Here is a 57,671-nt window from a genome sequence, read left to right on the forward strand (position 1 = left end):
AACTTCGTTTTAGGCCGTCCTTTGTGGAAAGTGTTCTGTCCACGACCATCTTCTAACGAAACTCCTTTTTGAGACTTCTTAACCCAAACGAGCACCTGACATTTACTACGTATATTCAATTGCTTCGCTACTTCTCGAGAACTTACCCCTGACTCATAAAGTCGAATGGCTTCGTTTTTTAATTGTTCCGTGTATTGGATGAATACTTGTCCTTTTTTTGCCATGAAAAATCCCCTCCGGTTGCAGCGTTCAAGTCCATTGTACCAGTGGACTTTTCTTCACTGTCAACCATAAGGGGATAATATCAGAAGCGGCGGTATTTTGATTAATCCTTTTATTGTATGAAAAATAAAATGAGTTTGATGTTTTCAGCCGAGGTGATTCTTTATTCAAACAATTGTCTGTTTAACAGTATCCTTATTCTTCCTTGTATGTCTCTGAATCCTACAAGCCATATTATTTTTGTTAACTAATTGGTTTGCTCAAGCCGGCCTTGAACATTTCGCTTTAGCAACTCAAAATCAGGATGCAATGAAATAGAAAGAAAACGATTAACATACAATATGACTGGAGGAACATCAAAATGGCACAACAAATTGATACAAATTCTTTGAAAAAGGCGGAAGCAGTCACATCTATCGCTAAAGACCTTATTACACAAGCCATTGAGCAATCTGCTTCAAATCAAATTCTTTGTGAAGAAGCTCTAAAACAAGCTGCTAACGAAATCAAACAAGCTCAAACTATGATCAGTCAAGTACAATCGGCGTTTCAAACAGACAAAGCTCAACAATCAAAGTAACTTGTACCTGTAAACTGAAACCTAAAGAATAACTTAAGTCGTGGGTTTCCTCAGACTACACCGAGACAGTGATAGAGTTGAGATTATTCTCAACTCTTTTTACATGAAAAAATCTTGATTCGCTGCTGCTACTGCAGTTTCGAAGCAAAATCCTTTAACTCCTACCTATGAATTAGAACCCTTTAAATTGCGGCAATACACACGTCTCAAAGAGGGAATTAACTAATATGTCTATAAAAAAGGAACACCGTAAATTATGCTACAGTGCTCCATGGAGTTAGAGGATTAACCTTGTCTTTGCTTGTGTTTGGTATTCTCACAGATAACCATGACGGTCCTATTTCTTCTAATGGTTTTACATTTTTCACAAATAGGTTTTACAGATGGTCTAACTTTCATTAGAAGCCCCTCCTTGCCAGATTACTTTAATCAGCAATCTGCCCTTTATCAGTATAGAAATGAGTATATGAAATGAATATATGTATATAGTATATTATTCTATGATGATATATCAATTGATAATCACTGGAAATGAAGGAATGACATCAGATGTGGTCGGATTTCGAATAAAAGGACGAGCAACACATAAAGGTGAAATCCCCCTTTGCATTACTCATCCTCCAATATCCAATCGCAAAGATTGATCCAGGATTCCCGGAAGCTAGTCGAGTCTTATAATGGCCCAGATCAATGACTGAACTCGAGCTTTTTTTTAACGGCTCAAACTGCCCGCCAACCGCAATCGTTGACGATAGGGACCGACCGGTATAAAAATCAGCCCTGTTTCATCCCTGGAATCCGTCCGATAAAGCGCATCGCTGTCATTAGCGTCAAACCCGAGAAGCGGACGCCCGCCCATCCCGAGGGCGGATGCCGCCAGCAATAATCGGTGCACGAGCATCCCGGCTTCCATTTGCAGAATGCGGTATCCCCGCTTGCCGAGCTGCGACTGAAAGAAACTCCTCTCCCCTGCCACATGAAAGCTGAGCGGCACTTGAAACAAATTGATATTGGGAAGCGACATTCCCTCCTGCATCCGTTGCCTGTGATCTCCTAGACATACTGGCTGCAGCGCGTGTGCGGCGCCATCGTACCGATAAGCGCCGTCCGGAATGTCTTCGACCCCGTAGAAGCAGCCATACAGGCATACACGGGGTTCCGCCTCCTCCTGTAGTCCATCCAGGTCGTTGCGATACGAGAAGGAAGCCGTCGCTTCCCGAAGCAGAGCTGCAAGCTGGGAGAGACCAATCGGCTTCAAGACAAATTCCGTCTCGGGTGAGAACCGGTTGCGGCAAACCGTCGCCAAATCATACGACAAGCGATCTACAGGCGGCAGAGGCAGTGCGAGCGCTTCATCCGAGATTGCTTGTTCATCCTTCTGGATCTGTCGAAACAATTGCGTCGAATCCAGTCGGGACGCTTCGCTCATCCGAAGCAGCATCGGATAATCTACGATCTTCTGCGACCTGACATAGTGATCATGCCTGACTGGCGACAACTCCCGGCATAGCTCAGAGGCGAAAATCGTTTCCTCATCCTCGTTCCCGTTGGCCATCCACCTGAACGCCGGCTCCGTAGATAGGGGGATAACCGCATACACGCTCTCCTCTTGTTCCGATAGTCCGAGCAGATAATTGACGGCTTGATCGAGAAATTGAAAATGCACGCCAGACGAAAATCCGAATCGTTTCGCGACTTCGAGCATCTGTCCGATCAGAACGCCAGCGTCCAGTCCCTGCAGCCGATAGGCAAAATTATTGTATTTGTAAAAATTCTTCCAGTATACCGTAGATACGAAGGCAGCGCCGAAGCAACCGTTCGCGTCACAGCGATTCCCGAGTGACTTCGCCAAATATTCGTCATAATTTCCTTCGCGCAGCAACACCAACCGATGATGCGCCGCATCGTAATGGTATACGCCGGCAGGCAATTCGCCAAGCTTCAAATAGAGATACATTTCGCTCGGATATAACCCGCCTCCGGAAGGAACGAAGCGCCGGCACATCTGCAAGACGCCTCCCAATTCTTCCGTTGTATCCCGCTCCATAACGGATTGGGTCAATTGCGCAAGCCCGAATACATAGTAGAGGAAATGTCCGATATCGCGAAGGCTTGGTACACCGGTCGAATCCCTGCCTTCGAGCGTTGCCGGCACTTCCCTGGATAGCGGAAACATCGGTAATCCGCGATAAAGCTTGTAAGGAAGCGGCGCGTCATCCCAATCTGTCTCCCAATCCAAGGGCTTGACTTTATCCGGGTCATATTGCAAACGGTGAAGAAAAACTTCCAGATTCATCTGACTCATCGCTTTCCTCCCTGGCTTCAATCACTCGGTCCATAAGCCGTATTTATGGGAACGGGTGCGGATATGGATTAAGCTGCTCGGGCGACAAAGGCTCCAGCGAATAAGAGAGCTCCGCAGGGACCCTGAGCACTCTATCCAGTCCCGTCAAACGGATGAGATGCTGCCCGAACGTCATCGGCAGCATGCCAGGAATGAGCACTTTCACACAATGTAGTCCGTTGCGACGTGTCTCCGGAGTCGTCTGGTCGACCACGATCACTTCAAGATTCAATTGGCGAAAAACATGCAGCATGGCCTTCAAATCATCGGTCAGATCGGCGTTCCAGCCCCTCGGTTCAAATGCTTCGGCGAACGATTGCATCGGACGATCGTCATTCAGCAGAAAATCGAGCCGTTCCTCCGCCTGTTTCAACCCGTACAACATAGAGTGGTCCTCCATCTGAACGACCTGGTACGGATCGTGAATCATCCGTTCATACTGCTGACGGTTTTCCTCGAATTTCTCGCTGACCGTAAGCAGCATGCCCGCCACCTCGTGGATCGCGCTCTTCGCCGCGCGGATCGGATCCGGGTGAGCGCCCGCAGCGCAAATGAGGTTCACACCCCGCTCTTTCTTGTTTTTCGCGAGCGCCCACACGCTCGGTATACCGTGCTCCATTGTCGATTTATACAAATGCACCTCATAGCCCGCCACAGTCTCCAAACGATCCGTCATCCATCGCAATTCCCGGTCCTGGACCGAACGGTGGTCCAGGCGCGGCAGGGGCAGCCGCGCATACCAGGTCATGAGGAAGGAGTCGCGCTCTACCACTTCCAGCATCCCATAGAAGATCGCTTCCTCCAGACTGCCGCCCAGCGCGCAGCCATTGGACGTTTCGTAGACGAATCCGTGACCGCAGCCCGAACTGTAATAAGCCAGCAGTTCTGGTACGAGAATCGGACGCTGCTGCAGGAATGAATAGCCCCATACCCAATCGATCGGCCGCTCGGGATCGAATGGCTTGAACGGGAAGTCGGAGCGTTCATACTGTTCCTTCGCATGGACGCCTACGCGGAGAGGATCGAGTGCCTGGTCCTGCACATTGCGGTAACTATCATGAACGACGGATCGTTTGCCGCGGGGCGACAGACCGCAATAACGCTCCAATCCCTCCAGGATGGCTGTCATTTCGCTATCCGCATAGCAGTGTGTCCGACCTGCGCAAGCCTCATCACCGCCAAACAAGGGCAAATTGATACTCGCATCGGCGAATGGGGACACAAGGTCAACCATTTTCCCGTTCAGAAAACCGGTCCTAGCATCCAGGTATTCTTTGGCCAAAACATTATTCAGCTCATCCATCGAACGGCTGCGATACGTTTCGTCGCTGATTTTCAGGCTTGGCTGCAACGCAACGCGGGCCGTCTCCGCATCGTCTTCAGGTAATGAGCCGCAGACTGGACATAGCGGATCAGGCAGGAAGAAGTGCGACGAGCTTTTCAACGTACGCAGATCGATCAAGTACATCCGGCCTTCCATCTCCGGCTGCCCGCCCTCTAGAATCTTCACGGCTTCTGCCGCAACAAGGCATGCCACCTGCAATATTCCCGAGCGTGACGCCCAAGCGTCCCGGGCGATTCCTCCCTGCGACGCCAGATTCTGCTGTAGGTCCCACGATTCCCTGCGGTCGCTTCCTGCCAGCAGGAGCCGGGTATCCGCGCATTGCGAGCATCCTTGCCCCTCCGGACGAACCAGCGGACCGACAATCCCTTCTCCGAATGCAACAAAACCTCGCAGCCAGGGCATTCCCGACTGTCGGAACCGCTCCTCCGCCGCAAGATGAACGGAAGGATCCCATGCATCGTTCAACACCAGCGCCAAGTCACCCGTTATCGCCTCTCCAGATTCCATGCTCTTCTGCCGAATCAGCCGATAGCGGTCATCGGCAGACAATTGCTTGCTTACCAAATCCGCGAGCTGTCCTTCCCCAATGACCGTCACAATCGCGCTCAATGCGTCTCCTCCTCTCGCAGCGACACGCCAAATACACCTGCCAACTCTTCTTTCATAAACGGTTCTATCGACAAATCAACGACCGCGATCCGCTTACGGTTCAATTGCAGGATCTGCTGGACGGACTGCAGCGTCATGCCGTATTCCGACTCATCGAAGCTGGGAATCGTCAGATTCTGCGGTAAAGCATCTTCCACCTTGACCGATGAGCGCTCCAGGATTTGTGCTTGGATGTCCGCCGCATCGTTTTGGATTTTCATCAGCGCCTGTCGGAGCGCTTCTCGCAGCGCCATCGTGCGGTTGACTCCGACTCCGCCGTACCAGTACCCGTTCGTACCTACCCAGACGACCGGGAAACCCGCCGCTTCTTGCCCTAGTCCGATTACCGGGGCGTCCCGCATCGTAGTCAATGCGCGCAAGTAATAGTCGCAAAGTTCATCCTCAACCTTGCTTAGCTTGATTCGATAAACGGAGGGCATACTAGATTCGGAACGGCTTTTCAGTTCCTCGAACAGACATTTCTGCAGTCCGCGGAAGACCGCTTCCGCGACTGTCTCTCCCGCTCCGATCCCTACATATTCATCTGGCTGCGAATCGAGTTGGCTTGCGGATTCCGGCTCCGCAGGTTTGGACGCCTTCAGAACCCCGGCCAGTCGCGACACGTACGACTCGATACCGGTCAAGCCCGCTTCCTTCCTGGATTCATGGTGCGTCATTCCCGAACAGACGATCTGCGGCAGCAGCTCGGCGGGACCTTCCGACAGCGGGTCGACTGCCTGGACGCGACACTGCGAGAGCGGAAGCTGCTTCGAGTCCCCTTCCTCCCAACGGTGAAGAATACCGGTCTCTGCCGAAGTTAAGCGATTGAAATAGGAGAGGAGACGGTCTACTCCCTGCCTCTCCGTACGCTGATCGATCGGCAGGTCGAACAGATCTGTAGGATCGGCCGGATGAAAACCCTTGACCAGTGGATGAGGAAGTAACGAATGCCATTCGCCCTCTAATGTTTCCGGATTCAGCAGAAACAACTTTCCGTTCAATTCCGAAGCTGTCGTCCCCGTTACAGTCTTAAGCCATTCGAATACGACCACATTCGCGAGCATGGCTTCTGACGTACTAGAGACGTCAGTCGCCCGCTCCTCATCGCCAAGGGCGGTTCGGTGAACCCTGCGCCATGCGGATTCGAAGCAGACGTCCGAATCCGGGTGTACCAACGGCCCTACTATGCCCGCATGCTGCAAGTAGATGGCAGGCAGCAGTATCTTCTTCGCATCCTTGCAGGCAGCATGCAGTGCTCTGAGCTCTCCGGGATCGTCATCCTGAGCGACGTAGAGAACGGAGTCCGCCAATCGTACGACTTCCGGCCAATCGAGGGAGCCGTCATGCGACGGAAAGATCTCCTCAATCTCGGTCTCGGAGTCCGATACCCGCGCGGTCGCTGTCAGCTCGGAGATCCGCTGGCGATCCGTGGTCGCCGGGTTCGTGATTAACATTCGAAACCGGGGCAATCCAGATTCCAACAAAGCCGCAACTAGCGAGACAAATATCGGACCGGAACCGACCGCAATCGGATTAGCCTGCCGATAGGTTTGAAAGCGGTGAGCGCCCGAACCGCCCAAACTGTCCAGAAATTCGATCTGTGAGGCATATTTCCGTTCGATCACTTCCGAGAGGCTGTGCGTATGGTCTTGACTAGTATCCCGGACAAAGCCGTTACTCAGCAGTACTTCCGCGATTTCATAAACCCGTACCCTGTACAGTTCCGGCAGCCCGTCCGTCAGATCGGCCATGGAATAATTTCCACTCCACATAGGCATCAATTTTTCGATCCATTGATCGATCATGTCGCCTTCCATTCGGAACGAACCTGTATTATTGCGAAAATAGACGCCTCCATTCGAATCGGGGAGAAAGAACGTATCCCCTTTCACTTTCAAACGCATAGAAGGATTCAAGTTTTTATTCCTCCTTAAGGTTTTGCCTCCGGCAAAACCACTTCGTAAGCACAAACTTAGGTTTTGCCTCCGGCAAAACCACTTCGTAAGCATAAACTTAGGTTTTGCCGGAGGCAAAACCATATTGTACGCAGGGCTTCGTTTTCCCCTCTTTTTTATGTTATGTAGAGCGGTTTGTCCGTCATGTCTGATATTAAAAAAGGAACAGCCCTGCAGAACGTGACATCTGCAGGGGCATACCTTTTACTGATCACCAAGCGGGCTTTTCGTTACTCAGCGGCAGCGAGCGCAACTTCCACAACGTACGCAGTTACTGCAGCGGGAGCAGTTGAAGCAGTTGCTGCAGCGGGAACAGTTACTACATGAACAAAAACCGCCGCCGCAAAAGCCGACGCAAAAAAAGCAAATGCCAACACATAACCGGGAATCCCCCGGACCGGTCTGACCCGACGTATGCGCCATCCCCGTCGAATTGAACTGGCCGACTTTCAAGTTTTGCAGATCCTTCTGGAAATCACCCATTCTATACCCTCCATATCATTCATATCGCTGTCTCTGCATGGGGCAATCGATTTACGAGAATGTTTAGATCTGGATTCGACCGGCATGCTGCCCATCCCCATTATCGACTAGATATTTTATGTAATTGGATTCGCTAGCGTTCCTATGACAACCGACTATAAATAGAGGTGTATCGTGGGGAATATTCGTGAAAGCTACGATCAAGAGTATAAACGTAAGATGGTTGAATATATGGAATCAACGGTCTACTCTCTGCTAAATCCTAACTTCTCATTTATTACGATATGATTTAATTTATCATTTAGTTTGAAGAGTAATTCGACTGGACTTCCTTCGTGAAGAACCATTTCCGAAACTGCTTTTCTAGTGACCAGAACCAGAAAAAATACAGCGATATATAAAGCCAAAGCCACTCCTGAAACGATGGAGTGGCTTTGGCTTTGGCTTTGTATCCCAATCAATATTGTTTTCCATTCAGCCCATAATGAGTAAAATCACCATTTAAATATTCCACGATGTTCCCTGAGGGATCATAGAAATAAAATGATTTGCTTATCAATATTTACCTATTTAGTCGTATTATCAGGTGCAAGTAAATCGAGCATTGGTTTACGAGCTTCAGGTCCATAGGCAACACTTCCTATAGGAACAGCATAATCTATAGCTTCGCTCACTTTAGCAATCCATATTGGCCCAAACCCTCCGCATAGTTCAATCATTTGAACGCCATCTTTCACAAGCTGCTGGGCGATTTGAATTACACGCTCTTTCTCTTCAAAATCAATTCCGATCGCAGTAAACATGCAATCTTCGTTTCCGGTAGTAACTGTATTTTTTTCTGGACTGAATTTTGGAGATAAATAGATATAAGCCCAATTATGAAGTGCCATAGAATCATTCCTCCGGTATATTTTAGTAATTGCTCATATAGAAAATTATAAAAAATTAAAAAAATAATAGCAAATAGGTCGGATTTCGTACCAATGCTCGTGAAGCCTAAACAAAGAAGACGCCATCCAGAATACATCGGATAGCGTCTTGATATTTCGAATAGTTCTATTAAGGATTCGTTGACCACAGTCCAGCATGTTTTAATACAACACGTGGATGAAGTTTTAGCTGTGCAACCATTAATTCTGCTAAATCTTCTGCTTGCATCACTTTTTCTGGATTGCCGTCTGTTAAGTTTAGCTCAACAGCCATATCTGTTGCAACCGTACTTGGCGTTAACGTTGTAACGCGAATATTTTTCTTACGCACTTCAAGCATTAATGACTCACTTAGCCCAATAACAGCAGCTTTTGAAGCCGAGTATGCACTTGTAATTGGTGCACCTTTTTGACCAGCTGTTGATGAGATATTAATGATGTCGCCTGTGTTTCGTTCTATCATTTCCGGTAATACCGCACGTGTTGTGTAGTACACACCTTTTACGTTGACATCGATAATATTGGTCCATTCTTCAGGGGTTAAGTCCATGAAGCTACCGAATTTTGAAATGCCGGCATTATTTACTAAAATATCGATTGCACCCAGCTCGCCACGAATTGATTCAACAGCTGTGGTGATCGAGTCTAAATCCGCTACATTCGCTGCAGCGATTGCTACTTTCACATCATACTGTTTAAGTTCTTCTGCTACTTGTTGTAAATTTTCAAGCGTACGTCCAACAAGACCTACGTGAATACCTTCTTGCGCAAAAGCTACTGCTGTTGCACGCCCAATTCCACGCCCTGCTCCTGTAATTAACGCCACTTTTCCTGCGATGGTTTGCATGTTTTTCGCTCCTTTGGATGAGATAGTTTTATTATAGACTTCTTTAAGAGTAACTTCATCCTAATTACGGTTTTCCACATGGTGAAGATTTATGGATAACCTAAACTTGTTTTTTAGTCTACCTTTAAGAAAAGTTTCTTATGTCACAAATAGTTGAGTTATTAACTTATTCTAACAAGGGCTTAAGAAACAAAGCACAACTCCTCACAGATTCATTCCATGAGGAGTTGTCTACATTTATGAGAAAACCTCTATCGAGGCCTTTCGAAGATGAGTGACCTTCAAGTTTTGCTTGCAAAACTCGCTTCGAAGAGGGTAGGTTTTATCGCCAATCAGAAAGTTGTTTTTGCTTGCCAAAAACTTATACTTTCTGATGTGGTAAGAATACCTTCTGTCCGCTCATCGCACTCTCTATGGCACCCAGCACCATCGCCATGCTATGTATGTTGTCTCGGCAATCCGTCTCGGCACGACGCCCGTGTTCCAGAGCCAGGAACATCTCATCCAAGCAGCCTGCATGCCCCGTGTTTCCGTCCCACAGGAACGGTGCTTCCACGCGGACCATCTCCCGCATGAACTGGCCTTCCTGATTACCGGGAGATACCACCTCGGCATACGGTGCACCCACTCCGTCCCAGATGGCAGTTCCCTTCTCGCCCGTAATCCGCCAATCAGCTTCCCAGGATGTTGCCGCACCTTCCGCACACCATGAACCGCGGTAACAGAACACCGAGCCGTCCGACATTTCATAGATACAGATGGCGGAGGCGTTGCCTTGATACCAAGAACCTGGCGGATTGAATTCGTGACAGTACACCGATACCGGGTCTGCACCGAGTATAAATCGTGCTTGATCGAAGGTATGGATCGCCATGTCTAGGATCAAGGGGCTCTCCATTACATCGCGGAATCCACCGAAATGAGGTCCTAAGAAGAAATCTGCATTAATCATCCCGGGCTTCCCGATTGTCCCTTGTCGGATCAATTCGCGCAGCGCGCGAATATTCGGATCGTATCGCCGATTCTGCATCACCGCTAACGTCCGCCCAGTCGCTTCAGCCACCTGGATGATCTCCCGCGCTTGTTCCATCGAAGCCGCCATCGGCTTCTCGCCAAAAACATAACATCCCTGCTTCATTGCTGTCGTACTGATATGAAAATGACTGTCTGGTATCGTTACATCCAACACGAGATTGGCTTTCGATGCTGTAATCGCATGCTCCAAATCCGTATATATTCCGCACGATAATTGGTACGTGTCTTTGATTTTCTGAGCATTCTCTGCATAGAGGTCTACCAGCGCAACAATCTCAGCATCTGCCCGCTTCAATACTTCCTTCACCCATGCGTGAGACATTCCACCGCAACCTGCGACAACGACTCGATAGGACTGTGTCTGCATCCCAACCCCCCCGCTTCTATACCGGGTTCGGCACAAAAGAACCGCCGCGGCACTGTTTCAAATAATGTAATGCGTGAACTTGTCCCGTCATTTCCAGCTCATCCCGATAGACTGGATCATGCCAGCCCTCTATATCTATCGTTCCTTGATATCCTGCTTGGCGCAGGATTGTAATAATATCCGTCCAATTCGTATCCCCGAATCCAGGCGTACGGTGCCACGCGAATTCTTTGGGACCGTGAATGCCATGTTCTTTCACGATGTCCCAAGCAATGGTCGCGTCCTTGCCGTGGACATGGAATACTTTATCTGCCCACTTCCGCAGCTGTGGAATCGGATCAATCAAACTTACCATCTGGTGGCAAGGCTCCCACTCCAGACCGATATTATCAGCTGGGACCGCATTGAACATCATTTCCCAAGCTTGAGGGTTATGTGCAATGTTCCAGTCGCCTTTCCACCAGTTGCCGCCCATATTGCAGTTCTCAAAGGCAATCCGTACGCCGCGATCGGCGGCACGTTGTGCTAGCTCGCTGAACACTTCCTGAAAGCGGGGAATAGAAGCATCAATCGGTTGGTCTGTTAACCGCCCTGTAAAACCGCTTACGACATCGGCACCGAACAAATGCGCGTGATCAATGACCCGCTCCCAGCTCGCTAACGTATCGGCATTGTCTCCTTCGGCTATCAGCGGATTTCCGAATACACCCAGACTTGAAATTACAACACCATGTTCATCCACGATCTCACGTACCCTTTTCGCCGTCTCTACCAGATCAATGTCCCCCGTGGACTGCCAGAATGTAAGACTAAAAGACTCAAACCCATGGGGTAATATTTGCGGAATCACACGAACAGCATCATGCCCGCTGACCAAGGTACCTATACGCAAAAAATGATTACTTCCCTTCATTGTCTACCACTCCTAAATTGAGTATAGTATATTGCATAAGCCCATTTTAACGCCGTGAATTTGATAATTCTCTATACAATCTTGTGCTTTTTTGGTTCTATTTTGCGATAAGGAGCTTGAACGATGACCTATCCTCAAGAATTGCGCGAACACACTTATTTTAGCGATCCCTCTTATCCGATTAACATCTTCAGGATCCGACAGGAGCCTTCCCATGTAGGTGCCCCTTCACTATATATGCACTGGCATGAACATTTCGAAATTTTACTGATGATCGAGGGTCGAGCTATGTTTCATATCGACAGCAAACCCTTTGAAGCAGAACCTGGAGACATCGTCATCGTCCCCTCAGGCGCACTTCATGTCGGATACAGTGCATGCGCAGGTCCATTAGAATACTATGCCATAGTCTTTAATGCCTCCCTGCTCAAATCCAACAAGGCAACAGATTCAATGCATGCCGTCTATATCGCGCCTTATCTGGATGGAAGTCTCTTGTTCCCCATTATGCTTCGCCACACGAATACGTCAAATGCGATGTTCAAGTCCGTGTTGGAGCAGGTGATTCAAGAATTCAAAGGGAAGCAGCGCGGGCATGAGCTGATAGTCAAAAGTCACATGTATATCCTTTTCACCCTATTGTCTCGTCAATTCATGCCTGACCAACTACCTGAGAAAGTAAAGGCAAGTCATTCGAGAAATGTCGATCGGTTCAAAAAGCTTTTGCTCTATATCGACGCCCATTATCAAGAGCCAATTACGGTGGCTCAAGCCGCCTCGATTGTGAACCTGAATCCTTATCACTTCTGCAAAACGTTCAAGAAAACGACTGGATCGACGCTGATCGAATACATTAACTTTGTTCGCATGAATGCAGCCGAGCGACTGCTGCAAGATAGCGATCTTACCGTCACTGAAATAGCCGAGCGCATCGGATGCGGCAATCCGAACTATTTTACCAAGCTGTTCAAACAATATAAGGGCATCGCTCCCTCGCAATGGAGGAAGGACGCCCTTCGATCTTAGTGTTGATGATGCCGCTGCTGAATTTCATGCATTCCCATAATGACGGCCACGAGCTCGTAATCGTGCAAGGGAACATAATGTTATTTGGGCCATATACTAGTGATTATTTGGAGAGGAGTATCCCCCAATGTATTATTATCCTTATCCTGGCTACTATCAAAGGCCAACGCCTTCAACTGATCCTGCTAATGTAGATCAATTCAAATACTCTGCGCAGCAATTTCTTGTACCTGCGGCGGAAATGACCCATCTCTTGCATACGATTGCTTATAATCCTGGATACGCACAACAAATGAAGGAAGCAGCCTCAAAAAACAATGAGGAGACGATTCGCGAATTAATTAAAGCCGCAGGTGTTAAAACACCTCATTCTGTTTATTTTACTCCTGACGGAATATTCATTACGATTAAGCCAAAGGACAACAGTGCATGTTTCGCTATACGTTTATCTCTTTGTTGGTGACACTCTATGATAGAAAAAACTCCTCACAGCTATAATCCATGAGGAGTTGTCTACACATATATAAGAATGCCTTCTATCCGCTCTTTAATCTTAATGATGATGCCGCTGCTGAATTTCATGCATTCCCATAATGACGGCCACGAGCTCGTAATCGTCAAGTCGGGATGACTGGTTATCCAAGCAATACGCTCCTGATTCGAACCAACTGCTGGTCTGCTCGAATTTCGCTACGAGCCGCTCTTGCGTATCGTATATTTCATATTCCTTGGAAAAGGCCTCTGAGGTGATATCATACTCGCCCCGTCCATCCGTTTCATACGTAAACTTCTTGGAGAATAACGTCATTCGCTCACGCAGCAGGCCCAGTGACTCACCATGCGGACCTGTTACTTCCCATTTATTAGACAACATCGGAAACCGACCCGAGCAGCGAATCGCCCCCGTCTGGTCATACACATCCACTGTTGACGTGAATGCGCTCCGCATATCCAATGTACCTAACAATTTCTGTGATTCGCTGAATATCTCCGTTTCCCCACTGCTAAAGAACCGATCTCGAAACATGAGCTTCATTTTTCATACCTCCTATAACCAATACGAACCATACGAATGAAAAGGTGCAAAATAATACCATATATTAATTTTAGTTGCTCAACTTCGCAGCATAAATTACCAAATAAACCCTCGATGTACAAGAGCATATCTGCCGTCCAAGGAAGCGATAGCGACCGGCCGCGACGCGGTTAGGCAGTGCAGGGTTGTCGGTCCGGACCGAGGGCCGAATGGCCGAAGCGTGAACATCGTGTTATGTGATGTCGTTTGCCATCAGTGATCTGCCCACACATCCTTACTTCTTAACAATAGGAAAATATATATCTGTTATTGATTCTTCTGCTTCTGGCCCTTTAAATCTTTCATCATATATTTCAATGTTGTATTGATTTGCTAATCTGTATTCATTGTTTTTAAGCCAGGTTGTATATAGGTAATTGTGAACTTGACCCGCATTTTCTGCAGGTCCTTTAAAGTAAATACAATATACTCATGCTTTGGTACTTCTCTATAAACCATATCTTTTGGCAATTCTGTAGTTTCAGAAACCTCAACCCCTATAAAGTATTCAAATTTATCGGTTTCAGGATTATAATTCTCCGGATCAGTTGATAATCCAAATACTTCTCTTGTATTGATGATAATTTTCTAGCCATAAACTGTTCAGCAAGATTAATTGTCACTCTTTTTTGTACGTCTTCTAGCGTAACGTCACATGCCATACCTACCAGTAACATTCCCTGTCTTTGAATCATTTTAGATTCCATGAATACTCCTCCATTGAATGAGTTTGATATTTCACTTGCATTGGATTTCATATAACGTTGTTGTGTGCATGAAGTCCTACCATCTTAAAGGAGCGTAGCGACTGGCCGTGATGCAGTTAGGTGGTGCGGCTGTGTCCGGTTGATTCCGCTTCTTTGTTGCTGCCAAATAATTCTCTGAACCCACACCTAACTCCTTCTGGACCGAGGGGCGATTGCCCGAAGCATGCACATGGTGTTATCCGATACCAGTGCCTTCCTGAGTTTACATTCACACTGTGTTGAAGTTATTATGATCTTTAAATGATTCCTTAAAATAATCTATTGGTTTCTTGTAATCTATTGGTTTATGTATTATTCTATTCAACCACATCAATCGTTTAATATTGTCACTAAAATCATCTTCAATAAAAAACGTAACTTCCTTCATTGTTCCTAATACACTTCTACTATTTGTCTTTGAAATAACTACTTCCGCACCAAACTCTAAATATGTATTGATCAAATCCTCTTTAACTCCTTCTCGGAGCAAATATTCCCGGAGAATCAACAAGAATTTCTCTTTCAAACGCTCTAACTGTCCCGTTCTTATTCCATCAATGATTACAGTTAATCTAGTTAGATCATTTACAAAAACGATGTGTTTTCGTTTGTTTAAGTTATAGATATTTACATGCCAACTTAAAAGCGGAGGCACATTCATGTCTTCAATTGAAGTTGTTTTCATATCTTTTAATAAATCTTTAGTAAGTCTGAGAGTAATCAATTTTGATTATCCTTTCTCGCACTGGTTTCGCATAACGTCCTCAGTATTCTCGATTCCGAGAGGCTTAAAGGAGAGCCAGCGACTGGGTCGAAGACTTAGCCGCTCAGGATTGTCTGCTGATCCACTTCTTCGAATCACCTCTTGCAGACCAAGGACCGAAAGGTCCGCAGCGTGAATTCGCTGTTATCGGATGTCTGTGCCATCCTGATTGTTCTAACACTTATTTTATTCACTTTAATTTTAATCCTTTTAAAAATTTTTCTGTTATCTCATTGGTTATACTAATTGCTTCTATTCTACTACTGGCTGGAGCTGTTATCATTTGACCACTCTCCGAATTCCATCCAATACCGCTGTTATCCTTTGATTTATTTTGATCTGAAACTAATATTGTTACCTTAGTGAAATCGTTATTGAACACTAAAGTTCCATACTGGTAAGTATGCGAACCATTTGTTGCACCATTATCTTTTCGATATGTAAAATACGGATAATTAATGACACCCGCTCCTTCATTTGTAATTAGTATATTTAATTTTCTCTGATCTAATGGAACAGGTATTTCTTCACCCGCTATGTCTATATTACCTTCAAATTTTCTTTCCCCGAAGATGTTTTTGTATAACTTTCCTTCAATATTTACATTTACAAGTTTTTCTGACTCTAAAAGCTCAGTTCCTAATCTGTATTTTATACCTTGTGCATTAATATTAACTTTCTTGGGATAAAAATATATAAACATAACAATTGCTAAGGTTGTTAAAATTATTGTAATAACAGATAAAACAAGTTTCTTCATTGTGAACTCCTTATTTGTGCAGATTTCCGATAACGTTTATGTGTTCACGATGTCCCACTTTCTTAAGCCCGAAGGGCGGCCGCGATGCGGTTAGGGAGTTGGATGTGTCCGGCTGAATCCACTTCCCCGCCACTGACGATCCCTTCTCCGAATCCTCATCGGACTCCTGCCGGATCGAGGCGGCTTGTCCGCCGATGCGTGAACATGGTGTTAGACGATGCCTGTGACTTCCTTGATAATGCCAACCAAACGTGTTTATTTCCTTATGTGTTTTTATTATTAGTCTATTAAACTCCAAATAAAACAAACTATAACTGTAAATAATAATTGCATTAAAGGAATTATTGATAATATTCTCTTCTTTTCCCCTGAACCCGAATACACAAATAGGCAAGCCAGATAAGTCAATAAATATGTACTACTTAATATTAAGAATAGATACGCCAATACCTTTACATATACACTTTGAGGATTAGATTCTGCGGCTAGTAGCATTATGTCTGCAATTATTACAAAAGGATATAGTGCTAGTGGAATTCCACCTAAAATGAAAAAGATATTATTAAATTTTCTATTATTCACTTATTCACCTCAAGAATTACTTACATAATAAGTTCTTCACAGGTTTCGTATAACGTTCCTGTATCTACGAAGCCGAAAGGCTTAAAGGAGCGCAGCGACTGGGTCCGTCAGGACTTAGCCTTGCAGGGTTGTGAGCTGACTCATCTCCGCTGCTACTGCTTCTTGCGAACCAAGGGCGTAGCCCGCAGCGTAGATATTATGTTATAAGATGTCCCCGCCTTCGTAGCGTTCCTTACACTTGTTTAATTAAGCTTACTCGAACAACTTGATCCCAGATTGTTCCACGACGGACTTCTTGATATCCAAGTTTCCTGTTTAATTCTATGACATGCCCGTTTTCTTCTTCTGTATGTGTGTATATTAGATTAACTCCGTAACTTTTAGCTTCACATTCAATAGATTTCTTAAGCAATGTTGCTAATCCTTGCCTGCGATACTTTGAATCCACCCATAAATTAAATATTTCTAAAAACCGTCCATCTTCTTGAAAAAGATTCCGATCCAATTCACTAAAGGCGGTCTTCCAAGGGTATGGTTTGTCCCGATTACTTATTCGATACATTATGTATCCAATGCGTGTACCTCGATCTTGATCTTCTACAATTAATACGCCTTTATCTTCATCAACAATAAATCCATGTATTTTTTTACTGTGTTCTATTACTTCTTCTGGTGTCAGTTTACTGTCATTTGATGTATATCCTTCATTTAATAAATCAATTTCGACTATAATTTCAAGGTCATTCATATCTGCTCTTCTAACGGTTATATTCATTATATACGCTCCATAAAAATGAATTTCAGTGATGACTTTAATGTTTTGCGGGGAATGTCATATAACGTTGTATTCACGAACTTCGTAAATAATCCCATATTTAGAGTATTCGCGAAATTATTGAACTATCCTGCCCACTAGCTTAATAAAACAAGGAGCAGCTGCCGCGGCAATCTACTCCTTGTTTCGTTTGGTCGCAATGACTTTCTTGTATTTTCTCTATAATTTCACTAACACAATGTTCTATATCCTTATTTGAGCAATCCAGAGTGTTAGTCTCCTTTTAATTTCTTCATGTGGGTCATGTAAATTAATTATCTGTCCTCCCTGCCTTCAATTCGAACTATCCTGTTCGTTCCATTATAGAACAAACCCAGTACCGGTCCGGTACTGGGTTGTTTTTTACAGAAATTATATTTGTTTTGCAGGGTTCTCTTTGCGGCCCTTTGTGGATTATTTTATGATATTGGGAAGTTCGAATGTCCAGAGCTGCGTACCATTCTCCGCCGAAGTGCTTCCTACGCCAAAATCATTATCATTGATTATGACGAGTGTCCGTCCATGCAGCAACGTAATCCCCTCGATTTTTTCATAAGGGTATTTGAAACTCACCGCATCCAATACGGATCGTTTCGTCGGCGTAACAATCCCTTGTTGTGCTAAATCGGACGCATTCATTTGTTCAAGGGTTTTCCCAGATGTATCTGCCGTATCATAGCTTCCCAAAATATTAGTTGCAGCGGAAAGATCTGTCGCATAAATTTGTTTCAATTGTGCTTTCGTTCCGACATTTTTATCCCGCTCATCAATGAGCAGGGTATGTTCATTGACGGCGAACAAATCAGAAATAACAATATCGGATTGTTTCAAATCTTTGAATTGAGCGGCATCCTCCGTGACATAAGCATATTCAGCGATAGGTTTTAACGTCTTCATATCGATTTTCAAGATGCGTAAATTTCTAGAGTTGTCGACGGCTTTATCCGGATTACGAAGCGGGCTTTGCATGGCTGCGAACATCCATTTTCCATCCGGCGTGATGCTAATTGCTTCAATGCCACGATTCTGGCGACGACTCAAGTAAGACGCTGGAAGTACTTCTTTAAGCGGAACCGCTGGAGATTGCAACATCGCGCTCATGCCTTGCGGAACAAGTCGTTGTAGGATGGTCCCGTCCTTCTTCACTTGTACAATACTTGGACCGTATTCTTCAGATAACCAGAACGTTCCATCTTTTGGATTATAGGCTAGTCCTTCTAGATCCAAGCCATAGGGGTCATAGGACAGAATTTTCGTCGCTGCCGTATCATAAGGGATTTCATCATGTTTGATAACATTCGGTAGACCCGTGATTTTAGAGGTTCCTGTGACAGGATCTTTGCCTTTGACTTGTAGAGGGATCGACGAGAGAATGGAGATTTTACCTTTTTCTATTTTGATTTTATAGATGGATGGCGTGAAATTCGGTAACGGGAAGGTACGTCTTGTTTCACCGTCAATTTCAACCTCACCGTTCGGTCCACGGTCACTGCTTGTGTAGAATACATTGTCAGGGTCGCCTGGTAAATGAACTAGCGATGATCCAAATCCCATTTTAATGCCTTTCGACAAATCAGGGGATTGAAGTATGTACTTCCCAGTTAGTTTGGGTTGGGATGTAGCGGTGGTTTGATCAGCGTGGGCCTGCGGAATGGCTGTCATCATGATCCCTGTTCCGATCGTTGCTACAGTAAGCATGGATAATAGAATGTTCTTTGCGTTCATGTAAGTTATTGCTCCCTTCGACATGTTATACCTTATTATGACAATAACTTGTTCGCGAGGCATTAACCCAGTGTAAGAGGAATGTAAATAATTTCTTGTCTCGGGCCTTTAATAATAGAATTTACAGCCCAGTATAATTCGTAGCCGAAGTTACTTCGTGTTAAGACGTACATTCTTTATTGCGCAATATACGAAATATCTCTAACAAAATCACATTTAGACTAAGCCATGCCCCAGCAAATATATACCCGGCTGCTACATCGCTTGGATATTGTACATTGAAGAATATTCGGCTAATTCCAACAAGTAAACAAAGGATGAATACGAATAACGTTACAGTTATCTGAATTTTCACATTACCATAATGGCGGACCAATAAAAAAGCTGCAAATCCACAAACGGTAAGCGAATTTAAAGTTTGTTCGCTTGGGAATGTATAGGGAAACTGAAGCCCTACTGGTTCAGGACCTGTTCGATGAAACAACATTCGCAGTCCCTCCGCGAGTATTTCTCCTCCAATAATAACAAAGGCAAAGAAAGAGAATTCAAGAAATCGGTCTTTTCCCTTCAAAAATATCCACACACTTGTGAGGATGATTACTGGTGCATACACGTAATAAGAACCCAACAAAGCGAAATTGTTCATCGAAGTCGTCCAACTTGAATCGAATATCTGATGAATGACGTAAGAGGTGACCTCATCAAATTGTGTAAACTCTTTCTCAAAGAAATCTTGGATTATCCCAATCATTAAAGAAATAAACAAGACAAATACAGCAAAGGCAGAAAGCACAAAAAATCTAACCTTGCCCATGGAATGGAATCGCTGTACCCATTTATTCAGGCTGCTAATGAGCTGATCTTGGATTTGCTGCTTATTTTTCCGGTATATATAAACCAATATAAAAATAACTGCCGCAATGATTCCGCCTATAATCAGATATCGATTTATGGTGTGATGATACTGCTCCCATTTAGGGCCTAATACTTTACCTAGTGATATAAAAACACTGACCCAGAAAAAAGCCCCCATATAAGAAAAAATGGCATATATCCGAAACGGAATACGAGTGACACCTGAAAAGTACCCCGTTATATGGCGTACCCCGGGGATAAAATAAGCGATGATCAATACCTTATTTCCGTATTTTTGAAACCAATGTGACACCTTGTCAAGCTTGTCAGGTCCCAGATGAATGCGGGTTCCATACTTTTCAAAGAAAGGAGTTCCTAACCGAAAGCCGATCCAATAAGAAATCGTCATTCCAACAGAAGCTCCGACCCCAGCTGTTATTATTGAGAGAATCCAATTGAGTTTTCCTTGAAACACAAGGAGTCCGGCATAGCTCATTAAAACCTCTCCTGGAAGTGGTAATGCAAGCATCTCAAGTAATAAAGATATAAAGAGAACCCAATTTCCATAATGCTCTAGCCAGTTTGTTAAAAAACTCAATTTCCATTCCCCCTCCATATCTATTTTAAACATTTAAGAAAAAAAATAACCCTTGATTCGACTCAAGGGTTGTTCGCTGTGTAGCCTAGCCTAGACAATAAGTTATAGTCAGGACTTACTTCCCATGTTTCATACGGAATAATAGCCCTTGCTCGCATAGCATCGAGTGTACGAGATTTTTGGTTTGGACGCGTTATGTATTGGTCTATATTAGACTCGTTTAACGCAATATATCTAGCTTCTTGAATTTCTTCTGGTTGAATTATTATTTCACCACTAACATACTCTGCTGTAAAAACGACTGATAAAACATGTTTCGTTGCATTATAATACACACCTGTTATTCCAAGAGGTTGTATTACAATGCCCGTTTCCTCCAGGTATTCCCTACAAACAGCTACGTCCAATGGTTCCCCAGATTCAACGTTTCCTCCTGGCATTTCCCATGTATCCGAACGCCAATGTGTCCTGAGTAATAAGACCTCGCCCTTTTCATTCTTAACAAAAGCTGAAACAGAAACTAAATGTTTTGGTTGTTCGTACTCCACTCGATATCACCATCCATATTTCGTTACACTAATTTTACCAGTTAGTTCCTCGATTAATGACTTTTTAGCCTCTAATAGACAAAGTATAATAAACAAAATTAAAATTCTGACCATTCATTTCAAATTCTTCGTCACTTGTAGCAACTCGATCAAATCCATTTTTCTCTAAAACTTTTTGAGATGCTATGTTATTAGCTGTAGTTTTCGCTTTAATCTGGTTTATTTCTTTGTCAGTTATTGTTTCTAACAATAATTTCAACGCTTTATTTGCAATACCTTTTCCAGTATATGCTTGCCCCACTCTATATCCAAGATGACCGATTTTTTGAAATTTATCGATATCTACTAAATTTATTCTACCTAGAATTGAACTATCTTTATCTTTAATTAAATAAAAATACGAACCTCCTTGAACTTGTTCTTCTAGTAAGGATTTATGTCTCTTTTTAAAAATCGCGGGGTTATAGTAATCATCTCCACGAGTTGGTACCATCTCTTCGAAAAGAGTTCTGTTTTCAAGTTCAAACTTATACAAATCTTCTGCATCTTTAACATCTAGTTTTTCAATAAATACATCCATGTGTAATAACCACCAATCCATTCTCAATATTTACATTATTACCTATAACTGCTTCTACTATCGTGTCCAGTTAGTTCAACGGGGAACAGCTTACTACTATTATTATAGAGTTAATCTGATAGCTCCTTCTGATATTTGCTATGACCATCTTCAGTTCTGCCTAAAAATTTAAATCCACTTTGTATGTAATATTCATTCAATTTTAAATTATCATTAACACAATCAAGCTTTAAATATCTCTTACTTTGGGGAATATCAAATCCATGCTCGATCCAGTTTAGTATTTCCCTTCCTAATCCTCTTCCCTTTTCCTTATGTGATATTGCAAGTCTATGTATAAATATAGAGTCTCTAACATCTAAATCTGCCCATACATGTTTATCCCAAACATCTGGGTCCAACTGGATTGTCACTGTACCGACTAAAAGATTATTCTTAAGAAAAACATAGGCAGTGCCATTGCTGATGCTGTCTAGTACATCATCCCTCCCATGACCATCAAGAAAATGACTCCATTGATTTAAACCGAGATTTCTGAGCCATTTAGAAGATTCAGTAAAGAGATCAATCAATGTACTAAAGTCACTCACATAAGCTTTACGAACAAATAATTCATTAAATTCTATTTGTTCCTTCATTTTCAATTGTCCCCCCATTAACAGATAACTTGATAACACCAACTCACTTAACCCTTATTCTACCATGTTAAATATGGGGGTGTCTTATTTGAAGAAATCTGCCTTTTATTTTGAAAAGCCTCCCGGCAGACATACCGGCTAGGCACACCTAAAATCTACTTCAATCAATCAATTAGCCACCACAAAAAAGCCGCTTCACAGAGAAATCTGTGCGAAGCGGCTTTGCTTGGGAGCCATACTACTAAGTTTAATGGATGACTTGAAAAATACGATACAATATCACAGCCGCTTCAGCTCGCGTCACGGTTTCCTTCGGAAGAATCCTGTCTCGGTCTCCTTGGATGAATCTCTCCCTTAACAGTGCTGCAACATCCTCCGCGGCATATGCTGCAACTTGTGAGGCATCTGCTATTGGAGCAAGATCGGATACATTGCCCTTCTTCGATAAGACGCCAGCGACATAGAGCGCTCTCGCCGTCAGCACCATCATTTCTTGTCTGGATAGCAATGCCTTCGGTTTGAACATATTATTGCCTACACCAGTAGTAATACTTAGTGCTCTGGAGATGCCTATCGCCTCATAATCATTATCGTTGCGGTCAACATCTGTGAAATTGACATGTACCTCCGCTTTTAACCCCAGTAATTTCACCAACAAAGCGATATAATCTGCTCTTGTCAGCTTTTTCCCCGGCTCGAACTTGGTTTCTGAAGCACCTGGCATGATTCCAGCTGCCGCTAATCCTTCTATTGCTTCTTTCGCCCATACATAGGTGTTGTCAACATCGGTAAAAGTCTTCTTCACAGGCCCCGGTGTACCCGTTCCTTGACCTTCTTTTACCGGCGGGGTAGTAGTTTCTGGCTTTGTAGTCGTGCCGTCTGAACCATTTCCCCCACCTTCAGAGCTCTGTTTCAAAGTGGTAATCACTCTTACATTGCTGATCTTGGACGTATTTCCTGCCGCATCGACGGCTACGACAAAATAGCGATACGTGGTCGTAGGTTTTAATCCTATATCTTTGATATCTGTTTTTGTGGTTGTGAGAATTTCGACATCGTCCCGGTAAACCTTATATCCCACCACGCCAACATTATCAGACGCAGGAGTCCATCTCAGTTCGATGGCTGAGCTGGATACCGCTTCACCCCGCTCGATCGTCGGTGGCGTTGGCGCCACATCATCTACGATCGTCGGCGTCCACCAGTTCCCCGATACCACAATCATGCTAAGCAAGCGAAGATTATTGCTGAAGTAGAGTTCATCTTTCGTTGCACCCGCAGTATTATAATCCCATAACCGATTCAGCCATGCCTGATTCGATGAATCGATCATCGCGCTCACCATCATCGGGGCAGAGAACGATATATCCTCGTAATCTTCCAAAGCTGTAGAGCCATCCAACTTATAGCCAGCCCGAATCTGCTTCGGATCTTGCTTCGTCTTCTCTTGGATCCAGCGATTAAGAGCACTGAGTTGCGCTTTCGCGCGGGTATCTCCTGTAATCAGGTAATCCGTACCGATTCGCCATGGAATTCGAGAAGAATTATAACTGTAATCTCCGTCCGTCTCCGATTCTAAGAATAATGGTTCCGCTGGAACGTAACGGTTACCGTCCTTCACGACGAAGTCAGGAAGCAGCCCCGCCTTCGGACTGTAATTCTCATGCATGCTGCGAATAATGTTGTACGTTGCATCAATGACCTGATCCCAGCGCGCATCCCCCGTTACATTGCGATAATCTCTCAGGTGCTGCAGCATAAAGTCGGATGAGCGCGTCGCCTTGCCATATTTCGGATCGTTATCCGCCGCCCAATCCGCAATCTTCAAGGTCCACTCCGTATGGTTGACTTCGCTCTGCATAATCGCTTCGATGACCTTCTTCGCTTGCTTCAAATAATCAATTTCGCCACTGCTTCCCCATTGATTGTTCGCGAGCAAAAGCGCATAAGCAATATCCATATCGCCGTCCGTCGCGGAGTCGACACCGTTAATATCTATAATTTCCTTCCCGGTATCGGCTTGCTGCCAAGCCATCAGTTCGGGATTGATCTCACTTGGGTGTGCTCTGAAGTAGCGATACAAGCTATCAAAATAATGTTGCGCCTTCGGATCATGCCCAGCCATCAGTGCCGTAATCAACATCCCGTACCCGTGCGCTTCAGATACCGTAATCTCATTGTCTTCGAACCAGTCGCCATCACTATACCACACATAATATTGACTCGGATCGTACGGGTTCTTCTTCAGGTATTTGGCCTTCCATTCGTCATATAACCTGGCTACTGTTTTGTCCATCTCCGCTTGGGTCACATGGCTTGGCTTAATCGAACCCCCTGCATAAGCCGTATGCTGTGGGAACGCTTTGTGCGGGCCTTCGCTTGTCGGCAATGGTTTTGTCATCACTTGCACCGTATTGCTGTCCAGCGATTCCAGTCCCTCTGCGTTATATGCCTTCACCACATATTGATACTTCGTATCTGGACTTAGTCCGGTATCGCTATATGACAATGCCTTGGTTGTGCCTACTTTCTTGCCATCGCGATATACGTTATAACCGGATGGTTCAAGTGTACCTGCAGATGCCACCCACCGCAGGTTAACCTGGAAAGGTGAGATTGCGGTTCCTTGAAGCTCAGTCGGTGCAGAAGGTGGTTCATTCCCTATCGGTCCTTCGAGCGTAGTGACTTCAACGGGATTCGAATTCATTCTCGTGCCGACAGCCTTGATAATCAGGTCATATTTCTTCTTCGGGTCGATATTTTCTAGCTTATAGCTGTATGCTGTTTGACCATCCACCACAGGAATGTACTCGCTCCAGTGGGCTTTTACTTTGTCACTCTTCTCATAGATTCGAAAACCCCGAATCGGTTCTTTGCTGGCAGAAGGCATGGTCCAGGAAAGGAGAGCACTAGAATCGACAAGCTTCACATTTGCATGTTCCACAGGATCAGGCTTCATATCGGTGCGTTTGATCCCATACTTGTCGTACGCCAATAATCCGTTGCCTACCGTCCCTGTCTTGCCTTCGTCTTCTACGGCTGCAGTATAGGCTGTAAATTGAAGTACCTTCGGTGAGACGGATACATCCGTGAACATTTTTTTCTCCGGCTGCTCGTCAATCTCTGCAAAGTAGTCATCATAAGGAATCGGTTTCCCGTTTTCATCTAATTTTTCACGAGGCTCGCCATTCTCGTCCAGTTCGTATTGATTATTCTTAAAATAGAACTTATTGCCGAAGGCATTCGACATGAGATACACCGTACCTCTCGGGTTGACGGCATTGCCTTCGCTATCAAATTCCAATTGCTCCTTCGGGATCACTTCATCGTTATACATTTGGAATGATCTCATATACATATGGTCATGTGCTTCGAATACCAGATCGATGCCCATCTCGTCAAAGGCAGGGATGAGATACTTTTTGTAAAATTGGACACGATCATCTTCCCATTGCGCGGAGTTATCGCCCGCAGCGTACGGGCTCTTGTGAAACGCCACAAATTTCCATTTTTTATCACTTTTCGCCACGGCGTTCTTCATCCAGGCGACTTGGTCCCAGAATTGATCATCCGCCCAATCCACGTCTTTTCCATTCTCTTTCAGCGCGCCTTGATATTGCGAGTTGAATACGAGATACAGCGCATCTCCATATTCGAACGAATAAACCGATCCTTCATGTGTATCCGCGACGACTTGTTTCGGCAGGTTGAAATGATTGTAGAAGTTATTGTTCGGTGTCGTCTCATCCCCGTCATAATCCTGCACTTCGTGGCCACCAAGCACTGGGACATACGGAACCTGCAGCAGTTCCTTCTGTGCTGCGCCCAGCATCCATTGCCATTGCTCTTCTAAATCGCCGTTATCCACTAAGTCCCCGGCACTTATCAGAAATTTAGGGGCCCCGATATGGTCAATCGCTTTTCTGAACGTATCTGCCCAGGGTTCAAACTCAGCCTTGCTCGATGCTTGGGAATCTGATCCCGCAATAAAGCGGTAAGACTGGTGATCAGTCGTATCGGTCGTAAATGAGCCAATGGAGCTCCATGCTGTTCCATTGCCGACACGGAAGTTATATGTCGTTCCCGGGATCAATCCATTCGCTATTCCTTTATGGCTAATGAATTTCGTGAATGTCTGGGTGGTCCTGTCTCCTTTTTCCACGAACGTACTGATTTCTTCGCCATGGCCTGTATACGTGGTGAACCCTGTCTTAGGAAATACGCCGCCTTGCACAGCGGAAGCTTCCACGACTTGAACGACCGTATCTGTCATCTTATCGGTATACCACGCAAATGCGATACTTGTCTTCGGATCACCGTTAAAGGTCATGTTCACAGATTTCGGTATGAACGGTGAGTCTTGCGTCGTAAAACTCCAGGAAATATCCCGAATTTGGGGGATATGATCTTCTTCCCCTAGAATCATTTCCTTCGGTATAGACACGGTATATGTTTTGCCATAATCGAATGCTGGATGGTTAATCTGTAATGAATGATGGTTGATGATTTCAGGTGAGATTCCTTGCAAGATGTTGTTCTCATTGTCCTTGATCGTAATTGCGTGTCCTTCATTCCATATGATGTTTTTGCTGAATTTGACCAAGATCTGGGCATCGACAGCGGTATTCGCTGTACCGTTTTGAGGGGATGCGTACAAATCAATCGTAGGAACTTCGATATCGCTGCCTTCCACGCGTTCACCCTTCACACGGATGTCCTTGATGTAACTGGAACCGCCTGCTCCGACTTCAGGATTATCTATAGCATTAGTTGGCACGTTCGAGGCCATCACCCATCGAATAAATAATAACGGCTGATCCTCGGCAGATTTCGGAAGAGGTGTGTCCACTAATTTACAGTTGCTGCAGCTATAACTTCCTCTTTCGAGCGTAACATCTTTCATTGTCGTCCACGATGCCCCATCACTGCTGAATTCAACTTTGAAGTCACGCGGTCCTGAGCCTGAGGATTTTTGCATAGAAGACAACGTGATATGCTGGAACCCTTTGGTCGAGAGCGTAGCCAGCCAGTATTTACTGCCCGTCCCGCGATCCCAGCCCTGATATTGCAGCCCGTCATCACTGACATATTCGAATTTGGGACCACCAACAGCACGAAGGGTCGAGGCCGCTTGATATGCTCCATAGGTGGCTGAAATAACGCCTTGATTTCCAGCATCCTTAAAGTCCCACGCAGCGATCATTGTTTTGTCCACGGTTATTTCATCATTGCCTATTTCATCCGCAGATACGGTCCCAACGACATGAAAAGGCAACAGCATGAACACTAAACTTATAACTACGAATCTGTGAAACCTTTTTCGCAATGAATGATAAGTTGGCACGCCATTCCCTCTTTCCTATTCAGATAGATTCTACATTTTCATGACTGCATCATAGGAGAAATTATTATGTAGTGAGGTCAATGTTGCGGAAAAGAAACTTTAAGACATCAATAGAAGGTTCATAGTGGAGTATCTTCGACAGGGAAACATCACAATCTTTGAATGCGTTTATAAATCGAGGTTGAAAATTTAGCGTATCATACCACGTCCCTTCGCCAATTTTCGGATGTAATTCATTTAACCAAATGTTAAAGCGCTTTAACTTTTAAAAATATTATACCCAATGTTTGACATCTTGTCAATTGATTCGGGTGGTCTCCTATGGTCAACTTAATTAGAAAAACCTTGGATTCTACATCCAAGGTTTATATGTTCTTATCGTCTGAACGTATTCTCATCCTGTTCACGAGATCATCGTTACCGTATCGTCAAAGATTCTTAGTGACAGGCTTCGACAAACTTCACTTGCGTGTCAACTTCTTCATCGTTCTCTAGCCCATCTTTCTTTCAACAAAATCATGCCTAGCGATTGCCTATTGTTTGGTAATCATCCACGTAACACCGAATTGATCTACGACTTCGCCATAATAAGCACCCCATGGCTGTAGAGCGAGAGGATACTTGCTAACGCCGCCCTCGCTAAGCTTGGCATATGCCGTTTGAGCTTCTGACACTTCGTCATAATTCAAGGCAAGACTGATGCTTCGGTTATACGAGATCGGTTCGAAAGAGTCTGACATCATTAACGTATTCGTATCCGCTACTGTCAAAGCCAAATGCATGATTTTATCCTTCATTGCATCGGGGATTCCCGGCGTCTCACCGAATGTGGTGAGAGACTGAATCTCGCCACCGAGTGACTCGACGTAGAAATTCGCCTGACCTCTTGCATCCTCCGACATCAGATAAGCGTGAATTTGTGCTCCCATAAAATTTCAACAACCTTTCAACTTGTATTTGTCCTTCTATGAATACGACGAGTGAACATTGTTGAAATCGACAAAGTAAAAAAATATCTTTTATTACGTTTCGTTTCATGACATCTATTGATGGCATTTTAAGAGATGTTGTTTTACAAAAATGCTATGGTATGTTCCAAAATGAACAAGTGCAATTTGACGAAATCCGACTGATGAATACACTATGCAAATCCGTATTATTGTTGTTGGGATCAAAATAAGGAGGGTTCATAATTTGGGGCAAGAGATAAGAAGATTTCTATTCTATACCTTTGTTACGTCGTGGATTCTATGGGGCGGGTTAGCGATATTAACACAGCTCAATTGGCTCAGGTTTGGTACTGCATTTTCAATGATATTGTTTATCCTTGGTGGTGTTACCCCTGCTATTTGCGAGATTTGGCTGAAAAAGAAATATAGCTCTAAAGAAGAGTTTAAATCATTTATTCGTAACATTAAAAATCCTAGACATCCATTAGTATGGTACATATTTACGATCGGTCTTGCTTTTGCAGCATGTTTTTTGCCAACGCTTTGGGGTGGAGCATCAATGGAGAATCCTCTATACCTGGCATTGATTGAATTCCCAATCATGATTATCGGAGGTGGGTTGGAAGAGATCGGCTGGCGTGGCTATTTACAGCCTACGTTGCAGAAAAAATGGTCGCCATTCAGAAGTACGCTCATTGTGGGTGGTATTTGGACAATATGGCATCTGCCATTATGGTTCGTGGTTGGTTCAAATCAAATGAATATGAACTTTCTCTGGTTCACGCTAAGTGCCTTGGCATTATCTTTTCTTTTGACGGTCATTTATTCAACCTTTTCCTATGTATTATTTTCCATGCCTTTATTAATTCATTCTGGGATGTATATATTCCAGATACGAATGTTGCGTCTGCTTTAGGTACACTTTTGTTTGCGCTGCTTATTTTTGCTGCATTTGAATTCTATCGAAAGAGGAATAAAGCTAAAGGGCTTAAAGCCCTATAGCCTTATAAACTCCGTATATCTGCTCATTCAAATAGGTCATGACGCGGTTTTGAATTAACTTACTCACTTCATCTACCGATTTCTGGCCACTCATATAGGACTCAAACTCTTCTTGAACGATGGATTCGATATTTTTATCGATTGAGAAGTTAGGGTGCGCTGCATCTAGGATATTAGCTGCGTAATCAATTCGTTCATTCAGCAGTTTTTCATCCGATATGGTTGGTTTCAACTTTCTGCTGCCTCTTGAAGCACTGTCTTATAAGCGTTTTTATGAACAGGGATTCCCATGAGAGATTCCGAAGACTGATTGGGAGAAGTTATCATGCTCCTTCATGCTCCTTTACTTGATCTCTCCCGTTCCTTCTAAGATCAATTTCACCTTAATGTTGAATTTCACTTGTGGATACAGACTCTTCCAATCCTCCCATTCCTTATCTCCTTCATGTTGTGTCGCCATATAGCGTAGACCGAATCCAAGCGGATCCAGATTCATTTTTTGCATACTCGTTAGAAGATCAAGATAGGCGTTTTCTATAAAGTGTTCGGCAACTTGCTCGATTTCTCCCCAGTTTTCATGAAAAAAAATCTCCTCTGACTCTTCTGCCGTCCCTTTGATACGAACATCGAAATCGATCGTAGGCTGCCCTTGCGTAGACCTATGTATCTGATAACGATAATGATATTTATGTACGGACAGTGAAAATTTCAATTTCTCTTCGATAACTCTTATTTCGAAATCCGGCCGCTTATACAACAATTGGTTCAGAATTCGAGTTTGGTTCGGATCGAGTATTAATCGGATTTTTTTCTTATCGAACAATGCGATCTGATTGATCTCGTAATTATTGTCTTTGATTTTAATCACGGGCATGAAAGGGTCTCTCCCTTTTTCCAAGAGCCGTTCATAAAAATCATACAGATATTCAGACACGATAAATGAGGACTCCGTTCCTTCATGACCAAAGCTTAGAATGAGAGAATTACCCGCTAATCTTTCCGACTTGCTGCTTGTCGTTAGTATTTCTTTTGCATTTGATTCCGCAACAGCGATATACTCGATCCGTTGTACGCCGCGACGGCGGATGAACCAGTCAATATGTTTGGTAATATCCTTTTGTGCAAGCGACTTACCGAAAATCGTAACTTTCGCATGACCCAGGTCTAATTGTTTGTCTACCTGGGATCTCATCAGTTCTAATGCTTCCGAGATACTATCCGCCTCCATACTGACCAATTGCGAGTTGGATTTCCCTGGTTCTGTCAAAGTCGTCGGGATAATGAGCTTCAAAGTCACATTATATTTCTTCTCTACGCCTTGATCCACACCGATCGCCACGACAAGAAAACGTTTATCAATATCTTTAAACCCGCATCCAGGAAGGAGAAGTATGATGGTGACGAGCAATATCAAGAATCCCTTATTCACATCCAAGTCTCCTTTTAACTCTGACCATGAGTACGACCAACAAGATCTCTGCGATGAAACGTATTGTGAACCAACTATATGTAAGTGACATGACTTGTTTCTCAGTTGAATAATAGCCATAAATAAATACACTGATGCTAACCATCCCTACCAAAATACGCTTGAAATTGACCGAGTAATTGTTAAACGCACCGCCCATCCATTTCAAGGCGACATGCCAACTCATCACAATGAATAACAACGACAAGATAATATAGCAGAGCAAGTATAGAAATACGCCACGTTCAATTAATCCGAATTTCATCTGTATGGAATCAGCTGTATTTACCCCGATGTATACATATTTATCGACAGCTTGCGTACCGTGAATACCGATGGGAATGAAGAATGTGGCACTAAACACGATGATCCCGATGACCGGAATGAACCATATCCAATGCATTTTGTTAATAACACGGCTGTTACCATTGGTGATTGATAAGGAGATATACCCGGTGAATAGAAAACTGCTGACAGCGATTAATTCCCATGAAGGAACTTTAAGTGCATAATCGCTCATAGTCAGAACGGCATCCCAAGAAAACGTCTCATTTCGCATTTCCTTGATCCAAATAAAAAGAAGGATCGGGATTGTAATGAATAACCATAACTCCAGATTGTAGAGAATGGGCATTGTTGCTCTCAGAGCAGCCCAACACCCCGCAATGAGGAAACAGAGGATCAATACATGAAGATTCATTGATGGGTTCATAAATCTCTTGATGACGAAGGAAATGGTAATTAATACGGAAGCCCCCGCTGCAAGCCAAGTTAGTCCTAAAAGAAAAGAAATCAAGAATTTGGTTGAATGTGAGACGTGTTTGTCCAATATTTCGTGAAGAGTTAGTTCATGGAATGGCTTCAAGCTTGTTATGAAGAAGTAACTCAATAGAACGCCTAACAGCATAGCGATCCCTACTGCAGCAATTGCCCCATGATATCGGTCTTGAAGGAGCAGTCTGGGTATATATAGAAACGGGCTAGTTAATGCACAGAGCGAAACGAGGTAATATGGATACCGATTCATGACAGTTTCCTTTACTTATAATTAGTGGTGGAATGTTCATCTAGGTAGAAACGGAAATATGGTTTACCAAAGCTCGTCAAGCTTGCTAAATAAAGTGTAAAGCAGAACATTCCTACGATGATGCCTGTAATGCCAAAAAGGATCGCCAGGATAATCAAAGGATATTTAACAATCCGCATAGCAAAACTCATCGCGTTCACGGGGATGACAAAATTTAAGATAGCTACCGAAGAAGCGACAATGATCATAATTGTACTTACTAATCCCGCTTCATGTGCAGCCTGACCAAGGATGAGCCCACCAACCGTTGTAGCCGTTTGTCCAATGGTTTTGGGGAGACGGATACTGGCTTCTATTAACGCTTCGACAATAAATAACATGATAAATACTTCCATAAATGAAGGGTAAGGTACAGTGGATCGACTTCCTGCGATAGACACAGCTAATTGCACACGAAAAATTTCTGGATTATAGGAGACGATGGCAATATAGAATGCGGGTAATATGATCATCGTAACGAGTGCCAAGTACCGAAGGATAACAAGTGACCGAGTGATCCAGAAAGGCTGATAAACATCATCTACTGCAGACATAAAATCATAAAATACAACCGGAGCGATTAAAGCAAAAGGTGTTCCTTCCATAACTAAAATAATTTTGCCTTGCGCAAGATTCATGACAATTCGATCCGGTCGTTCCGTATTAAGCATCACAGGAAATAACCGATACTTCATCGTCGTAATTAGTGTTTCAAGTTGACCTAAATCTTGTACGATATCCGCTTGTATAGCCTTCATTCTTTTCTGTATTTCTTGTAAAATGTCTGTATTTACACGCGAGGAATCATACAGAATAGACACTTTCGTCTGAGATACACGCCCTACAGAACAATCATCTACCCTAAGATGAACTGACGGATAACGGTTGCGAATGAGATTGATATTGGTTTGGATATTTTCTGATAGGCCAATATTCGGACCTTGGATGGTTGCTTCTACATCCACTTTACTAGGCTGTTTGATTTTAACGTCCGCAGCAGATAGACCCCACAGTCGTTCATGATAGAAAACAATGGCATAACCGTTGAGCAGTTTACCCGTCAATAAGCTTACTTCACGAATTTCTTCACATAATAGCTCCGATCGCAGCATGGCTTCAAAAGCATGCTTTGCCGTACTTTTCGCAAAAGTCGTAGAAATTCGCTCCGTAATCAGTATTGAATCACATAGGGATTCGTAGAAATAAATAAAGCATTGTTCTTGACCATTAAATAATCGTTGAACTTTGAAATCATGGGAACGTGCTGCTTCGTTCATGCTACGAGTAACCTCGCCGATCGTAATCAAATTCCCTCCTCTCCTCTCGTCCTTTTGTACGCCAAATGATTTTGAAAGTAGTATTTCCCTGTATCATTTTGGATATTCAAATCTGCGAAGCAGTCTATCGAATCGGTTCCCTGAATAAGTTCAGAGAAAATCCGATATGCTCGATATTCTCGAGAGCCATTACAACTGTGCGAATGCAGGAGAAGATCAAACGCCTCGAGAATCAAATTTCTTTCATCATGAACAAGTGCGACATTAATCATTAATTGCGAAGTGTCTGAGTATCAAAAACATTGTCCAGCGACTCCAGCCCCTCCGCATAATAAGCCTTCACCACATAATTCTTCAAATGACGTTCAAAATACGGAAGAGGCTGCCGCAAATGCGGCAACCTATTCCATGCCAAAAGTAAGAATTTCAGGCCCCATATTCAATTAGCGTAAGCATGATAAGAACTGTCGAAAATAATGATCGTATCCGCGTGTATGCTGCTATCGACGATTGTAGTGATAAGCAGCAAGTTTTTCGCATGCTCTTCCCGAAATTACAACTTCGTCTCAATAAAAGCAAATATCAAGAATGGTTTTTGTATCCATGATAAACTATTAAGGATTAAGCGCCCTAGCAATCGCGTCTACATAGCTCTGACTGGCACGCTGGCTCACTTCTGCCTGCGGAACGAACACTTCAAAGCAGTGGTAAGCTCCGGGATACAGGTGAAATTCGACGTCTACGCCTGCCTCCGCTAGCCGTGTCACATATTCGATCGTCTCATCTCGGAACAGATCGAGCTGGCCTACGCATGTATAAGTCGGCGGCAGCCCCGCCAAGTTCTCGGCTCTTGACGGAACCGCATATGGGGATAGGTCGCTAGCGTCGTTCTCCTCCCCCAAGTACATGCGCCAGGCCGCCAAATTGTTCGCTCGGTTCCAGGTTGCATTAGCAGTCGTAATTTCATGGCTTGAAGTCGTGCTATTGCGATTGTCAAGCATCGGATATAGCGGCATTTGGAAGATGAGGGCTGGCCCGCCTTTATCGCGAACCATTAGAGCAAGCGCTGCGGTAAGACCCCCTCCTCCACTTGCACCGGCAATCGCAACCCGTTCCAAATCTATGCGAAGCAATTCAGCTTCGTCCGTCATCCACGTTAAGCCGGCATAACAATCTTCAATGGCAGCGGGATAAGCGTGCTCGGGAGCAAGTCGGTAATCGACCGATACGACAACGCATTTAGCCGCCTGCACGAAGCGCTCGCACAGAGCGTCGTCCATATCCGGATGTCCCATAACATAGCCTCCCCCGTGAATCCACAGCATGGCTGGAAGTTTAGCGTCAGTTCGCTGGGCGGGTTCATAAATTTTTACAAGCATCTCGCCTGCTGCGCCTGGAATCATCCGGCTTGTCGTACATACGTCCTCCGACTTTTCAATGGGAGGATTCGAGAGTAAACTCCTGCTCCACGCTAAATGATCCTCTAGTTGAAAACCCGGAAATTGTGCTAATGTTGATCGTAATTCCGGCAATACGCGATTTTCAAAATTCATATGAACTCCTCCTAAAATGAGATGTGATTTCGAATCACTTGTCGTTTTATGTATCAAAATTGTATTACGATCTATTTCCGGTCTCTGCTTCCCACTTGGTAATTTCCTCTCGAACCCGTGGTGCAACCTCTGTTCCAAGCAGCTCAATAGCTCTCATCACTTGGTCATGCGGCATCGTGCTCAACGGTACATACATCATAAAGCGTGTAATGCCTACATGTTTGCGAAGGTGAATAATCTTCTGGGCAACCGTGTCCGGATCGCCAACATACAGTGCGCCTTCAAAGCTGCGCGCGGCATCGTAGCTAGAGCGGTCATAATACGCCCAGCCTCGCTCCTTGCCGAGCTTATTCATACCTGCCTGGGTAGATGGGAAAAATGTATCTGCTGCTAGTTCCGTATTCTCTGCTATAAATCCTATTGAATGCGATCCAACCTTAAGCCGCGATTCATCATGACCAGCGTGCGCTGCCGCCTTCTTATACAGCTGTACAAGCGGTTCAAAATGCATCGGACTTCCCCCAATGATCGCCAGCATCAATGGCAATCCTAGCAGACCGGCACGGATTGCTGACTCCTGATTCCCCCCACTTCCGATCCATATCGGCATAGGATCTTGAACAGGCCGTGGATACACGCCCAAATCGTCAATCGCTGGCCGATGCCCGCCCTTCCAGGTTACTTTTTCGGAATTCTGTATTTTCAGGAGTAATTCCAAATGCTCTTCGAATAGTTCATCATAGTCATGTAAGTCATAACCAAACAAAGGGAAAGATTCGATAAAGGAACCCCGGCCCGCCATAATCTCCGCACGTCCATTAGATATCCCGTCCAACGTAGAGAAATCCTGATAAACGCGCACCGGATCAGCTGAAGAAAGCACCGTCACTGCACTGGTCAGCCGAATCCGGCTCGTCTGTGATGCCGCCGCAGATAGCACAACTGCTGGTGAAGATGCTGCATAATCCTTTCGATGATGCTCGCCTACTCCAAACACATCAAGACCCACCTGATCGGCAAGAACAATTTCCTCGACTACTTCACGCAATCGCTGTGCGTGACTTATCACTTCACCCGTCTGAACATCCGGCTTGGTTTCTACAAACGAAGTAATCCCTATTTCCACAGCCACTCTCTCCTTTTTATAAAACATCATATATCAGAAACTTATTTGACTTCGGCAGTCGTAGCTCGTCTGGTCATTGCCCAGAATAGCAGCGCTACAGCACTGACAGAAGCCCCCAGCAAACATACTCCTTCCCAACCATAATGCGCATAGATATGGGTCGAAGCGATAGAACCGCTGGCACTTCCGATGGAATAGAACACCATATACCCAGCAGTTAGTCGGCTGCGCGCCTCCGCACGTAACGGGAGGATCATCGTTTGATTCGTGACATGTACAGCCTGCACTGCCAAGTCGAGAAGCACAATGCCAATAACCAATGCGAACAGTGATTGTTCGGTATAGCTAATAAACAACCAAGAAATCAACAATAAGATCAGCGCAATACCTGTCGTTCTCTGTCCGTAACCTCGATCAGCCAGCTTCCCTGCTCGTGCTGCAGCTAACGCTCCAGCTACTCCTGCAAGACCGAATGCTCCAATCGCGCTATGCGATAGAGAGAAAGGCGGCGTGCTTAGGGGCAATACGAGCGAAGTCCATAAAATGCTGAAATCGGCAAAAATAAGCAGGGCCAGAACAGAGCGGATACGTAACATTCGTTCTTGTACAAACAGGATAAGCACGGATCCCAGCAGTTGAGGATAGGTCAGTGATTTGACCTCGCGTTCCACTTGAGGCAATACCTTAAAAAACATAAGAATCATAACAAGCATCAACGCAGCAGAGAGCAGATATACGGAACGCCAACCCGCAAGATCTGTTAATATCCCTGAAATGGACCGCGCAAGAAGTATGCCGATGACAATCCCGCTTGTTACTATACCAACGACACGCCCACGTTCGGCCGGGGCAGCCATCGTTGCCGCGAACGCCACAAGCGTCTGAGTTACAACGGCAAGGATTCCCACCAAAGCCATACCTGCAAATAGAAGTGTACTGTTGGGGGCAGTTCCAACGATAACCAGGGCTATCATGGACAATAACATCTGACCGATAATCAAGCGGCGCTGGTTCAATAAATCCCCAAGCGGTACTAGTAGCAGCAGTCCCAATCCATAAAAGATCTGCGTGATCGTAATAACCATGCCAATCATTGAATAGTCAATGCCGAACTCACTCGACAGCTGATCGAGTAGCGGTTGGGCGAAGTAGATATTGGCGACCGACATCCCGCAGGCAACCGCAAATAATAGTGTCATATAGCGAGACATGGAAGCATGACGGCCTGTATTAGACGTGATCTGCTGCGGCTGTGACGAATCAACATCGACTGCTGCTTTTTCACTAACTTCCTCCATTTGTGTCCCCTCCCTCCATTCATGTTGACCGGCGAAAATTATAACTTACCGATCGGTATGTTATTTGCCAAGTAAATATATCCCATGGTTCATGCAACTGTCAACAAAAAAAATGAGATCACTGCTAATGATATCTTTCTTACTTCAAACACATTGGAATGAGCCAATCTTCATTTGACAAAATGAACGACTAATCATAAAATTATAATATACTATTCAGTACATAATGTGACATTAATTCAGGTCCGAAATCATAGCGCAATGAAAAAAATCGAGTTGAATGAGAGGTATTCATCATGGCAAGAACCCGTGAATTTGACGAAGAGAAAGTATTGGATGCAGCGATGCAGCTATTTTGGGAGAAGGGGTATGAAGCTACTTCGCTTAGCGATTTAACTGCCAGAATGGGTATTCAACGTCCTAGCATATACGCTGCCTTTGGAGATAAGAAAGAACTGTTCGAAGCCGCGCTTCGTAAATACACGATGTCCCGTGCTTCCGATATACGAGCTAGACTTCAAATCCATTCTTCTGTAAAAGAAGCATTTTCCACTTTTTTTAATGACGTGGTTGCTGAGGAATATTCAGAAGATCGCAGTCGGGGCTGTTTTTGTATCAATACCCTGGTCGAACTTGCGCCTCATGACGAGAAATTTGAAATTCTGACCAGAGAACATCAAATGTATCTAACAGTCATTTTTCAAGAAACCATTGAACGAGGGGTAAAAACGGGTGAGCTCGAGGCCAACACAGACACAAAGGCTGTATCACGTGCACTAATTATATCGTTAATTGGAATTTCAGTAATGATGAAGGCTCGTCCACAGCGATCATTTATTGACAATGCAATAACAACGACACTCACTTTGCTCAAGTAAATCAGACATAGTTCAATCACGTCATGCTGATTTATTAACACCCGTCATATGAATAGCGCTTTTTTCGTAAATTAACAAGTTATTTTAATGTCTTTTTTACAAACAAAATAAAAATGAACAGACTAATAAACCCAGATACAGCACAAACAGCAAATAGCATTTGATATCCCATGAGCTGTGACACAAAACCTAGAATCATAGCCCCCAACCCAATCCCTAAATCAAAAGCAGTAAAGAATGTAGCGTTCGCTACACCTCTTTTCTCTGGTGGTGCTAATCGTAAAATTGCTATTTGAAGTGCAGGTTGTGCTGATCCGAATCCAATTCCGTACAAAATAGCTGTAATCACTAGTCCAACTGGCCCTGTTGTCATTGTTAGGACGAATAGTGCGATTATCATGATAACAAGCGCAGGGGCAATAATGGATCCTTCCCCATGTTTATCAGATATCCTCCCTGCAAGCGGTCTAATTACTGTAAGTGTGACAGCATAAACTAAGAAAAAAATACCAGCATTAGCTTGGATTTTGGCTGCAAACAGGGGTAAAAATGTGGTAATGCCACCAAAAGTAATAGAAAGAAAAAAGGTAACAATAGCTGCTGGCAAGACTGATTTTTCAAAAAATGATAATGGTTGTTTGGATGTATTCTGAACCGCTGGTATTTTTGTACCAAGTGCACATATGAATGCAATCATTGCTAATGCTGTGCATAGAAGAAATAGATAATGAAAGGAAAATGATTTTGCTACCCAAAGACCTAATATGGGACCTAAAGCCATCCCTAAAGTCATTGCAAGTCCATACCATCCCATTCCTTCTCCTCGACGAGATTGTGGAATAACATCAGTCACAGCCGTTCCTGTTGAAGTTGTAGCAACTGCCCAGCTGATTCCATGGAAGATGCGTAAAATGACTAAGAATACAATTCCTGTTATCCAATCATAAAAATACATTGTAATTGCAAAAAAAAGTAAACCGCTTATGATAAATACCCTTCGACCATACCGATCCATTAATCCTCCAATAATAGGACGAAAAATGACTGCCGATATCGTAAACACTCCAATAATAAATCCAACTTGAGATTCACTTCCACCTAATTGTTTAATAAACATAGGTAGTGTTGGCATGAGTAAATAAAAACCACTAAATAGTAATAACGATGTAATTGTCAGCATGATATAGTTTTTTGTCCATAAACGTTCCATGATCTTGTAATCCTTCTTTCTATCAATAGAATAAGCGAATTAAAAAAGCAGTACCACCGCTATAAAAGTGTTGGTACTGCCATTTTGCGTGTCAAGTATCTTGTTAATTAGAATGTACTTGCTACTTTAACAGCCTTTTCAAGCCCTGTGGCAATAATTTCTTCTGCTTGATCAGGGAATTGGTTGTGACCTTCAATGACTACTTTCTCGATATCTTTTACACCGAAGAAGCCCATCATACTTGCTACATATTTAACAGCCATTTCTATTTCAGCTGCTGGTCCTTTAGAATATACACCGCCACTTGCGTTTAATAATGCCATTTTCTTATTTCCAATAAGACCTACTGGACCTTCTGGCGTATATTTAAATGTTTTGCCCGCGCGGTTTAAGTAATCAATGTAGGTGTGTAGTACAGCTGGGATTGTTAAATTCCATAATGGGAAACCAAACACAACTTTATCCGCTGCAAGGAATTGGTCTAAATATTTATCAGCAATAGCTACAGCCTTTGCTTCATCTTCTGTTAAATCAAGTCCTCTACTCGCCTTAAATGTACCGTTAATCATATCTACGCCTACATATGGCAATTCTTCCTTGTATAAATCAAGCTCTACCACGGTATCATTTGGATGTGATTCTTTATAGCACGCTAAAAATGCTTCATATAATCTCACACTAACCGCTTGATTTGCTGGGCGATTGTTTGCTTTTACGAATAAAACTGTTGTCATTCTCTTATCCTCCTGTTAATCACTCATGTTGTTATTTAATTACTCATTAAAAAGGGGTATCCTATTACTTTTATAACAATAATAATATAGTCAACTTAATTGACTTCGTTTCGCATTTTACAATAGAATCCCAATGCAGTCAATCTGGTTGACTGCATTTTTTAAAATTTATATTTCACCACTTAATTAATCTAGCACTAACAATCCCCATCTATACTACATTGCAGTCCATCCAACTCATTCTCTTTATTCTTTTCTATTTCTTGATCAATTGCCTTTGCTAATTTTTCTTTGCTAGTAAAACCTTGAATAACTTCGTCACCAATAATGAACGTTGGAACAGCCGTAATTTGTGCTTCAACATGGGCATGCTTTATAGCTTCTCGATGCATTTTTTGGTACTTTCGTGATACTAACGCTTCTTTAAATGCTTCCTGAGAAAGTCCCACTTCGTCCGCTAATTTTGTTAACACTTCGATGTCTTCAATACTTTGTTCCTCTTGGAAATGTGCAATAAACACTCTATGGTGAAACTCATTTCCTTTTCCATGTTCCTTTGCAAATTGGTAACCTTCAAACGCGAGGTGCGTATACGAACGCAAATGAGGTAACTTTATATCTAATCCAAATTTTTTAGCAGTAGGATAAATAAATGAATTCCAAGCTTCCATTACACGAGGTTGAGTCCGTGGATCAATTTTCGGAGATGGACTAGGACGCAATTCAAATGGCATCCATTCTACTTTTACATCTTTTTCCTTTACAACTTCATCTAATGGACCTGTCCCTAAAAAACAAAATGGACATATAAAATCAGAATAAACTTTAATTTTCACAGTCATATATACGCTCCCTCCCAGTTTTCTTACAATATACCGATTATGAATACAAATTTATCTTGGTTCGATGACAATGTGGCAACACATTGACCTTACAATATTTTTTTAAAACGATACTCCATTTCTCCAGCTAGAGCTTCAGGCGTATCACCCGTTTCTCTGAAATCATGTGTATACAGTTGTTCAAACGGATCAAAATTTACTTGCTTATAAAATTCAAAACAAGGGAATCCATCATGTGCACCTTGAATCTCGACAGTACCATCATTTTTGACATTTAGATTTAATAGATAGTCAACGGGAGGTGCATATTCATTTAATGGGTTGCTAGCACTTGCACTCATTTGAAACTTGACGTTATCAGAACTCCATACGATATCAGTGCACAAAATGCCTTCAGTACTAGCTTTTCCTGTTCTTTTATGAACGGTACCATCTAGCGTTGTGACTCTTTCTGTTGTTATGCCAGTATTCGCATATGTGAAGATTTCTTTTTTATTAAAATCTACAACGACTTCTTGTTCAACTCTGGAACGCATCGTGTTGACAACATAAGGTGTAAATTCACGTGAGTCGCCTTCGAATTGGAATACGTTTCCCGTTAGAATATCCTTCCTCGCTTCAGTCCAAGACATCGGAATAAATACACTTGCTCTTATTTTAACAATATGAATCATATAGCACCTCCATCGTGTATTTTTTTTAGCGAATTCCATTTTGTTCATGAGAAAAACCATATAGTCAACTTGATTGACCACATTACGTATAGTACAATGTACTTCAAATAAAGTCAACCTAATTGACTTTATTCAAGGAGGTTTTATTATGAATCATCCAGTATTTAGTGAGTTCGATCTTACATCACTTTTGTCATTATCCTTCAGTGCATTGATAGATGAACTGCATGACAGATTGAGTGAATTGGGGTTTGGAGACATTAGACCTGCACATGGTTTTATGTTTAAACATATCATTCCTAATGGAGCAACCGGTATAGAACTAGCTGAACACTTAGGAATTACCAAGCAAGCGGTGAGTAAAATGGTGGATTTTCTTGAGAAAAGTGGTTATGTCATACGTCAAACGCATCCCAATGATAAGAGAGGGAAAATTATTGTTCTGACCGAACGTGGCTGGCTAGTAATGAAAGCAAAAGAGGAGATCATAGCTGAGATAGAACAGCGGTGGATTGATAACATTGGTGCAGAACGAATGCAAATGCTCAAAGAAGATTTAACAAAATTAGTTTATGAAGTAAATGAAGGTAATTTATCATCGAGGTCAAAACCTGTCTGGTAAATTGGTCCTGATAAAACTAGCTGAGATACAGATTTGTACTTATTCAAGAAAGACCTTGAGGATCGTCCTCCTCAAGGTCAATATACTTTAAACAAGCTTGACATTGCCGCCACTCAACTTGGAATAAGATTGAATAAATGAGCCTTAACTTTATCTACTTCCTCGGGTGTTCGATGAACATTAACACATTCATTTACATCAAATTTATTGCCATCCGGATCGTAAAATACAAAGTTGATTCCACAGCTATTTCGATCCTGAAGTTCATCTATTCTCACACCATTTTGTTTCAGATTATCATGCAATACCTCGATCTGCCTCACTTCAAAAGTAAGCCTAAACATTTCATAACCAGCTTTATTGGGGAATTGATTATCGATCGTCCCTACCGTTTCTACCAAGTGCAGCCATTGTCCATCAGACAGCTTCAATATAGCTTGATCCTCTGCTTCATTAAATGGCACCGCGTACTCTAATCCAAAATTCTGTTGCCACCATTGCGCCGACTTCGACGGATTTCTAACCGGCACATAAATCGAACAAACTGTCTTTAATGCATTTCCTTGAATTCCTGACATCCAAATCATCCTTTCGTTTTTGTTCCTTACATATTAATAAACGATTAATTCTGTAAAAACCAAACATCTTATAAAGATTTATTTGAGACGACGCTAAAATAGTTGCCATCGAGGTCCTTAAATGTAAAATGCAATCGAGCGTTCAATGTCTTAATGTCAGTAAGATAAATACTTTCCTGCGTTAGTCCAAGATATGCCCGATAGATGGCTTTAGGATCACATCTATGAAAAGCGTCGACCAAAGCATCCATATCAACAATTGTCTCCTTATGTGCTTTTGGAGATTTTCTCGCTTTACCTTCAAATGATTCTTGAGCCAATTGCTTGAGTTTTAATCGGGCACGCCCTAACGTTACTTGTACTGAAGCCTCTCTCATCCCTACATACTCCGCAGTCTCTCTGGCGGTAAAGTCGAAGACATCCATTAACAATATAATAACGGCCATTTTTGGAGATAATCGTTCCCCTACCTGTTCCAACAACTCCCGGCTAGACAAAAAAGGATCTAACTCTGCCCTTTCATAACGATGATCTAGTGATACGGTTTGGATCTTTTGCGTTCTTCTTTTACAGTCAATCCACGCGTTCTTAGCTATACGGTACAAAAAAGCTTTTGTTATAGTCCTCTCCGGATTTCTTTGGATAGCTTCAATCAGTTTTATCATTGCATCCTGCGTTAAATCTTCAGCATCCCAACGGTTTCCAGTTATTCGCATGCCATATTGAAATAAAATCGTTCTCCAGTTCATCCTTGTTATTTCTATAACACTTCACCATATTCCTTTTCTAATATGAAATACCGCGCATAAAGTATTAATAAGATGATGCGAGTGGGAGGTTATTTCATATATGCCAGATCCCTTTGTAACACGATCCCTCGATGAAATACGATTCTGGTCACGTATTATGAAGGAACATTCTTTTTTTCTTAAATTAGGTTTTCGCTGTGAAGATACGCAATTGATTCAGGAAGCCAACCAATTCTACACCGTATTCGAAGGGATAGAAAACAAATCACATGCGTATACCGTCGATACTGATCCTCAGACGATTCGGAGATTCAATGAAGAAGTCTATGTGGCGGCCTCTAATATTTGGGCTTTCAAGCGGAAGGTATTAGGTCTCATCTTACAATGCAAATTGCCTGGTGGAACGAACTTTCCACTACTGGTGGATCATGTTAGTAGGGAGGCCAACTACTTTAGAAATAGGCTTTCCGAATTAAATCTAGGCAATCTAGAACCGCTGCCCGATGCAATCATTGATGAGAATGTATTTTTCCTACGCATCATGGCTGATCATGCCAAATTTATCGGGCATCTATTAGATCCGTCCGAACGTCAACTCGTTGAACAAGCACGGAGCTTTAGCCATGATTTTGATACTTTATTATTCCAAGCGATAGATCTCGACTCTATGCGTCCACAATCTCAAACCTATCCCCTACTTGATCAATTCCTTGACGAGAACAGAGTATCCGTTAAATCACTCCGCGATTTTAAGAAAACAGCACGCGATCTTATCGATTCGTGCCGCATCAAAAGCATCATTCATCCCTTATTGGCAGACCACGTCTTCCGAGAAGCCGAGAGATTCCTTTTCATTATCGATGCGTTCGATGCTTCACTCAACAAACAAAAGCATTCCTGACCGCGCAGTGACCTATTTGATACCTCAAGTAAATGGATTGAACCACGATTTGGTTTTCATACTCAATCGTCCATATGTAAAATTGAGAAGGCAGCTTTTAACCGGCTGCCTTTTTCATTCGCCCTTATTTCGAATAATCGGGCGGTACTCTTTGATCTAGTCCATGATACTAATGGACAGCAGTTTGCCGTCTTCCTTAGATTCCTTATATGTGATTGGCAGCATTCCGTCCGGGAACGGCACCTCAAACCGATAGACACCGATCTTCGCATCGCTTTTATCCACTAGTTCTTTTCCTTCATAGCTCCCTTGAATGCCAGCCTTTGTCAGTAGCTCCAGAGTCTTCTGCAAGCTGGCACCTTTATAACGGCCCTGCAAGTACTCTGTCCACGTCACGGCATCCCAGTCGGGAGCTTTCACGTTTACGCCGTCCTGCCGCATCGACTCTAGCAGATTGACGACCAATCGCCCGTCTCCTTCCTGCATAGCACAAACAAGCACCACGTAAGCACGGTCCATCGTCGTGATGTAATTGGTTTTGTTCTTGGCGGCCAACAATTCGAACAGATTCTCTGCACTCTGCTCCGCGGTGAACCAATACGTATGGAAATCAAATGGATTTATCTGACTTGTACCCGGGATCAAATACCGCCCGTCATCCGATACTCGGAATACCGATGAAATATAAAAGCGCGTTGGATATTGCATGACAAAAATATGGCTGCCGTCACCGCTAACCATCATTTGAATGGATATTGGCTCACGCGGCCGCTCCCCTCCCGGCAGGATCGAAGCAGAGCCACTCATACTGGAGTAGTAGAAACTGCCATCGTTAGCTGTCTCCCGAACAAGTCGATACAAAATCCGGCTCTTGTGCATGATCGGCTGCACGTCAATTTGAGTTGAATACCCATATGAAGTGCGAATTTCCTCATTTACCTGCCACGTAATGTCGGCTATCCCACGCAGTTCCTCTGGCTTCTGCTCGTAGGATAAGTCCGGAAGCCTTATGGCAAGACGGTAATCATTTGTCTGCCACTCGTATGCTGTATACTTTTGATCCGATGCACGGAATACGTCAGAGAAATCCGTATTGAAAGAGATACCGTCGAGCCGCTTTTTGCTGCCGAAATCCAACGCACTTAAATGGTTGCCAGAAACTGCAAAAATACCTGCCGAGACGAGTACCGGTACGAGCAGAACAATCATAGCGTTTACTATCCTACGATCGCGAACCTCACCGAATGGCAGATCCGGAACCTGTTCGCCGTCCAGCGTTAGCTTCGCAGCCAGCAACCTCATAAGCCCGTCGATCAGTAAGGTTCCAATGCATGCGTAAGCGATCAAAGGTACCGCGTATCCCCAAGGGGGTGGCAGTGACCGGAATAGGCTAACAACTATCGTGCAAAGCATGGCTAACAGCGCAAGCGGTAGCAAAGTGCCGAAATAGCGTCGAAACATGCGAGGCGCCTTTGCTAATGCATCAATAAAAGAGATGTTCTGGAGGACTATCAGATATGGCGTTAGCGAGTAGAACAGTAAAGCAATCATCAATATGATCCCCAACGGGAAAAAGATTGCAGCGAGGAAAACAATCAATACGCCTATCACGCATTGAAAGATTGACCACGCGATCATATCACCGAAATACCTGCGTCCACTCGCAAATAGAGGGCCTGCCTTACGGTTCAGAACCCATCCTTTCAGACCACCGAGGTACATGCCCCGGACAAAACTTTGCAATCCCATGACAGCCGCAGATACAAGGAATGCCATAATCCCCCATGCCTGTGGGCCCGTCTGAAGATACGAATATGGGATTTTCAGATCCGTAAGCGACGGCATATATAATGGGATGGTTAAGGAAATCCCGAATGTCTGCACAGCAGTACCTATTGTCGCTAACGGTGTCTGAGTATAAGGAAATATTGAAAATCCAAAATAAATGCCAAGTCCGACTACAGCCGTGACAAGTACTTCAAAAGCTAACACCAAAACAATCAAACGTGTGTAGGTCATTGTTACCTCCTCTGCATGATCAACTCTCATGTCCCCTTCACTCACAACTCCTAATATTTGACGAAATTGGATAGTAATTGTTGCACAAACGTGGAAAAGACAGCGAAGAAGAACGGCTCCACTCGACTGGAGAAAATGGCGCATACATTGGCTCATGATTGAAATAAAAAAAGTTATTCAAAACGCGAACTTTAATGATATATTATTACACGAAATGAATATTAAATTTGTGTGATTAAGGAGGGAATTATGAAAAATTTTCGATTAAGAATGCCGTACTTGCTCATTGTAAGCTTGTTGGTCATGCTTTTCGTTCCCCAGTTTTCCTATGCGGAAGAACGAGCAGGCACCCGAGAAGCAGCTAACTCAACAACCATTATCGGCGGCGTGAGTCCGTCAGACGGCGCAATGATTACCGAGAGCTTTACGAACATCAGCTTTGCACTTGGGATTCCAATAGCAGATACGGGTTCGATCATTATCATGGTTGACGGCCAACAACTTAGTGAGCCGAATTATATGCATGGTATGGTGTTTACGTATTGCTCTAATTTGCAGAACGGTACCCATTCCTTAAACATTCGTGTCTTAGATCATGATAAGAACATCTTGCAAGAATACAACGGAAGCTTCAACGTCCGGCTGACGGCATGGGAAAACAGCGTCTTGGAAGCATCGAATATCGATGCGACTTCACTTCGTTTATCCTGGACGCCCGCCAAAGAGAGCTTGGGTTACAGAATATATGGAAATAGCCTTCTCCTTGGAGCTGTGAAAGGAAATATAACCACATTCGATGCAACGAATCTGACGCCAAAAACCACATATAACTTTAAGGTGGAGGCGGAGCGCTCTGATGGCAGCTGGACGACGGACGGCCCTGCCCTTACGGTGTCAACATTCCCTCAAGATCGTATAAACCCGATTATTGAATCGGTGTCTCCCGCTAATGACGATGAATTAACGACGGCCTGGCCGAGGATCACAGCCAAAGTATACGATGAAGACTCCGGCATAAATGTAAGCATGAGTATGGTCGGGATCGACAATAGGATGGTGCCATTCAGTTATGACGAAGCATCTGAGACGCTGACCGCGATCGCTCCCAGATTGCCAAGCGGCACGCATTCCCTTCTAATCTTTACCACGGATAACGACGGTAATCAAACGCGGTACAACAGCAGCTTTACCGTAAAATATGAGGCGGGAATGCCGTTCCTGGAACGGAGCAACCAAATGCGTGCCGCTCTTGACACAGGTGATCCGGCAGATGTAGAGGATGTACGCAGGCTAAGTTCTGAATTTGCCGAACTGGACGAGATAACCGACCAATCCTTGATGGATCCGATCTGGAACAAAATCAAACCCAAGCTGCCTGCATCTGTTGACAAGGCTGAGTTGAAAAGGAAGCTGTTTCACATCATCGTGACGATTGGATCGCTCCCATACGATCAACAGGAATCCGGGATAAAAACCATCTTGTCTGATCCCGAATTTCTATGGACATTGAATACGATAGCTGTGGCAGGTGGAGAAACAAACCTCACGATGGAGGATATTCTCTCGTTTATTTTCGGGGATGGCAACAATCTCAGAGGGATCGAAGGCCATGTTCTATATTATCTCTCGGAAATGTCTCCCGTCGAACTGTTTGGTCTTCTAGGCGATTATCAGAAAATGACGGACGTCCTGATGAAAGCAATAACGAATCAGCTTAGTCAAACAAGCTATTACAATATCAGCAAGATATTAAGAAATCTTAACGTCTCTGCTTATGATGTTCAGTCGACTTTACTGAATTTCCAGAAAAGGCTGAAACATGACGGGCCAGCCGTTCATGCATGGACAGTTGCTTATATTCGTTTAATGGCCCAGGAATCCGTTAAAGTTAGCAACGATGGATATCAGCACAATTACAGCTTGAAGGTAGCCTCCGTTGACATTCCGCCGCAAGCGCTAACATGGAAGAAGGTATCCGGAAGCTCCCATCTCACTATCACGCCAGACGGCGTCGTCTCCATTCCTGAAGAGGCGTATACTGCAACCGCGGTTATTCAAGCGGCGCTCATCAATCCCTCTAGTGGAGCGAATAAAGTTATTTTCCAGAAAGAAGTGACCCTAAGCGCTAGCAAAGACCCAACCGTCATTTTCCAGAGTATTATGAAAACTTTCGAGGGCAAGCTGGGTGAAATACAAAGCAAGCTTAACGTCGCGACAACACACGAAGAGCAAAAGTTGCTGCTGGTGGACTTGGTGAATGCAGGGAAACAGGCAATCAAGCAGATCAAACCGTTAAATATATCCGAAGAAGTCATAACGGATGCCATTGACACGATCACATACGGGCTTGTACAAGCAGCCTGTAGTTTGCTGGCCTTCTAAGCTGCTTTGTATCATTGTGTCAAATAACGTAAATGTAGGAACATTTGTGCATTTTTCTTTAACACAAATGTTCCTACATAAAAAAAGAAAAGCCTGGTTTTTTTATTTGTTCTTGTCCTTCGAATGATATACTCTTTCGGCCCTTCAGTCCACCCACTCTATTTCACCTGAACGGCGATCCGAGTGACAAATTCATCTGGATTACTTGACGACAGATAACCGAGTAGCTCAAGCTCAAACGCATCACCGCATATACCCATTTTTTTAGCATGAATGTATGCCTTTAACTGCTCGTAAGATGAATCCATGCTCTCGTAAGTGCCTTTGTGATTGATCATCGCATAGGCTCCTTTGGGCTTAATAAATAGCTGATCACTTTCATGCTTTTCCTTGATCTTAATAAAATAATTCGTCTCTCTATAATCCCCTGCTTCCACACGACTTTGATCGATGGAACAAATGGCAACTTCAAGTTCAACCAAGTCTTCCTCGAGTTCATGAAGTTGTTCATAATACTTACGGATGGATTCCTTCTCGCCATCTCCTTCAGCTACGCGTACAGCAATAAAATATTCTTCCTCGAATTCTTCAATCCACGGCACTCCAATGACAGCGCGCAGTCCTTGATCCGTAATCTTGATAGCTCCTTGCAATATATTTTGCATGCGCGCCAATTTATTTTGCTCTAAGGTCAGTTGCTGTTGCATTTGTGTAAGTATAGATAAAAAATGTGACGAATTCTGATTTTGAATATAGTCCCTTATTTCTTTGAGTGCCATTCCCCCTTCTTTTAAAACTGAGATGATTTCATAGGTATAGTACTGTTTGATATCGTAATAACGATAACCATTGGGATTCGTTATCCTCGGCTTCAAGATGCCAATTTCATCATAGTAAAACAACGTATGTTTGCTTACCCCGCATATTTTTGCAAAGTCACTGGTAGTAAGGTATGGAGTATTTTTTTGATCTGACATGATGTTCATCCCCCTCTTGACTATAGGGTTACCCTATACTGTAAAGTATTTTTTTGCAAGGATCCGATGGATATTGGCTCAGAATTTATTAATAAAGGATGAAAATAATGATAAGACAAGCCACGAAGAAAGACGTCTCCCAAGTAAGTGAACTCATTTATATGATTATGGATGAAAAGGAGTCTTATTTCACTGAACATTTCAACAAAAAAGAGGTCATGGCGTTTATTCAACATGCTTTTGACCAGGAAATAAGTTTTTTTAGTTATACCAATATCATCGTAAAAGAAATAGAGGGTCAAGCTGTGGGTATTGCGTTAATGTACGACAGCCAAATGACTGATGCATTCTGCGAGCAATGGGAAAATGATGTTACGCTCTTCTTTGGTGAGGACCAGGATGAATTCGAGACGAGCGAAGCTCAGCCAGGAGAATTTCATTTGGACACAATTGCTGTTTATGAAGCATTTCGGGGACAAGGGATCGCTAAAGAACTTCTTGAGGAGATGGATCAGTTGGCACGCAGACAAAGCCATAACAAGCTGTCATTAAATGTTTCTGCTAAGAACATCGCCGCTAAGCGACTTTATGAGCGCCATCATTATCAGGTCGAGAGTCAATTTCTAATTTCTGGACATACATACTTTCATATGACGAAAAGCTTATAGTTAAAGCGGACCAATACAATATATTTTGTTTATGGCTCTAGAGCGCGATAGCGACTTGGTGTCATGCCGGTTAACCGTTTAAATGTGTTGCAAAAGTGAGAAACATCTTGGATACCAACGTTCCCTGCTATTTCTGTTATAGGTAGATCCGTTCCTTGTAAAAGATCTTTGGCCTTCGTCATTCGAATAGAAACCAGGAATTCATTCATCGTAACTCCCGTATATTGCTTAAATATTCGAAAGAAGTAGGAACGTGACACATGGAAATGTCCACATAATTTCTCCGCACTGAGAGACTCATCGTAATGCTCCATCATATAGCTGAGTATACCTTCGACCATTTGTTTCTCTACATCGTTTCGAACTTGGACGACTTCCGGAGATTTAATCTGATAACGCCCTAACTGTGCAAACAGTTGTAAGAGCAGACTTTTAACAATGATCGGATAACAAGGCTGTTTCCTCTTCGTTTCCCATTCTAATTGAGCTAGTATTTCCTGCAATCGCAATATTTGCTGGGTATTTAATTGAGAATGAATTGAATCATTTTCTGCATCGGGAAGCCATTGTCTGATCGTCATCCAACATTCTCGATCTTCTACAACCAATTGTTCTAAAAAACTCCTTTCTACCGCTAGGATATAACGATGAAAGGGAGTATTCTGATGTGGTCTTGATCGATGTAAAGCCATTGGCTTAATAACGGTGAACGTCCCCGCTCCCAGTACATGCATCCGTTCACCAACGATAAAGTGGCCCTCACCTTGTACACATAGATAAAGCTCGTAACCACGATGGGTGTGAAACGTTGGCTGCTCTAAGCTTGTGGTTCGATACACACAATGAACCGGGAAATCCATGAGTGTGGCATTCGTTAATTCATCCTCTACTGATACAATTCTCTGCTTCTCCATCTCCAAAGTTAGATCCCCCTCCCACAAGTCCAAATCTTAAAGACAATATCCCAATCCAAAAAGACGATCGGCCAAGATTTACTTCACCTTGCATTGTATATTCATTGTATACATTCTCACGTTTATGGAGGAGCGATCGAATGCCAAAACCAATTTCTCACGATTCTCTGCGACATACTGCAGACCAAGTTTATCGCTATATGGTATCAGATCACACAGGCAATTGGGGAATGGATATTCAGCATTGGGACTGGGTTCCCGGCGTAGGTGTCATTGCAATCCTGTCTTATTATGAGAATACGCGCAATGAGGAAGTTCTCGATTATCTAGTCAAATGGGCACGCACAAATATGCCGACGTCGGAACAAGCAATCGTTATCAATGCAGTGGCCCCCTTTGCCATCTTTCCCGCACTCTATGAATACACACACGATCCCTTATTTCTAGAGGAATCCCTGCGCGTCGGACAATGGATACTTACAGAAGCCCCACGTACTCGTGAAGGGGCTTTCGAGCATACCGTCACTGAAAATGTTAGCTTTCCTGAGCAGGTATGGGCCGATACGATCTTTATGGCTGTACTCTTCTTAGCTCGTCTCGCACGAGTCACGGGAGATGATTCCTACGCTTTTGAAGCGGTTAGGCAGGTAGAGCTTCACTTGGAATTACTAGAAGATAAAGAAACCTGTGTCATGTTTCATGGATGGAATTGTATAGCGCAAGATCACATGTCCGCAGCACGTTGGACTCGGGCGAACGCTTGGATCGCCGTGGGCACACCAATGATCATGCAAGAGCTGGAAGGCATCGCAACCCTATCGCAAGAAGCAATGAAACGCTACCGCGCAATGATGCATGGATTGATTCACTTTCAACAAGCTAACGGTCTATGGGCCACGGTGATGGATCGACCCGACTTCTATCCAGAAACATCGGGCAGTGCTGGAATTGCCTGTGGCATGCTAAAGGCTATTCGCCAAGGGTTAATAGACAACGCTTATGAGGATTCTGCTTTTCGGGCACTGAAGGCCATTGTGCAAAAGGTACTACCAAGCGGAGAAGTAACGGACGTCTCTGGAGGTACGCCGGTGATGCCTTCCATTGAAGCCTATCATGAGATTCCTTGCCATCCTACGCTGTATGGGCAGGGGCTTGTTCTCATGTTATTCTCTGAGCTTCTATGAGTCATAACGAATCAAATGATTTGGAGAGCCCCCATGCAAACGCCATGGAGGCTCTTTTTGAATGCCTGAATTTGTTATTAGACGGGATGGATATCATTCGGTTTAACTGCGATAGATATCTCATGTGGTGAACGATTCCAATGACTTGATACAACGCGTGCTGTAACATAACCGGCTTCTTCGATGACCGATATGTCTGGCAAATTCTCTACCACTTCCCCAATCGCTAATGAGAATAAAAAAGCTGCTCTATTTAACGCATGGAAGTCTATTGTTCTTCGCTCACCTGCATATATAACGAAATCCAACCCAATACGTTGTTCCAGCGCTGTCACTTCCCAATTCCAGCCTCGTTGCTCGCTGCCGCTATCCATAGCCAGAAGTTCGTCGAAAGCAGCATATACGTTATCAACTCGTAATGGTAATCCGTTGATCTCGATTTCTGCTGTAGCCCCTTCCGCTACGATGCGCACCCCATCTAAACAACCTCCGAATTCCATCCGAAACCGGAAATCCGATGCCTCTATTCGACCCTCAATACGATCCAACCCCGGATGTGTATCTCCACCATTCGTCAAAAATCGTACACCAAGTAGAAGATGGCCCTCTTCCTCCGCAACGCTGAGTACCCCCGAACAATAATCATAACCATCATGTAAGCAGCGCATCTGCAAATACGTAGCTGCCCCGTTATTCTCGAAATAAGCGACGAGTCCTCGTGTTTGATTCCACATGATTTCATTTTTGAAAAACCCGATCGTATAACGCGGTGTCATCCTCGTTTTCGCCCATTTCACAAATCCCGTATCTTCATTACGATAGTAGGGCTGCTCAAGTACCTTCGTATATGCTCTGCTCATGAACAGATTCAAGTAAGCATCCGGACATCGGCAACCACTGCCATACCACTCCGCATCATATTCAAGGTCGTCATTGGAGAAGAAGAACAATCTATTATCCGTAGCGATTTGTAAGAATGATTTTATTTTATTATTCAGAAGTGTACTATAACTACGGCTATGCGGACCGGCCCATTGCTGGGAGTTAGGGTGATAATGCTCTGCTACCATGTGCCAACCGATGTCTAACAGGTCATTCGCAATTTCCTTAGCCCGTGGGTTCATAGAATACGTATAGATTTTGGACAACTCTACGATAGCGATGACGGAATAATGAGGACTGTTAAATTCCTGGAAGGTCCTTAGACGTTCTGTATATTGCTTCAACTTTTCTAATCGCTGTAATGCATAATCCCCATAGTCCTGCCTACTATACAGTTCTCCCGCGATCAATGTCACAAATGCCCCCATAATCGAAATATTCGTATAATGAGGTCCCATATCCCGTCTTATGATGGCATCACATGCACAGCTTATTCCTTCACGGATCTGCTCTCTCAGGGCTTCAGGCAACCGATGACCGTGAAGCAAGGCTGCAAGCACAAGCTCTTTCCCACAAAAGTCAGCCCAGTTCCAGTCAGGTGGAGACATTTGTGTAAGTGGCTCTTCATAGAACCAAGGCCATATGCCGTAGGTATCTCGGTCTGGGTCACGATCTTGCAGCGTAAGAACGCTCTGAATGATATCACAAGCCCTCTGCACATATTCAGGAGATCCCGTATTTAACAAACCCACGGCATATAACAACGATGGATGTGTCGGATGAACGAGAGGATAGTTATCGGAGGTTAATGTCGTATGATATCCTGGCGTGTGCAAGGGCCGAAACAGCATATGAACCAGTGGATCGTAGTCCTTTTCTTGTGAAATGACTTTTCGCAATAAAAACTCTTTATGATCGATAGAGTGTCTATACAGGCTCATTTTTGACTCTTCTCCTTCGCTATACAAGGATAAATGCTATTCGCATTCTGTAATTGGATGGGTTTGAATAACGAGGACTGCTTACTTGCACCAATACCACTCCCCCACTCCACATACCCTTTACGACCATTTCCATCGTTATCATTGACGACAATCGACAGACTCAGGATCCCATCACTCGGAACAATTGGCGCCAAGTCACTCCATGGGAGAGCTAGCTGGTATATCGTATTCTTTGCCGCCTCGTCTCTCGTTACTTGCAGGTTAGGATTCACAATAGATCCCGGCTCAACGCCCTGCGGGGCCATCCACCGATAGAGCTCGGGTCCTTGCGATGTCAATGCCATGCCATACTCATACCACTGCAAATTCTCTCCCGGCATCCCAGCAGATACAGCGAACTGAATGCTATCCCCTGACCAGATTTCTCCACCTTGCTTCGTCTGTGAATACACATCGTCATGTACACTCGCTGTCATGTATAGATGATCATTATCATACGTAGCCCACACTGTGCCACTGAGATCCTCGGGACCGTTATAGGAGCCTATTCTCGAATGAACGTCTGTGATGAGATCAATTCCCGCCACATCCTGTAAATCATCTAAAGAGCGAACCGTTCGAAATACCAGTGGAACTCTTGATTCAGGCGGAACAATCTTGACACTCCCATCACTTTGCAATACCGCCCCATCTTTCATATACAGCTTAAATTGATAGGATTGCAGTGTTCCCTCTGTAATACCCGACAACGGGAAGTCGATTGTATGGACGGTATTACCAGGGATAACAGCGTTATAAGCTTTAGAACCCGTAGATGACCCAATGCTCCAATCGATCCGTTTCAAATGACGTTTTGTAGGTCGTTCATTCACAAACGTTATTTCCATCACATCAGCACCATTCTTCACCACATGCTTCGAAGATACTTTCTCGGCCTGTTGAATCTGTGTGGTACCAGATAACCCTGCGAACACTCCATTCGTGGATCGAACCGTTGCGGTCGCCATTTTACTGCCAATCTGTTCAACACCCGGAAACTGAGCGCTGTAATCTCCGGGTGCATGGATAGAAATTTCTTTCGTTACACCTTGAAAATTCACCTGAGCGGTAAGTTCTCCTTCTTGCCCGAGGTCATTGACATGCAGCGTAACCGTCACGGGGTCATTCGCAAATGAGAACGTGCTAGTCAGGGATAACGGACTGCTTTGAATAATGCTGCCCATGTCTCCTTGAACAAACAGGGGCTCTCCCGTCAATGTTAGGTATATTTTCCCCTGTACCGGTGTATAGGTGGTCTTCCTCCCCATCATATCCGTCACCGTAAGCGGAACTAGTGTATTCAAGGTGACATCTTTTTTGTCCAAGGACCATAAGACATGAATGCGATCGTTATTTTTTTCAAATTCATAGTGATAGAGTCCATCCGTTACATCTTGACTAACAGCATTCGCATCCGATAGCTGTCTAGTAAGTGTAGCAAGTGCAACATAGGCCGGTTTAGGGGTATAGGATCCCAATGCATCACCCGTATTGTGGATGATTCCGAAATTATGTTCATTGTTAAGCTTATCCGTTCCACTATCCATCAAGTTGTACCAAAATACTTTCTCTACACCAGCAGCGATACTCAGAACATAGGTACGGATCAAATATGCAGCCTGTGTATTTTCATCCACACCCGTTGGGTTCAAATGCGTTGGCCAACCAACCTCCGAGAACCACAGAGGGATGGTCTTCCCGTTATTATGATCTCGCACAAGCTGATTCAAGCTGTCAATCTCTTCGATCAACCCTTCGGGTGTTTGCGGATAGCGGTAGGGATGGACAGAAAGCGAATCCATATAATTCAGACCACCGAGATCAAATACGTCTTTCAACCAATCTGCTGGAATTCCTGCTGTAGCTCCTCCAACGACGTTCAGATCTGGACGAATCGATTTCGATGCTTCATACCCTTTCTTCAGCAGATTGAAGTAGATATCCGCTCTTGAGGCTGCAGGACCATTTCCACCGAAAAAAGGCAAGTTGAACTCATTCCACATTTCTACTGATCTCAGCTGATTACCGAACTTCCCAAGCATGGCCTTTACATAGTTCGCATATGCGGAATGCGCCTCATCTGTATAAGGGGTTTTGCCTTCATCGTAATATTTATTGCTGAACGCGAAGGTGAGGAAAGGCTCAATGTTGAACGTTTTAAAAGATTGCATCGGTAGCGTGAACTTCGGATTATACGTGTATTGTCCTTGATTGACCTCGATTTCCGACCAGTAGAAGGAATCCCGTACATTTTTGGTACCGGCATATTTCAGAAGGGGAATGGATTCTTTATTCCAATTGATTCCGTAATGCGTTTGAATGCCAAATGGTGACTCCATCACACCAGATAGATCGAATTCGGGAACCATCGCAAATGTCGTTTCGATCGTCTTAAATAACGTCCCTGCTTGATACGCATCAATCTTCAATCGATAATAACCGTCTGCATGCATCGGAAGGTTAAGGCGCTGTTGGCTTGCGGTTACAGGAACCGTACCTGAAGAGACTGGGTCTCCCCAAGCATTCGTCGTACTCCACCTCACAACATCACCTGTTGTGAGGATGTCAAAAGCTGCAGTCCTGTTGCCTGCAAAGACATTTCCGACTTGAACCTGGGCAATCGCCAGATCGGCAGGTTCGACCTTTACACGGATATCATCTAGCAAGATCGCCCCCATCGTTTTGCCTGATTTCATGGATGCTTTGGTTAGTTTGAAATACATTTTCTTTAACGGGCCATGCCAGACGCCATCGTTGCTCCCGCCCCACTTCGTATAATTGATCCCTGATGTAAAGGAGCTTACGGTCACTTTCTGCCATTCCGTTGTCTGCTCTAATTGGATCGTTTGTTGATGGTTCTGATTCGAATTGTCGACCAAGATCAGATCGAACTTCGCCATATCCGCTGTCTTCACCCAAAAGCTAAGTTCCAGCGCGTTCGTAGGTAGGACACGTTTAAATAAGTATTTCTCTAAAGAGACATAGCTGTTCGTATACGTTGATTTGCTGCTG

At 43.8% G+C, this 57,671-nt stretch carries 50 protein-coding genes and 2 pseudogenes (1 of these 52 running past the window's edge); 11 read left to right on the forward strand and 41 right to left on the reverse strand.

The window, feature by feature from the left end; translation table 11 throughout:
• Positions 1–224, reverse strand: a 224-nt coding sequence (locus C558_RS0126760) for a transposase (RefSeq protein WP_018759375.1), incomplete at its 3' end; no start/stop codon positions are given.
• A gap of 359 nt (positions 225–583) precedes the next feature.
• On the opposite strand from C558_RS0126760, the gene C558_RS0126765 reads away from it, so the two are divergent.
• A complete protein-coding gene (locus tag C558_RS0126765; protein WP_018759376.1) occupies positions 584–802 on the forward strand; it encodes a hypothetical protein in 219 nt (72 codons plus the stop codon).
• 285 nt (positions 803–1,087) lie between these two features.
• On the opposite strand, the gene rpmJ is transcribed toward C558_RS0126765, so the two are convergent.
• From rpmJ to C558_RS0126780, 4 genes are all read right to left on the reverse strand, one after another.
• Positions 1,088–1,201 carry a 50S ribosomal protein L36 gene (gene rpmJ, locus C558_RS33430; RefSeq protein WP_078498971.1) on the reverse strand — a complete coding sequence of 38 codons (114 nt, stop codon included), beginning with the start codon at positions 1,199–1,201 and terminating at the stop codon, positions 1,088–1,090.
• Between the two features lie 313 nt (positions 1,202–1,514).
• The gene (locus C558_RS0126770) at positions 1,515–3,107 is read right to left on the reverse strand and encodes a SagB family peptide dehydrogenase (RefSeq protein ID WP_018759377.1); all 1,593 of its coding nucleotides are present in this window, start codon (positions 3,105–3,107) and stop codon (positions 1,515–1,517) included.
• Positions 3,108–3,150: 43 nt separating this feature from the next.
• The gene (locus C558_RS0126775) at positions 3,151–5,100 is read right to left on the reverse strand and encodes a TOMM precursor leader peptide-binding protein (protein WP_018759378.1); all 1,950 of its coding nucleotides are present in this window, start codon (positions 5,098–5,100) and stop codon (positions 3,151–3,153) included.
• Complete coding sequence (locus tag C558_RS0126780) at positions 5,097–7,055, reverse strand: putative thiazole-containing bacteriocin maturation protein (protein ID WP_018759379.1); 1,959 nt, start codon at positions 7,053–7,055, stop codon at positions 5,097–5,099. The genes C558_RS0126775 and C558_RS0126780 overlap by 4 nt, the downstream gene beginning before the upstream one ends.
• A 183-nt stretch (positions 7,056–7,238) precedes the next feature.
• On the opposite strand from C558_RS0126780, the gene C558_RS34040 reads away from it, so the two are divergent.
• A complete protein-coding gene (locus C558_RS34040; protein ID WP_156826284.1) occupies positions 7,239–7,421 on the forward strand; it encodes a hypothetical protein in 183 nt (60 codons plus the stop codon).
• Between the two features lie 722 nt (positions 7,422–8,143).
• Here C558_RS34040 and C558_RS0126795 read toward each other — a convergent pair.
• The 4 genes from C558_RS0126795 to C558_RS0126810 form a co-directional block, all read right to left on the reverse strand.
• Positions 8,144–8,467 carry a DUF6506 family protein gene (locus C558_RS0126795; protein WP_018759382.1) on the reverse strand — a complete coding sequence of 108 codons (324 nt, stop codon included), beginning with the start codon at positions 8,465–8,467 and terminating at the stop codon, positions 8,144–8,146.
• Positions 8,468–8,636: 169 nt separating this feature from the next.
• The gene (locus tag C558_RS0126800) at positions 8,637–9,353 is read right to left on the reverse strand and encodes a 3-ketoacyl-ACP reductase (protein WP_018759383.1); all 717 of its coding nucleotides are present in this window, start codon (positions 9,351–9,353) and stop codon (positions 8,637–8,639) included.
• A 361-nt stretch (positions 9,354–9,714) separates the two neighbouring features.
• Positions 9,715–10,755, reverse strand: coding sequence for a Gfo/Idh/MocA family protein (locus C558_RS0126805; RefSeq protein ID WP_018759384.1), 1,041 nt, complete (start codon positions 10,753–10,755; stop codon positions 9,715–9,717).
• A 16-nt stretch (positions 10,756–10,771) separates the two neighbouring features.
• A complete protein-coding gene (locus C558_RS0126810; protein ID WP_018759385.1) occupies positions 10,772–11,668 on the reverse strand; it encodes a sugar phosphate isomerase/epimerase family protein in 897 nt (298 codons plus the stop codon).
• Positions 11,669–11,791: 123 nt separating this feature from the next.
• On the opposite strand from C558_RS0126810, the gene C558_RS0126815 reads away from it, so the two are divergent.
• Complete coding sequence (locus tag C558_RS0126815) at positions 11,792–12,694, forward strand: helix-turn-helix transcriptional regulator (RefSeq protein ID WP_018759386.1); 903 nt, start codon at positions 11,792–11,794, stop codon at positions 12,692–12,694.
• Between the two features lie 127 nt (positions 12,695–12,821).
• Entirely contained in the window at positions 12,822–13,157 is a 336-nt protein-coding gene (locus C558_RS0126820; protein ID WP_018759387.1) for a YuzC family spore coat inner layer protein, read from the forward strand.
• A gap of 90 nt (positions 13,158–13,247) precedes the next feature.
• On the opposite strand, the gene C558_RS0126825 is transcribed toward C558_RS0126820, so the two are convergent.
• The 13 genes and pseudogenes from C558_RS0126825 to C558_RS0126880 form a co-directional block, all read right to left on the reverse strand.
• Positions 13,248–13,730 carry an LURP-one-related family protein gene (locus C558_RS0126825; RefSeq protein WP_018759388.1) on the reverse strand — a complete coding sequence of 161 codons (483 nt, stop codon included), beginning with the start codon at positions 13,728–13,730 and terminating at the stop codon, positions 13,248–13,250.
• A 274-nt stretch (positions 13,731–14,004) separates the two neighbouring features.
• Positions 14,005–14,354, reverse strand: a pseudogene (locus C558_RS35245) (GyrI-like domain-containing protein).
• A complete protein-coding gene (locus tag C558_RS0126830) occupies positions 14,267–14,476 on the reverse strand; it encodes a hypothetical protein (RefSeq protein WP_018759389.1) in 210 nt (69 codons plus the stop codon). The pseudogene C558_RS35245 and the gene C558_RS0126830 overlap by 88 nt, the downstream one beginning before the upstream one ends.
• 268 nt (positions 14,477–14,744) lie before the next feature.
• Positions 14,745–15,239, reverse strand: coding sequence for a DUF6933 domain-containing protein (locus C558_RS0126835; RefSeq protein WP_018759390.1), 495 nt, complete (start codon positions 15,237–15,239; stop codon positions 14,745–14,747).
• Positions 15,240–15,468: 229 nt separating this feature from the next.
• Positions 15,469–16,038, reverse strand: a complete 570-nt coding sequence (locus tag C558_RS0126840; RefSeq protein WP_018759391.1) for a hypothetical protein — start codon at positions 16,036–16,038, stop codon at positions 15,469–15,471.
• Positions 16,039–16,852: 814 nt separating this feature from the next.
• The gene (locus C558_RS0126845) at positions 16,853–17,395 is read right to left on the reverse strand and encodes a GNAT family N-acetyltransferase (protein ID WP_018759392.1); all 543 of its coding nucleotides are present in this window, start codon (positions 17,393–17,395) and stop codon (positions 16,853–16,855) included.
• A 453-nt stretch (positions 17,396–17,848) separates the two neighbouring features.
• The gene (locus C558_RS0126850) at positions 17,849–19,159 is read right to left on the reverse strand and encodes an esterase-like activity of phytase family protein (RefSeq protein ID WP_018759393.1); all 1,311 of its coding nucleotides are present in this window, start codon (positions 19,157–19,159) and stop codon (positions 17,849–17,851) included.
• Positions 19,160–19,319: 160 nt separating this feature from the next.
• Positions 19,320–20,645, reverse strand: coding sequence for a bifunctional DedA family/phosphatase PAP2 family protein (locus tag C558_RS0126855; RefSeq protein ID WP_245583886.1), 1,326 nt, complete (start codon positions 20,643–20,645; stop codon positions 19,320–19,322).
• Between the two features lie 29 nt (positions 20,646–20,674).
• The gene (locus C558_RS0126860) at positions 20,675–21,160 is read right to left on the reverse strand and encodes an NUDIX hydrolase (protein WP_018759395.1); all 486 of its coding nucleotides are present in this window, start codon (positions 21,158–21,160) and stop codon (positions 20,675–20,677) included.
• Positions 21,161–21,224: 64 nt separating this feature from the next.
• Positions 21,225–21,740 (reverse strand): GNAT family N-acetyltransferase, encoded by a 516-nt coding sequence (locus C558_RS0126865; protein WP_018759396.1) that lies wholly within the window; start codon positions 21,738–21,740, stop codon positions 21,225–21,227.
• A 110-nt stretch (positions 21,741–21,850) separates the two neighbouring features.
• Positions 21,851–22,378: a GNAT family N-acetyltransferase gene (locus tag C558_RS0126870; protein ID WP_018759397.1), complete on the reverse strand. Its 528-nt coding sequence runs from the start codon at positions 22,376–22,378 to the stop codon at positions 21,851–21,853.
• A 247-nt stretch (positions 22,379–22,625) separates the two neighbouring features.
• A complete protein-coding gene (locus C558_RS0126875) occupies positions 22,626–27,659 on the reverse strand; it encodes a glycosyl hydrolase family 8 (RefSeq protein ID WP_018759398.1) in 5,034 nt (1,677 codons plus the stop codon).
• A 596-nt stretch (positions 27,660–28,255) separates the two neighbouring features.
• Positions 28,256–28,651 (reverse strand): VOC family protein, encoded by a 396-nt coding sequence (locus C558_RS0126880; protein WP_018759399.1) that lies wholly within the window; start codon positions 28,649–28,651, stop codon positions 28,256–28,258.
• 265 nt (positions 28,652–28,916) lie between these two features.
• On the opposite strand from C558_RS0126880, the pseudogene C558_RS31990 reads away from it, so the two are divergent.
• A pseudogene (locus C558_RS31990) lies at positions 28,917–29,674 on the forward strand (CPBP family glutamic-type intramembrane protease).
• Here the strand turns inward: C558_RS31990 and C558_RS0126890 are convergent.
• The 8 genes from C558_RS0126890 to C558_RS0126925 all read right to left on the reverse strand — a co-directional run bounded on the left by C558_RS0126890 (position 29,661) and on the right by C558_RS0126925 (position 37,462).
• A complete protein-coding gene (locus tag C558_RS0126890) occupies positions 29,661–29,906 on the reverse strand; it encodes a hypothetical protein (protein WP_018759400.1) in 246 nt (81 codons plus the stop codon). The pseudogene C558_RS31990 and the gene C558_RS0126890 sit on opposite strands and share 14 nt — an antisense overlap.
• 111 nt (positions 29,907–30,017) lie before the next feature.
• Positions 30,018–31,103: a Ger(x)C family spore germination protein gene (locus C558_RS0126900; protein ID WP_018759402.1), complete on the reverse strand. Its 1,086-nt coding sequence runs from the start codon at positions 31,101–31,103 to the stop codon at positions 30,018–30,020.
• Positions 31,096–32,169, reverse strand: coding sequence for a GerAB/ArcD/ProY family transporter (locus C558_RS0126905; RefSeq protein ID WP_040675985.1), 1,074 nt, complete (start codon positions 32,167–32,169; stop codon positions 31,096–31,098). Before C558_RS0126905 ends, C558_RS0126900 begins: the two co-directional genes overlap by 8 nt.
• An 11-nt stretch (positions 32,170–32,180) precedes the next feature.
• Entirely contained in the window at positions 32,181–33,515 is a 1,335-nt protein-coding gene (locus tag C558_RS0126910) for a spore germination protein (protein ID WP_018759404.1), read from the reverse strand.
• A 241-nt stretch (positions 33,516–33,756) separates the two neighbouring features.
• Complete coding sequence (locus C558_RS34500; RefSeq protein WP_211220806.1) at positions 33,757–33,900, reverse strand: hypothetical protein; 144 nt, start codon at positions 33,898–33,900, stop codon at positions 33,757–33,759.
• Between the two features lie 199 nt (positions 33,901–34,099).
• On the reverse strand, positions 34,100–35,038 hold the full coding sequence (locus C558_RS0126915; protein ID WP_018759405.1) for an alpha/beta hydrolase: 939 nt from the start codon (positions 35,036–35,038) through the stop codon (positions 34,100–34,102).
• 64 nt (positions 35,039–35,102) lie between these two features.
• Complete coding sequence (locus C558_RS0126920; RefSeq protein ID WP_018759406.1) at positions 35,103–36,164, reverse strand: LLM class flavin-dependent oxidoreductase; 1,062 nt, start codon at positions 36,162–36,164, stop codon at positions 35,103–35,105.
• A gap of 41 nt (positions 36,165–36,205) precedes the next feature.
• Complete coding sequence (locus C558_RS0126925) at positions 36,206–37,462, reverse strand: MFS transporter (protein ID WP_018759407.1); 1,257 nt, start codon at positions 37,460–37,462, stop codon at positions 36,206–36,208.
• Between the two features lie 296 nt (positions 37,463–37,758).
• On the opposite strand from C558_RS0126925, the gene C558_RS0126930 reads away from it, so the two are divergent.
• The gene (locus tag C558_RS0126930) at positions 37,759–38,340 is read left to right on the forward strand and encodes a TetR/AcrR family transcriptional regulator (RefSeq protein WP_018759408.1); all 582 of its coding nucleotides are present in this window, start codon (positions 37,759–37,761) and stop codon (positions 38,338–38,340) included.
• Positions 38,341–38,419: 79 nt separating this feature from the next.
• Here C558_RS0126930 and C558_RS0126935 read toward each other — a convergent pair whose 3' ends face one another.
• The 4 genes from C558_RS0126935 to C558_RS0126950 all read right to left on the reverse strand — a co-directional run bounded on the left by C558_RS0126935 (position 38,420) and on the right by C558_RS0126950 (position 41,800).
• Positions 38,420–39,553, reverse strand: coding sequence for an MFS transporter (locus C558_RS0126935; protein ID WP_342662361.1), 1,134 nt, complete (start codon positions 39,551–39,553; stop codon positions 38,420–38,422).
• Between the two features lie 104 nt (positions 39,554–39,657).
• Positions 39,658–40,284 carry an FMN-dependent NADH-azoreductase gene (locus C558_RS0126940; RefSeq protein WP_018759410.1) on the reverse strand — a complete coding sequence of 209 codons (627 nt, stop codon included), beginning with the start codon at positions 40,282–40,284 and terminating at the stop codon, positions 39,658–39,660.
• A gap of 197 nt (positions 40,285–40,481) precedes the next feature.
• Positions 40,482–41,126 carry a DsbA family oxidoreductase gene (locus C558_RS0126945; protein WP_018759411.1) on the reverse strand — a complete coding sequence of 215 codons (645 nt, stop codon included), beginning with the start codon at positions 41,124–41,126 and terminating at the stop codon, positions 40,482–40,484.
• An 89-nt stretch (positions 41,127–41,215) separates the two neighbouring features.
• Complete coding sequence (locus tag C558_RS0126950) at positions 41,216–41,800, reverse strand: DUF3238 domain-containing protein (protein WP_018759412.1); 585 nt, start codon at positions 41,798–41,800, stop codon at positions 41,216–41,218.
• Positions 41,801–41,948: 148 nt separating this feature from the next.
• Between C558_RS0126950 and C558_RS0126955 the strand changes: the two genes are divergently transcribed.
• Positions 41,949–42,422: a MarR family winged helix-turn-helix transcriptional regulator gene (locus C558_RS0126955; protein WP_018759413.1), complete on the forward strand. Its 474-nt coding sequence runs from the start codon at positions 41,949–41,951 to the stop codon at positions 42,420–42,422.
• 113 nt (positions 42,423–42,535) lie between these two features.
• Here C558_RS0126955 and C558_RS0126960 read toward each other — a convergent pair whose 3' ends face one another.
• Both C558_RS0126960 and C558_RS0126965 read right to left on the reverse strand, forming a co-directional pair.
• Entirely contained in the window at positions 42,536–43,000 is a 465-nt protein-coding gene (locus tag C558_RS0126960; protein ID WP_018759414.1) for a VOC family protein, read from the reverse strand.
• A 68-nt stretch (positions 43,001–43,068) separates the two neighbouring features.
• On the reverse strand, positions 43,069–43,749 hold the full coding sequence (locus tag C558_RS0126965; RefSeq protein WP_026264163.1) for an RNA polymerase sigma factor: 681 nt from the start codon (positions 43,747–43,749) through the stop codon (positions 43,069–43,071).
• Positions 43,750–43,849: 100 nt separating this feature from the next.
• Between C558_RS0126965 and C558_RS0126970 the strand changes: the two genes are divergently transcribed.
• Positions 43,850–44,650, forward strand: coding sequence for a DUF2935 domain-containing protein (locus tag C558_RS0126970; RefSeq protein ID WP_018759416.1), 801 nt, complete (start codon positions 43,850–43,852; stop codon positions 44,648–44,650).
• 156 nt (positions 44,651–44,806) lie between these two features.
• On the opposite strand, the gene C558_RS0126975 is transcribed toward C558_RS0126970, so the two are convergent.
• Positions 44,807–46,669, reverse strand: coding sequence for a hypothetical protein (locus C558_RS0126975; RefSeq protein WP_018759417.1), 1,863 nt, complete (start codon positions 46,667–46,669; stop codon positions 44,807–44,809).
• Between the two features lie 249 nt (positions 46,670–46,918).
• On the opposite strand from C558_RS0126975, the gene C558_RS0126980 reads away from it, so the two are divergent.
• Positions 46,919–49,051 carry a fibronectin type III domain-containing protein gene (locus tag C558_RS0126980; protein WP_018759418.1) on the forward strand — a complete coding sequence of 711 codons (2,133 nt, stop codon included), beginning with the start codon at positions 46,919–46,921 and terminating at the stop codon, positions 49,049–49,051.
• Positions 49,052–49,209: 158 nt separating this feature from the next.
• Here the strand turns inward: C558_RS0126980 and C558_RS32890 are convergent, their stop codons facing one another.
• Positions 49,210–50,028 (reverse strand): MerR family transcriptional regulator, encoded by an 819-nt coding sequence (locus tag C558_RS32890; protein WP_018759419.1) that lies wholly within the window; start codon positions 50,026–50,028, stop codon positions 49,210–49,212.
• A gap of 107 nt (positions 50,029–50,135) precedes the next feature.
• On the opposite strand from C558_RS32890, the gene C558_RS0126990 reads away from it, so the two are divergent.
• Complete coding sequence (locus tag C558_RS0126990; protein WP_018759420.1) at positions 50,136–50,696, forward strand: GNAT family N-acetyltransferase; 561 nt, start codon at positions 50,136–50,138, stop codon at positions 50,694–50,696.
• A 29-nt stretch (positions 50,697–50,725) separates the two neighbouring features.
• On the opposite strand, the gene C558_RS0126995 is transcribed toward C558_RS0126990, so the two are convergent.
• Positions 50,726–51,610: an AraC family transcriptional regulator gene (locus C558_RS0126995; RefSeq protein ID WP_156826287.1), complete on the reverse strand. Its 885-nt coding sequence runs from the start codon at positions 51,608–51,610 to the stop codon at positions 50,726–50,728.
• A gap of 140 nt (positions 51,611–51,750) precedes the next feature.
• On the opposite strand from C558_RS0126995, the gene C558_RS0127000 reads away from it, so the two are divergent.
• Positions 51,751–52,794: a glycoside hydrolase family 88/105 protein gene (locus tag C558_RS0127000; RefSeq protein ID WP_018759422.1), complete on the forward strand. Its 1,044-nt coding sequence runs from the start codon at positions 51,751–51,753 to the stop codon at positions 52,792–52,794.
• Between the two features lie 77 nt (positions 52,795–52,871).
• On the opposite strand, the gene C558_RS0127005 is transcribed toward C558_RS0127000, so the two are convergent.
• A complete protein-coding gene (locus C558_RS0127005) occupies positions 52,872–54,617 on the reverse strand; it encodes a hypothetical protein (RefSeq protein ID WP_018759423.1) in 1,746 nt (581 codons plus the stop codon).
• Positions 54,614–57,671 carry the 3' portion of a sugar-binding protein gene (locus C558_RS0127010; RefSeq protein ID WP_018759424.1) on the reverse strand. The gene runs 269 nt beyond the window's last position, so 3,058 of the gene's 3,327 nt are visible here — the last part of the coding sequence; its start codon lies beyond the right edge, outside the window — the gene reads right to left on this strand; the stop codon is at positions 54,614–54,616. The genes C558_RS0127005 and C558_RS0127010 overlap by 4 nt, the downstream gene beginning before the upstream one ends.

The organism is Paenibacillus terrigena DSM 21567 (assembly GCF_000374845.1).
Taxonomy (GTDB): Bacteria; Bacillota; Bacilli; order Paenibacillales; family Paenibacillaceae; genus Paenibacillus_K; species Paenibacillus_K terrigena.

Excerpts from the sequence above, each read along its gene's own strand:
- C558_RS0126975 (WP_018759417.1), bottom strand. The coding sequence starts at position 46,669 with ATGACCTACACACGTTTGATTGTTTTGGTGTTAGCTTTTGAAGTACTT.
- C558_RS32890 (WP_018759419.1), bottom strand. The coding sequence starts at position 50,028 with ATGTCAGATCAAAAAAATACTCCATACCTTACTACCAGTGACTTTGCA.
- C558_RS0126880 (WP_018759399.1), bottom strand. The coding sequence starts at position 28,651 with ATGGGAGCACAAATTCACGCTTATCTGATGTCGGAGGATGCAAGAGGT.
- C558_RS0126945 (WP_018759411.1), bottom strand. The coding sequence starts at position 41,126 with ATGACTGTGAAAATTAAAGTTTATTCTGATTTTATATGTCCATTTTGT.
- C558_RS0126870 (WP_018759397.1), bottom strand. The coding sequence starts at position 22,378 with ATGAAGGAACAAATAGAATTTAATGAATTATTTGTTCGTAAAGCTTAT.
- C558_RS0126865 (WP_018759396.1), bottom strand. The coding sequence starts at position 21,740 with ATGGATGTATTTATTGAAAAACTAGATGTTAAAGATGCAGAAGATTTG.
- C558_RS0126960 (WP_018759414.1), bottom strand. The coding sequence starts at position 43,000 with ATGTCAGGAATTCAAGGAAATGCATTAAAGACAGTTTGTTCGATTTAT.
- C558_RS0126850 (WP_018759393.1), bottom strand. The coding sequence starts at position 19,159 with ATGAACGCAAAGAACATTCTATTATCCATGCTTACTGTAGCAACGATC.
- C558_RS0126955 (WP_018759413.1), top strand. The coding sequence starts at position 41,949 with ATGAATCATCCAGTATTTAGTGAGTTCGATCTTACATCACTTTTGTCA.
- C558_RS0126925 (WP_018759407.1), bottom strand. The coding sequence starts at position 37,462 with ATGGAGGAAGTTAGTGAAAAAGCAGCAGTCGATGTTGATTCGTCACAG.
- C558_RS0126940 (WP_018759410.1), bottom strand. The coding sequence starts at position 40,284 with ATGACAACAGTTTTATTCGTAAAAGCAAACAATCGCCCAGCAAATCAA.
- C558_RS0126770 (WP_018759377.1), bottom strand. The coding sequence starts at position 3,107 with ATGAGTCAGATGAATCTGGAAGTTTTTCTTCACCGTTTGCAATATGAC.
- C558_RS0126930 (WP_018759408.1), top strand. The coding sequence starts at position 37,759 with ATGGCAAGAACCCGTGAATTTGACGAAGAGAAAGTATTGGATGCAGCG.
- C558_RS0126845 (WP_018759392.1), bottom strand. The coding sequence starts at position 17,395 with ATGAATATAACCGTTAGAAGAGCAGATATGAATGACCTTGAAATTATA.
- C558_RS0127000 (WP_018759422.1), top strand. The coding sequence starts at position 51,751 with ATGCCAAAACCAATTTCTCACGATTCTCTGCGACATACTGCAGACCAA.
- C558_RS0126970 (WP_018759416.1), top strand. The coding sequence starts at position 43,850 with ATGCCAGATCCCTTTGTAACACGATCCCTCGATGAAATACGATTCTGG.
- C558_RS0126830 (WP_018759389.1), bottom strand. The coding sequence starts at position 14,476 with ATGGAATCTAAAATGATTCAAAGACAGGGAATGTTACTGGTAGGTATG.
- C558_RS0126980 (WP_018759418.1), top strand. The coding sequence starts at position 46,919 with ATGAAAAATTTTCGATTAAGAATGCCGTACTTGCTCATTGTAAGCTTG.
- C558_RS0126875 (WP_018759398.1), bottom strand. The coding sequence starts at position 27,659 with ATGCTGTTGCCTTTTCATGTCGTTGGGACCGTATCTGCGGATGAAATA.
- C558_RS0126840 (WP_018759391.1), bottom strand. The coding sequence starts at position 16,038 with ATGAAGAAACTTGTTTTATCTGTTATTACAATAATTTTAACAACCTTA.
- C558_RS0126820 (WP_018759387.1), top strand. The coding sequence starts at position 12,822 with ATGTATTATTATCCTTATCCTGGCTACTATCAAAGGCCAACGCCTTCA.
- rpmJ (WP_078498971.1), bottom strand. The coding sequence starts at position 1,201 with ATGAAAGTTAGACCATCTGTAAAACCTATTTGTGAAAAATGTAAAACC.
- C558_RS0126915 (WP_018759405.1), bottom strand. The coding sequence starts at position 35,038 with ATGAATTTTGAAAATCGCGTATTGCCGGAATTACGATCAACATTAGCA.
- C558_RS0126805 (WP_018759384.1), bottom strand. The coding sequence starts at position 10,755 with ATGCAGACACAGTCCTATCGAGTCGTTGTCGCAGGTTGCGGTGGAATG.
- C558_RS0126855 (WP_245583886.1), bottom strand. The coding sequence starts at position 20,645 with ATGTTTAAAATAGATATGGAGGGGGAATGGAAATTGAGTTTTTTAACA.
- C558_RS0126905 (WP_040675985.1), bottom strand. The coding sequence starts at position 32,169 with ATGAATCGGTATCCATATTACCTCGTTTCGCTCTGTGCATTAACTAGC.
- C558_RS34040 (WP_156826284.1), top strand. The coding sequence starts at position 7,239 with ATGTCTGATATTAAAAAAGGAACAGCCCTGCAGAACGTGACATCTGCA.
- C558_RS0126965 (WP_026264163.1), bottom strand. The coding sequence starts at position 43,749 with ATGAACTGGAGAACGATTTTATTTCAATATGGCATGCGAATAACTGGA.
- C558_RS0126815 (WP_018759386.1), top strand. The coding sequence starts at position 11,792 with ATGACCTATCCTCAAGAATTGCGCGAACACACTTATTTTAGCGATCCC.
- C558_RS0126990 (WP_018759420.1), top strand. The coding sequence starts at position 50,136 with ATGATAAGACAAGCCACGAAGAAAGACGTCTCCCAAGTAAGTGAACTC.
- C558_RS0126795 (WP_018759382.1), bottom strand. The coding sequence starts at position 8,467 with ATGGCACTTCATAATTGGGCTTATATCTATTTATCTCCAAAATTCAGT.
- C558_RS0126995 (WP_156826287.1), bottom strand. The coding sequence starts at position 51,610 with ATGGAGAAGCAGAGAATTGTATCAGTAGAGGATGAATTAACGAATGCC.
- C558_RS0126765 (WP_018759376.1), top strand. The coding sequence starts at position 584 with ATGGCACAACAAATTGATACAAATTCTTTGAAAAAGGCGGAAGCAGTC.
- C558_RS0127005 (WP_018759423.1), bottom strand. The coding sequence starts at position 54,617 with ATGAGCCTGTATAGACACTCTATCGATCATAAAGAGTTTTTATTGCGA.
- C558_RS0126800 (WP_018759383.1), bottom strand. The coding sequence starts at position 9,353 with ATGCAAACCATCGCAGGAAAAGTGGCGTTAATTACAGGAGCAGGGCGT.
- C558_RS0126950 (WP_018759412.1), bottom strand. The coding sequence starts at position 41,800 with ATGATTCATATTGTTAAAATAAGAGCAAGTGTATTTATTCCGATGTCT.
- C558_RS0126825 (WP_018759388.1), bottom strand. The coding sequence starts at position 13,730 with ATGAAGCTCATGTTTCGAGATCGGTTCTTTAGCAGTGGGGAAACGGAG.
- C558_RS0126810 (WP_018759385.1), bottom strand. The coding sequence starts at position 11,668 with ATGAAGGGAAGTAATCATTTTTTGCGTATAGGTACCTTGGTCAGCGGG.